General features: G+C 69.9%; 51 protein-coding genes (2 of these 51 cut by a window edge). 21 read left to right on the top strand and 30 right to left on the bottom strand.

Going from position 1 to position 57,158, the window contains the following annotated elements:
• From fgd to SD37_RS15845, 4 genes are all read right to left on the bottom strand, one after another.
• A protein-coding gene (gene fgd / locus SD37_RS15860) for a glucose-6-phosphate dehydrogenase (coenzyme-F420) (RefSeq protein WP_044850220.1) crosses the window boundary here: on the bottom strand, nt 1–983 show its 5' portion. 22 nt of this gene lie to the left of the window's left edge; only the first 983 of its 1,005 coding nucleotides appear in the window; its start codon is at nt 981–983; the stop codon falls past the left edge of the window.
• 570 nt (nt 984–1,553) lie between these two features.
• Nucleotides 1,554–2,054 carry a DIP1984 family protein gene (locus tag SD37_RS15855; protein WP_236725381.1) on the bottom strand — a complete coding sequence of 167 codons (501 nt, stop codon included), beginning with the start codon at nt 2,052–2,054 and terminating at the stop codon, nt 1,554–1,556.
• 267 nt (nt 2,055–2,321) lie between these two features.
• On the bottom strand, nt 2,322–2,738 hold the full coding sequence (locus SD37_RS15850; RefSeq protein WP_044850221.1) for a CBS domain-containing protein: 417 nt from the start codon (nt 2,736–2,738) through the stop codon (nt 2,322–2,324).
• Nucleotides 2,739–2,800: 62 nt separating this feature from the next.
• Complete coding sequence (locus tag SD37_RS15845; protein WP_044850222.1) at nt 2,801–3,994, bottom strand: zinc-dependent alcohol dehydrogenase; 1,194 nt, start codon at nt 3,992–3,994, stop codon at nt 2,801–2,803.
• A 100-nt stretch (nt 3,995–4,094) separates the two neighbouring features.
• Between SD37_RS15845 and SD37_RS15840 the strand changes: the two genes are divergently transcribed.
• Nucleotides 4,095–4,454 (top strand): VOC family protein, encoded by a 360-nt coding sequence (locus tag SD37_RS15840; RefSeq protein WP_037306314.1) that lies wholly within the window; start codon nt 4,095–4,097, stop codon nt 4,452–4,454.
• 23 nt (nt 4,455–4,477) lie between these two features.
• Here the strand turns inward: SD37_RS15840 and SD37_RS15835 are convergent, their stop codons facing one another.
• Nucleotides 4,478–4,678, bottom strand: a complete 201-nt coding sequence (locus SD37_RS15835) for a hypothetical protein (RefSeq protein ID WP_044850223.1) — start codon at nt 4,676–4,678, stop codon at nt 4,478–4,480.
• Nucleotides 4,679–4,807: 129 nt separating this feature from the next.
• Between SD37_RS15835 and SD37_RS15830 the strand changes: the two genes are divergently transcribed.
• The gene (locus SD37_RS15830) at nt 4,808–5,314 is read left to right on the top strand and encodes a GNAT family N-acetyltransferase (RefSeq protein ID WP_063624588.1); all 507 of its coding nucleotides are present in this window, start codon (nt 4,808–4,810) and stop codon (nt 5,312–5,314) included.
• Here the strand turns inward: SD37_RS15830 and SD37_RS15825 are convergent.
• Nucleotides 5,239–6,174, bottom strand: coding sequence for a DMT family transporter (locus SD37_RS15825; RefSeq protein ID WP_044850224.1), 936 nt, complete (start codon nt 6,172–6,174; stop codon nt 5,239–5,241). The two genes, SD37_RS15830 and SD37_RS15825, sit on opposite strands and share 76 nt — an antisense overlap.
• A 454-nt stretch (nt 6,175–6,628) precedes the next feature.
• Between SD37_RS15825 and SD37_RS15820 the strand changes: the two genes are divergently transcribed.
• The gene (locus SD37_RS15820; RefSeq protein WP_236725379.1) at nt 6,629–8,911 is read left to right on the top strand and encodes a helix-turn-helix domain-containing protein; all 2,283 of its coding nucleotides are present in this window, start codon (nt 6,629–6,631) and stop codon (nt 8,909–8,911) included.
• Nucleotides 8,912–8,989: 78 nt separating this feature from the next.
• Here SD37_RS15820 and SD37_RS15815 read toward each other — a convergent pair whose 3' ends face one another.
• Nucleotides 8,990–10,213, bottom strand: coding sequence for a cytochrome P450 family protein (locus SD37_RS15815; protein WP_065912843.1), 1,224 nt, complete (start codon nt 10,211–10,213; stop codon nt 8,990–8,992).
• Between the two features lie 140 nt (nt 10,214–10,353).
• Between SD37_RS15815 and SD37_RS15810 the strand changes: the two genes are divergently transcribed.
• Nucleotides 10,354–11,892 carry a GGDEF domain-containing protein gene (locus tag SD37_RS15810; RefSeq protein ID WP_044850227.1) on the top strand — a complete coding sequence of 513 codons (1,539 nt, stop codon included), beginning with the start codon at nt 10,354–10,356 and terminating at the stop codon, nt 11,890–11,892.
• A 21-nt stretch (nt 11,893–11,913) separates the two neighbouring features.
• On the opposite strand, the gene SD37_RS15805 is transcribed toward SD37_RS15810, so the two are convergent.
• Nucleotides 11,914–12,870, bottom strand: a complete 957-nt coding sequence (locus SD37_RS15805) for a phosphatase PAP2 family protein (protein ID WP_044850228.1) — start codon at nt 12,868–12,870, stop codon at nt 11,914–11,916.
• 110 nt (nt 12,871–12,980) lie between these two features.
• Between SD37_RS15805 and SD37_RS15800 the strand changes: the two genes are divergently transcribed.
• From SD37_RS15800 to SD37_RS15785, 4 genes are all read left to right on the top strand, one after another.
• Nucleotides 12,981–13,673, top strand: coding sequence for a response regulator transcription factor (locus tag SD37_RS15800; RefSeq protein WP_037306322.1), 693 nt, complete (start codon nt 12,981–12,983; stop codon nt 13,671–13,673).
• Nucleotides 13,670–15,082 (top strand): sensor histidine kinase, encoded by a 1,413-nt coding sequence (locus SD37_RS15795; RefSeq protein WP_065912842.1) that lies wholly within the window; start codon nt 13,670–13,672, stop codon nt 15,080–15,082. Before SD37_RS15800 ends, SD37_RS15795 begins: the two co-directional genes overlap by 4 nt.
• On the top strand, nt 15,079–15,576 hold the full coding sequence (locus SD37_RS15790; RefSeq protein WP_044850230.1) for a GerMN domain-containing protein: 498 nt from the start codon (nt 15,079–15,081) through the stop codon (nt 15,574–15,576). Before SD37_RS15795 ends, SD37_RS15790 begins: the two co-directional genes overlap by 4 nt.
• 195 nt (nt 15,577–15,771) lie before the next feature.
• Complete coding sequence (locus tag SD37_RS15785; protein ID WP_044850231.1) at nt 15,772–16,440, top strand: VldE C-terminal domain-containing protein; 669 nt, start codon at nt 15,772–15,774, stop codon at nt 16,438–16,440.
• Nucleotides 16,441–16,783: 343 nt separating this feature from the next.
• Here the strand turns inward: SD37_RS15785 and rnhA are convergent, their stop codons facing one another.
• From rnhA to SD37_RS15760, 5 genes are read right to left on the bottom strand one after another with little or no spacing between them, the layout of a single operon-like run.
• Complete coding sequence (gene rnhA, locus SD37_RS15780) at nt 16,784–17,269, bottom strand: ribonuclease HI (protein ID WP_044850232.1); 486 nt, start codon at nt 17,267–17,269, stop codon at nt 16,784–16,786.
• Nucleotides 17,270–17,290: 21 nt separating this feature from the next.
• A complete protein-coding gene (dinB, locus tag SD37_RS15775; protein ID WP_044850233.1) occupies nt 17,291–18,481 on the bottom strand; it encodes a DNA polymerase IV in 1,191 nt (396 codons plus the stop codon).
• A 42-nt stretch (nt 18,482–18,523) separates the two neighbouring features.
• Nucleotides 18,524–19,531 (bottom strand): HEAT repeat domain-containing protein, encoded by a 1,008-nt coding sequence (locus tag SD37_RS15770; RefSeq protein ID WP_044850234.1) that lies wholly within the window; start codon nt 19,529–19,531, stop codon nt 18,524–18,526.
• Nucleotides 19,531–20,199, bottom strand: coding sequence for a HEAT repeat domain-containing protein (locus SD37_RS15765; RefSeq protein ID WP_044850235.1), 669 nt, complete (start codon nt 20,197–20,199; stop codon nt 19,531–19,533). Before SD37_RS15765 ends, SD37_RS15770 begins: the two co-directional genes overlap by 1 nt.
• 39 nt (nt 20,200–20,238) lie before the next feature.
• On the bottom strand, nt 20,239–20,667 hold the full coding sequence (locus SD37_RS15760) for a DUF6010 family protein (RefSeq protein ID WP_044850236.1): 429 nt from the start codon (nt 20,665–20,667) through the stop codon (nt 20,239–20,241).
• 92 nt (nt 20,668–20,759) lie between these two features.
• On the opposite strand from SD37_RS15760, the gene SD37_RS15755 reads away from it, so the two are divergent.
• A complete protein-coding gene (locus SD37_RS15755; protein ID WP_044850237.1) occupies nt 20,760–21,698 on the top strand; it encodes a GlxA family transcriptional regulator in 939 nt (312 codons plus the stop codon).
• Between the two features lie 106 nt (nt 21,699–21,804).
• Complete coding sequence (locus tag SD37_RS15750; protein ID WP_044850238.1) at nt 21,805–23,544, top strand: discoidin domain-containing protein; 1,740 nt, start codon at nt 21,805–21,807, stop codon at nt 23,542–23,544.
• Between the two features lies 1 nt (nt 23,545).
• On the opposite strand, the gene SD37_RS15745 is transcribed toward SD37_RS15750, so the two are convergent.
• On the bottom strand, nt 23,546–23,836 hold the full coding sequence (locus SD37_RS15745; protein ID WP_044850239.1) for a hypothetical protein: 291 nt from the start codon (nt 23,834–23,836) through the stop codon (nt 23,546–23,548).
• A 140-nt stretch (nt 23,837–23,976) separates the two neighbouring features.
• Between SD37_RS15745 and SD37_RS15740 the strand changes: the two genes are divergently transcribed.
• The 4 genes from SD37_RS15740 (at nt 23,977) to SD37_RS15725 (ending at nt 34,691) form a co-directional block, all read left to right on the top strand.
• A complete protein-coding gene (locus tag SD37_RS15740; RefSeq protein WP_044850240.1) occupies nt 23,977–25,236 on the top strand; it encodes an MFS transporter in 1,260 nt (419 codons plus the stop codon).
• Between the two features lie 351 nt (nt 25,237–25,587).
• Nucleotides 25,588–26,886 (top strand): GGDEF domain-containing protein, encoded by a 1,299-nt coding sequence (locus tag SD37_RS15735; protein ID WP_418189813.1) that lies wholly within the window; start codon nt 25,588–25,590, stop codon nt 26,884–26,886.
• Nucleotides 26,887–27,013: 127 nt separating this feature from the next.
• On the top strand, nt 27,014–28,198 hold the full coding sequence (locus tag SD37_RS15730) for an HNH endonuclease signature motif containing protein (RefSeq protein ID WP_044850241.1): 1,185 nt from the start codon (nt 27,014–27,016) through the stop codon (nt 28,196–28,198).
• Nucleotides 28,199–29,201: 1,003 nt separating this feature from the next.
• Nucleotides 29,202–34,691 carry an ATP-binding protein gene (locus tag SD37_RS15725; RefSeq protein WP_044850242.1) on the top strand — a complete coding sequence of 1,830 codons (5,490 nt, stop codon included), beginning with the start codon at nt 29,202–29,204 and terminating at the stop codon, nt 34,689–34,691.
• An 86-nt stretch (nt 34,692–34,777) separates the two neighbouring features.
• Here SD37_RS15725 and SD37_RS15720 read toward each other — a convergent pair whose 3' ends face one another.
• From SD37_RS15720 to SD37_RS15710, 3 genes are all read right to left on the bottom strand, one after another.
• Nucleotides 34,778–35,323 (bottom strand): bifunctional nuclease family protein, encoded by a 546-nt coding sequence (locus tag SD37_RS15720; protein WP_044850243.1) that lies wholly within the window; start codon nt 35,321–35,323, stop codon nt 34,778–34,780.
• Between the two features lie 11 nt (nt 35,324–35,334).
• On the bottom strand, nt 35,335–37,104 hold the full coding sequence (gene ctaD / locus SD37_RS15715; protein WP_044850244.1) for an aa3-type cytochrome oxidase subunit I: 1,770 nt from the start codon (nt 37,102–37,104) through the stop codon (nt 35,335–35,337).
• Nucleotides 37,105–37,211: 107 nt separating this feature from the next.
• The gene (locus SD37_RS15710) at nt 37,212–38,120 is read right to left on the bottom strand and encodes a LysR family transcriptional regulator (RefSeq protein ID WP_037306341.1); all 909 of its coding nucleotides are present in this window, start codon (nt 38,118–38,120) and stop codon (nt 37,212–37,214) included.
• Nucleotides 38,121–38,191: 71 nt separating this feature from the next.
• Here SD37_RS15710 and SD37_RS15705 point away from each other — a divergent pair, with 71 nt between their 5' ends.
• A complete protein-coding gene (locus SD37_RS15705) occupies nt 38,192–39,184 on the top strand; it encodes a YeiH family protein (protein ID WP_044850245.1) in 993 nt (330 codons plus the stop codon).
• On the opposite strand, the gene SD37_RS15700 is transcribed toward SD37_RS15705, so the two are convergent.
• Together SD37_RS15700 and SD37_RS15695 are read right to left on the bottom strand one after the other, a co-directional pair.
• Nucleotides 39,162–40,337, bottom strand: coding sequence for an MFS transporter (locus tag SD37_RS15700; RefSeq protein WP_083254975.1), 1,176 nt, complete (start codon nt 40,335–40,337; stop codon nt 39,162–39,164). The genes SD37_RS15705 and SD37_RS15700 overlap by 23 nt on opposite strands.
• A gap of 56 nt (nt 40,338–40,393) precedes the next feature.
• The gene (locus SD37_RS15695) at nt 40,394–41,290 is read right to left on the bottom strand and encodes a DMT family transporter (RefSeq protein ID WP_044850246.1); all 897 of its coding nucleotides are present in this window, start codon (nt 41,288–41,290) and stop codon (nt 40,394–40,396) included.
• Here SD37_RS15695 and SD37_RS15690 point away from each other — a divergent pair.
• Both SD37_RS15690 and SD37_RS15685 read left to right on the top strand, forming a co-directional pair.
• Nucleotides 41,289–42,713, top strand: coding sequence for an aminotransferase-like domain-containing protein (locus tag SD37_RS15690; protein WP_044850247.1), 1,425 nt, complete (start codon nt 41,289–41,291; stop codon nt 42,711–42,713). The two genes, SD37_RS15695 and SD37_RS15690, sit on opposite strands and share 2 nt — an antisense overlap.
• Nucleotides 42,714–42,763: 50 nt before the next feature.
• Nucleotides 42,764–43,462, top strand: a complete 699-nt coding sequence (locus tag SD37_RS15685) for a Crp/Fnr family transcriptional regulator (RefSeq protein ID WP_044850248.1) — start codon at nt 42,764–42,766, stop codon at nt 43,460–43,462.
• On the opposite strand, the gene SD37_RS15680 is transcribed toward SD37_RS15685, so the two are convergent.
• A complete protein-coding gene (locus SD37_RS15680) occupies nt 43,434–43,994 on the bottom strand; it encodes a hypothetical protein (protein WP_044850249.1) in 561 nt (186 codons plus the stop codon). The two genes, SD37_RS15685 and SD37_RS15680, sit on opposite strands and share 29 nt — an antisense overlap.
• 12 nt (nt 43,995–44,006) lie before the next feature.
• The gene (locus SD37_RS15675; protein ID WP_044850250.1) at nt 44,007–44,603 is read right to left on the bottom strand and encodes a hypothetical protein; all 597 of its coding nucleotides are present in this window, start codon (nt 44,601–44,603) and stop codon (nt 44,007–44,009) included.
• Between the two features lie 173 nt (nt 44,604–44,776).
• Between SD37_RS15675 and SD37_RS15670 the strand changes: the two genes are divergently transcribed.
• Nucleotides 44,777–46,294, top strand: a complete 1,518-nt coding sequence (locus SD37_RS15670) for a sialidase family protein (protein WP_044850251.1) — start codon at nt 44,777–44,779, stop codon at nt 46,292–46,294.
• 56 nt (nt 46,295–46,350) lie between these two features.
• Here SD37_RS15670 and SD37_RS15665 read toward each other — a convergent pair whose 3' ends face one another.
• The 5 genes from SD37_RS15665 to SD37_RS15645 all read right to left on the bottom strand — a co-directional run bounded on the left by SD37_RS15665 (nt 46,351) and on the right by SD37_RS15645 (nt 50,516).
• A complete protein-coding gene (locus SD37_RS15665) occupies nt 46,351–47,760 on the bottom strand; it encodes a DHA2 family efflux MFS transporter permease subunit (protein ID WP_052674821.1) in 1,410 nt (469 codons plus the stop codon).
• A 173-nt stretch (nt 47,761–47,933) separates the two neighbouring features.
• Nucleotides 47,934–48,401, bottom strand: coding sequence for a hypothetical protein (locus SD37_RS15660; RefSeq protein WP_044850252.1), 468 nt, complete (start codon nt 48,399–48,401; stop codon nt 47,934–47,936).
• Nucleotides 48,402–48,671 (bottom strand): DUF1905 domain-containing protein, encoded by a 270-nt coding sequence (locus SD37_RS15655; protein WP_044850253.1) that lies wholly within the window; start codon nt 48,669–48,671, stop codon nt 48,402–48,404. It abuts the gene before it with no gap.
• Between the two features lie 39 nt (nt 48,672–48,710).
• Nucleotides 48,711–49,217, bottom strand: coding sequence for a flavodoxin domain-containing protein (locus tag SD37_RS15650; RefSeq protein ID WP_044850254.1), 507 nt, complete (start codon nt 49,215–49,217; stop codon nt 48,711–48,713).
• A gap of 90 nt (nt 49,218–49,307) precedes the next feature.
• Complete coding sequence (locus tag SD37_RS15645; RefSeq protein ID WP_044850255.1) at nt 49,308–50,516, bottom strand: nitric oxide synthase oxygenase; 1,209 nt, start codon at nt 50,514–50,516, stop codon at nt 49,308–49,310.
• 388 nt (nt 50,517–50,904) lie between these two features.
• Between SD37_RS15645 and SD37_RS15640 the strand changes: the two genes are divergently transcribed.
• A complete protein-coding gene (locus SD37_RS15640) occupies nt 50,905–51,921 on the top strand; it encodes a CobW family GTP-binding protein (protein WP_044850256.1) in 1,017 nt (338 codons plus the stop codon).
• Nucleotides 51,922–51,923: 2 nt separating this feature from the next.
• Here the strand turns inward: SD37_RS15640 and SD37_RS15635 are convergent, their stop codons facing one another.
• Entirely contained in the window at nt 51,924–52,850 is a 927-nt protein-coding gene (locus SD37_RS15635) for a phosphotransferase (RefSeq protein WP_044850257.1), read from the bottom strand.
• Nucleotides 52,851–53,020: 170 nt separating this feature from the next.
• Between SD37_RS15635 and SD37_RS15630 the strand changes: the two genes are divergently transcribed.
• Nucleotides 53,021–53,290, top strand: a complete 270-nt coding sequence (locus SD37_RS15630) for a hypothetical protein (RefSeq protein WP_044850258.1) — start codon at nt 53,021–53,023, stop codon at nt 53,288–53,290.
• 71 nt (nt 53,291–53,361) lie between these two features.
• Here the strand turns inward: SD37_RS15630 and ligD are convergent, their stop codons facing one another.
• From ligD to SD37_RS15615, 3 genes are read right to left on the bottom strand one after another with little or no spacing between them, the layout of a single operon-like run.
• Nucleotides 53,362–54,369, bottom strand: coding sequence for a non-homologous end-joining DNA ligase (gene ligD / locus SD37_RS15625; RefSeq protein ID WP_044850259.1), 1,008 nt, complete (start codon nt 54,367–54,369; stop codon nt 53,362–53,364).
• Nucleotides 54,366–55,445, bottom strand: coding sequence for an ATP-dependent DNA ligase (locus tag SD37_RS15620; protein ID WP_201788886.1), 1,080 nt, complete (start codon nt 55,443–55,445; stop codon nt 54,366–54,368). The genes ligD and SD37_RS15620 overlap by 4 nt, the downstream gene beginning before the upstream one ends.
• 50 nt (nt 55,446–55,495) lie before the next feature.
• On the bottom strand, nt 55,496–56,650 hold the full coding sequence (locus SD37_RS15615; protein WP_083254974.1) for a DUF1015 family protein: 1,155 nt from the start codon (nt 56,648–56,650) through the stop codon (nt 55,496–55,498).
• A gap of 111 nt (nt 56,651–56,761) precedes the next feature.
• Between SD37_RS15615 and SD37_RS15610 the strand changes: the two genes are divergently transcribed.
• A protein-coding gene (locus SD37_RS15610) for an MDR family MFS transporter (RefSeq protein ID WP_044850260.1) crosses the window boundary here: on the top strand, nt 56,762–57,158 show its 5' end (the start). It continues 1,124 nt past the right edge of the window; the window shows 397 of its 1,521 coding nt (coding positions 1–397); it begins with the start codon at nt 56,762–56,764; the stop codon falls past the right edge of the window.

Raw genomic sequence — 57,158 nt, 5'->3', positions numbered from 1 at the left:
GGGACGACCTGCTCCGAGAACGAGCGCAGGAACCGCTCCTGGTCGTGGCCGGGGCCGTGGAAGACGAGGTGGTTGAATCCCGCCTCGACGTAGGGCTTGATCTGCTCGACGGCGTCGGCCGGATCGGAGGTGACGATCCAGCGGCGGGCGACCTGCTCGATCGGCAGCGCGTCCGCGGCCTTCTCCATCTCCGCCGGGTCCTCGATGCCCGCCTTCTGCTCCGGGGTGAGCGAAAGTGGCGCCCAGAACCGCGTGTTCTCCAGCGCCTGCGCCGGATCCGGGTCGTAGGACAGTTTGATCTCGATCATCTTGTCGACGTCACCGGTGCTCCGGCCCACCTGCTCGGCACCTTCGGCGACCGCCGGGAGCAGCTTCTCGGTGTAGAGGTCCATCCCCTTGCCGCTGGTGCAGATGAAGCCGTCACCCTGCTTGCCGACGTACTTCGCCATGACCGGGCCGCCCGCCGCGATGTAGATCGGCACCCCGCCCTCGGGACGGTCGTACACGGTGGCGTCGGTGGTCTGGTAGTACTCGCCTTCGAACGTCACCCGCTCCTCGGACCACAGTTTGCGCATCAGCTCGATCGCCTCGCGCAGCCGCGCGAACCGTTCCTTGAACGCGGGCCACTCGATCCGGGCCACCGCGACCTCGTTGAGCGCCTCGCCGCTGCCGACGCCGAGCAGGATCCGGCCCGGGTACAGGCTGCCGAGGGTGCCGAACGCCTGCGCCACCACGGCCGGGTTGTAGCGGAACGTCGCGGTCAGCACGCTGGTCCCGAGGACCACTCGTTCGGTGCGCTCGCCGACCGCGGCCATCCACGCGAACGAGAACGGCGCGTGGCCGCCCTGATGCCGCCAGGGCTGGAAATGGTCGCTGACCATCACGCTGTCCAGCCCGACCTGCTCGGCGAGCACGGAGTACTCGACGAGGTCGCGCGGGCCGAACTGCTCGGCCGACGCCTTGTAACCGATCTTCAGTGCCATCCGGGGTCACCACCTGGGCTCAAGGGTTGTTCTCCCTCACCTTGGCACAGAGTCGATCAGCTCCGCCCATGCTTCGACCGCGCGGAGGGTGTCGGGAACACCACTCGGGTGGCGGGAATTCCGGCGCACGACGAGGCGGATGCGTCGGGTGCCCCCTGACCTCCAAGACGGCACCCGTGCGATGAAGGGGCCTTTCCTCTCATCGCATGCGGCGAAGGCCTTCAGGGCGTTGCCGCGAGGAGGGTCGCGAGCGCCACGCTTGAGACGCTGAGCGTCCCAGGCGAGGCGCATGAGACATCCGCGCTCCTCATCACTCACTAGGCGGCCCTGGAACTCGAGCCCGGACCCGGGCCGGACGTGGAAATGCCCCGTACCCACCCTCACCTTCCGGGACCGGCACGTGGTGATGAACTGTGCCGTTTGCGCCGTCACCTGTGCGCCGTGCTGGGCTGAGTTGTGATCGGGGAGTCGAACCCCACGCTGCCCGCCACGTACCAGGCGAGCCGGTGAAACCGCCGGCCCTCGGCTTGTGCCCGCTTCCCGGAGGGCTACCCGCTTCCACGTCCGGCCTCAGTCGAGGAGGTCGGTTTCCCAGTTGACGCGCTGGATCCGGACGTCGAGCGCCCGGATCTCCTCCGCCACCCGGTCCGCGCGCGACCGCAGTTCCGCGACGGGGAGCGCGGAGAAGTACCGGAGTTCCGAACGGAGTTGACGGCCGTAGCCGCCCTGGTTGCGGCCCGCCGCGGCGTCGGCGGCCGCGGGGAGGACGCCGTGCCGGAGGCGGAGGACGTCGCGGCGCGCGATCGCGTCGGTGATCGTGCCTTCCCCGAGCGGGGTCGCGGCGTTCGTCCGGTTGATCCGCTGGATCAGCGATTCCAGTTCGCTCAGCGTCGTTTCGGCTTCGGCGAGCAAGGCGACCGCGTCTTCGGCGGGCTCCTCACCTTCTTGGTGCCGCGCGTTGTCGGCGATCCGGGCGCGCAGTTGCTCCACCTTCTTCGTCGCGTCGGCGCGCAAGGCGAGCGCTTCGGCCAGCTTGATCCGGTTGGCGCCGGCTCCCTTCGTTTCGGGCATGCCGGAAGTATCGCGAAGATCGATGTGGAGAGCATTCGATTTTCCGGCTGAAGGCGCCGAGAGCCCTGCTTCCCCAGGTGTGGAAACGGGCCGGACGGGGTATACGGCGGCCGCGAGGGCGGTCTCCCGCCGGACGGCACGAGCCTTGCCGCGTCTGCGCGGAACAGCCGCGCGTGCGAGAAGGCCTGCCAGGACCTGCTCGACACCTCGCCCTGACACGAAAGGGGCCCCACCTGTGCGGGGCCCCCTTTTCCGTGACGGCGGAACTCAGTCGTAGGACAGTGCCTCGAGCAGTTCCCCGCTGTCCGGGTTGGGCAGCGCCTTGGCCACGTCGGCCTGCGCGACGATCCCGACGAGCTTGTGCCCGTCGATCACCGGCAGCCGCCGGACCTTGTGGTTCGACATGGTGCGCATGATCTCTTCGGCGTCGTCGTCCGCGCCGATCGTCACCGCTTCACCCTGTGCCAGTTCCGAGGCGTGCAACGCCCTCGGGTCCTTGCCCTCGGCCAGGACCTTCACCACGATGTCGCGGTCGGTCAGCATGCCCTGGAGCTTGCCGTCCTCCCCGCAGATCGGCAGCGCGCCGACCGACTTGGAGGCCATTTTCTTCGCCGCTTCGAGGACGGTTTCGGAGCCGGACACACAGGTCGCGTCCGCTGTCATGATGTCCCGCGCGGTAGTCATCCTTCACTCCCTTCGTCGAGGATCCGCTGTTACCGAATACCCGCTGTTCGCGAGCCGACACCTCAAGCCGCCGAAGGCCGCAGAAGGATCTTGACCGCGCCGTCCTGTTTCTTCTGGAAGATCTCGTAGGCGTGGGGCGCCTCGTCCAGGGGCAGCTGGTGCGTCGCGAATCCCTCGACGCCGAGGGGGTCAGCGTCGTCGGTGACCAGCGGCATGACGTCGTCGATCCAGCGCCGGACGTTGGCCTGCCCCATCCGCAGCGTGATCTGCTTGTCGAACAGTTCCATCATCGGCAGCGGGTCGAGCATGCCGCCGTAGACACCGCTCAGCGAGATCGTGCCGCCACGCCGGACCGCGTCGATGGCCGCGTATATCACGCTGAGCCGGTCGACCGCGGCCTTCTCGGTGATCTTCGCGCCGATCGGATCGGGCAGGAGACCGACGAGGTTCTGCGCGAGCCGCCCGACCGGTGCGCCGTGCGCCTCCATGCCGACGGCATCGATCACCGAATCCGCTCCGCGGCCGCCGGTGGCCTCGCGGATGAGGTCGCCGATGTACTTGTGCTCGCGCGTGTCGTAGGTGACGACCCCGGCCGCGGCCGCCTTCGCGAGACGTTCGGGGACCAGGTCGATGCCGATGACCTTGCCCGCGCCCCGGTGTTTCGCGATCCGGCAGCAGAACTGCCCGATCGGGCCCAGCCCGAAGACGACGACCGTGCCGCCCTCGGGGATGTTCGCGTAGTCGACGGCCTGCCACGCCGTCGGCACGACGTCGGACAGGTAGACGAACCGCTCGTCCGGCGGGCCGTCGGGCACCTTGATCGGGCCGTACTGCGCCTGGGGCACACGCAGGTATTCGGCCTGGCCGCCGGGGACCTGGCCGTAGAGCTTGGTGTAGCCGAGCAGCGCCGCGCCCTTGCCTCGCTCGGTGACCTGCGTGGTCTCGCATTGCGACTGCAGGCCGCGCTCGCACATGAAGCAGTGGCCGCAGGAGATGTTGAAGGGCACCACGACGCGGTCGCCGGGCTTGAGGCCCGTCACCTCGCTCCCGACCTCTTCGACCACGCCCATCGGCTCGTGCCCGAGGATGTCGCCCTCGTCGATGAAGGCACCGAGGACCTCGTACAGATGCAGGTCGGACCCGCAGATCCCGGTCGAGGTGATCCGGACGATGGCGTCGGTCGGTTCGACCAGTTTCGGATCGGGCACGGTGTCCACCCGGACATCGCGTTTGCCGTGCCAGGTGACGGCCTTCATGATTCTCCCTCCGGCGAAATGGCGGCGAATGGCTCTGTCGCCCGCCGGATGCCCGGCTGCGCATCCGGCAAACCTCGCCGGTCCGTGGCACCGTGGGAGGATGCGAACCCGGATGCTCGCCGTCGCCGTCGACTGCCGAGAGGCCGAAGCACTGGCCGCGTTCTGGAAGGAGGCGCTCGGCTATCCCGAAACCGAGCGCTGGACCGACGGCCACGGCGTGACCTACGTCGAAGTGAAGAGCCCTGGCCTGCCGAGCCTGCTCTTCCAGCCGGTCCCCGAGGAGAAGTCCGGCAAGAACCGGCTGCACCTCGACCTCGCCCCCACCGAACTCGAGCAACGCGAAGAGGTCGCCAGGCTCGTGTCACTCGGTGCCAAGATCATCGACGACCCCGAGTCCGACCACTGGGTGGTCATGAGCGACCCGGAAGGCAACGAGTTCTGTGTGCTGCCCCGGCACTGAGGCGTCCTGTGTCCCGTGTGGACTCAGGCGGCCTCTTCGCCGGATCCGGTCGCGGGCTTGGCGTGCAGCCCGAGCATCTCCAGCAGCATCCGGCAATCGGTCGCGTCTCGGGCGTTCGCGACCACCGTTTCGGTCGCCTTGCGCAGCACCGCCGCGCGCACAGCCGTTTCCCCGCCGTCGACCAGTTCCCCGGCCGGGCGCAGTGCTTCGTACGGGTTCCCCATGACCCACCTCCACCCTTCCCTTTCGTTGATACCTGATTTCGGCTGAGAACACCCCCTGTTTTCTTGCGGTTCCCGGCGCCGCTCACGCTCTAGACTGGCGCCACTCGAAACGAGCGGACGGAGCGGGAACTGACCACCGAGTTGCGCGGGGAGATCGTGATACTGGCCCCGGTCACCGAAGCCCACGTCCCGGAGCTGCGGCGGATCATCGGCACGGCCGAGGTCAGGGCGCGCTGGGGTTCGGTGGACGATTCCCCCACCTGGCCGTTCGACGACCCACTGACGACCTGCTTCACCGTCCTGGAAGACGGCGCCGTCCGGGGCCTGGTCCAGTACGGCGAAGAAGAGGACCCGATGTACCGGCACGCGTCGGTCGACCTCTTCCTCGACCCGGCGGCGCACGGCCGCGGGCTGGGCACGGACACCGTCCGCACGATGGCCCGCCACCTCGTGCACGATCGCGGGCATCACCGGCTGGTGATCGATCCCGCCGTGGACAACGACGCCGCGATCCGCTGCTACAAGGCCGTCGGCTTCCGCGAGGTCGGGGTGATGCGCCGTTACGAACGCGACACCGAGGGCGACGGCTGGCACGACGGGTTGCTGATGGACTTGCTCGCCGAGGACCTCACGTAGCGCGTCAGCGCGACACCGAGCAGCACCACCGCCATCCCGGCGAGCACGCGCGGGCCGAGGTCCTCGCCGAGGACCACCGCGCCCAGTGCGACCGAAACGACCGGCAGCAGGTAGCCGACCGTCGCCGCGGAGGTCGCGCCCTCGTCCTCGATGAGCCTGTAGTTGAGATAGAAGGTGACGCCGGTGCCGAAGATCCCGAGGACGACGACGGCGATCAGCGCGGTCACGTTCAGCGGCCCGGTCGGCGTCGCGTCGAACGGCAGCGCGAGCGCGCTGAGCCCGGTGGCGGTCAGCAGCTGTGCGGCCGAGATCGCGATCGGCCCGCCCTGGCCGACGAGTTTCCGTCCCATGTAAGCGAAAGCGACGGCATAGCTGACGCCGGCACCGAGCAGGGCCAGCGTCCCCCAGCCGAGCAGGCCGCTCTTCTGCCACGGCGCGAAGATCAGCAGGATCCCGGCGAAACCGAGGACCAGCCCGCCGACCCGGACCGGCGTGACGCGGCGTTCGCCGCCGATCCCGATGCCGATCAGCAACGACCACAGCGGCGTCGTCGCGTTCATCACCCCGGCGATCCCGGAATCCACGGTCAGTTCACCGATGCTGAACAACGCGAACGGCAAGGCGTTGCAGAAGAAGGCGGCGATGAGCAGCCTGCCCCAGATCCGGCGGCCCCGCGGCAGGCGCTGCCCGGCCCAGCGGCTCAGTACGAGGAGGACGGCCGCGCCGAGGGCGCAGCGGATGACGGTGACCTGGATGGGCGACAGCCCGGTCAACGCGAGTTTGATCCACAGGAACCCCGATCCCCACAGGAGGGCGAGAACGCCCATCCGGACCAGGGTTCCTGGCGCGCCGATGCTCACGTTGTTCCTTTCGCCGGGCTGCTCGATACCTCTCCAAGCTGCCTCGGCGGATCCGACAGGACAAGTGAAAAGATCTACACCGACGTTAAGGGGCGCTACATGTTCCGAACGGTCACGGCCGTGGCCGCCGGGAAGGCGACCACGACCGGCTCCGAGGAGATCAGTACTCGCCCGGTTGCTCGCAAGGCGGAACAGGGCCTTGCTCACATTTCGCGGTCGCGCATGATCCACCTCCCTCTCGACGGGCGCACCGGTGGGGAACGGGCGCGTTCCCGCACAGTTTGGAGGCTTTCTTTCCTGCTCCGTACACCCGGTGGCCGTGTTGTGACCCATGTAATGGGAAGGTTGTCGCGCGCGGAGCCATTCCGCCCAGCGTCGAATCGGCAGATGGCCCTGCCCGCCGTCACGCCGGTATGGCACGATCTGCCGCGGAGCAGGGAGAAAGGTGCTTCTGGTGACCGAGAATTCCGGCTCGGCCAGATCCGGGGAAACCGGGAAAGCACGGGCGGAACCGCGGCCGGTTTCGACGGCCGCGTGGGCGTTCGGGCGCGCATTGCGGCAACGGCGGCAGGCGAAAGGCCTGGCGCTGCGCGAACTCCAGAAACTCGCCTATGTCGACAAGAGTCTCATCAGCCGGGTCGAACGCGGGCTCACCCCGCCGAGCGCGGAATTCGCCGAAGCCTGCGACCGCGCGCTGGAAGCGGGCGGGACGCTCATCGTGCTCGCCGAGGCCGCCCGCGCGGAACCCTACGTTCACCTTCCCCCGCCGCCGAGCCATTTCGTCGGCCGTGAAGAACACTTCGCGCTGCTCGACGAAAAAGTGTTCGAAGGACCGGCCAAAGTGGTCTTCGTGGCCGGCCCGCCCGGGGTCGGGAAGACCGCGCTCGTCCTGAAATGGGCGAACCGGCGGCAGGAGGAATTCGACGGCGTCCTCTGGTCGGATCTGCGCGGCTACGCGGCGGGCTCCCCCGCGCAACCCGCCGACATTCTCGACGATCTCCTCCGCTGCGTCGGCGTGCGCCCCGACCGCATCCCCGCCGAGGAACACATGCGGCTCGCGCTCCTGCGCGGGCTGCTGCGCGGCCAGCGCACCCTCGTCGTACTGGACAACGCCCTCGACTCGCACCAGGTGCGGCCGGTACTGCCCGGCACCCCGGACACCACCGTGCTGATCACCAGCAGACGGCGGCTCTCCGGCCTGGTCGTCGGCAGCGGCGCGGTCCAGGTTTCCTTGGAGCCACTGGAAGATCTCGAAGCGACGCGGCTCATGGCCGACCTCATCGGCGACGAACGCGCGGCGGGTGATCCCGAAGGCGTCGGCAGGCTCGTCCGGCTGTGCGCGGCGCTGCCGCTGGCGGTGAACATCGCCGCCGAACGGGTCGCCACCCATCCGCACCAGAGCGTCGGTGACCTCGCCCGCGAACTCGTCGCCGAGGGGCGGCGGCTGGAGCTGCTCGCGGTCGACGACGACGCCGTCGGGGTCCGCGCCGCCTTCAGCTGGTCCTACCGCGCGCTCGACGCCGACACCGCCCGCATGTTCCGGTTGCTCGGCCTCCACCCTGGCCCGCGGTTCACCGCCGGCGCGGCCGCCGCGCTCGCCGGGCTGCCCGAACACGACGCGAGACGCCTTGTCGACAAACTCGTCCAGGCGCATCTCGTGCAGCAGGTCGGCGCGCGGTACTACCGGTTCCACGATCTGCTCCGCGTCTACGCCGCCGAAGAGGCCGCCGCCGGACAATGGCGGGACGAGCGGCAGGCGGCGGTATCCCGGCTGGCCCACTGGTACCTCTACGCGGCCAACGCGGCGAGCTGGACACTGACCCCGGCCCGCGACCACCACGTCGACCTCGGCCCCGCCCCCGAAGGCGTCGAGCCGTTGCGGTTCGCCACCTTCGACGAGGCCTACATCTGGTGCGCGTCGGAGATGCCGAGCATCACCGGCGTCGCGCGGCTGGCGCTGGACCACGGGCTGTACGAGATCGGCTGGCGGCTTCCGGTGGAGATGTTCGACTACCACCTGCTCGGCAGGCCGTGGCAGACCTGGATCTCGAGTCACGACGTGGCGATCGAGTCCGCGAAGGCGGGCGGCGACCTCGGCGGGCTGGCATGGTCGGCGATCAACCTCGCCGAGGCGCACCGGCGGCGCGGCGACCTCGACCGCGCGCACGAGCTGTACAGCCAGGCCGTCGGCATCTCCGACGAGATCGGCGAGAACCCGAGCCTCGGCTGGGCACTGGTGGGGCTCGGCAACATCGCGCACGAACGCGAGGACTACGCCGAAGCCGTCCGCCTGGTCGAACAGAGTGTGGAGGTGAACGCGCGGATCGGGTACCAGCTCGGCGAAGCGACCGCGCGGGTCCACCTCGGCCGCGCCTATCGCGATCTCGGCGACCGCGACCTGGCCCTCGACCACGGCCGTCGCGCCCTGGACGTCTACGCCAAGGACGCCGACCAGCACGGCATGGGTTTCGCGCTGGTGCCGCTGGCCCGGACCTGCCGCCGCTTCGGCGACCTGGAGCAGGCGCTCGAGTACTGCGAGCAGGCGCTGACCGCCTACCGGAACTGCGGCGACGTCTGGGGCCAGGCCGACGCGCTCGACGAACGCGGCTGCGCGCTGGCCGCGCAGGGCCACCCGGAAGCGGCGAGGGCGGCCTGGCGGGACGCGCTCCAGCTCGTCATGGACCTCGACGACCGGAAGGCGAGCGTGCTGCGAGGCCGTCTCGAAGGCTCGGTCTAGCCACCGGGCCACGGGACTCGTGAGTGGTAATGAGGGTTAGAACCGTCATTACCACTCACGACCACCGGGGCACGCGGCTCAGCCGAGCGTCACCGGCAGGTGGTGCAGGCCGCGGGTGATCGCGCTCGGCCACCAGACGAGCCGGTCTTCGGGCACGGTCAGCGTCATCGACGGCGCGCGGTCGAACAACGTCTCCAGCGCCGCGGACGCCTGCATCCGCGCGAGCGCGGCGCCGATGCAGATATGCGGACCGAGACCGAAGGCCACGTGCCGCACCGGCCGCTCGCCCGGGCGGAAGGCGAGCGGTTCGGGGTGGACCTCCGGGTCGCGGTTGGCCGCCAGCAACGACAACAGGATCGGGTCGCCCGCCTCCATCCGCTGCCCGGCCAGTTCCATCGGCTCGGTGACGAAACGCCAGCTGGTGTTCTGCAACGGGGGGTCGCGGCGCAGGACCTCCTCGATGACGAGCGTCAGCCGCGAGCCGTCGGCGCGGGCGCGGGCCGCCTCCTCCGGATGCGTGATGAGGGTCAGCGCGGTGGACGCGATGAGACTGATCGTGGTCTCGTGCCCGGCGATCAGCGTGAGGAACGCCGTCGCGGCGACCTCCTCCTCGGTGAGCTTTCCGGCGGCCTCCTGCGCGAGCAGATCGCTGATCAGGTCCGCGCCGGGTTCGGCCCGTTTCCGCGCGACGACGCCGGCGAGCAGTTCGTCCAGGTCGTCGGTCGCCTTCAGCATCGACGGCATGTCGGTGACGTCGCCGGCGGCGACCACCAGCGCGGGCGGGCGGACCTCGTCCAGGAGGGTGTCCGGGATGCCGATCAGCTCGCAGATCGACCGGATCCCCAGCGGGTAGGCGAAATCCTCGACGAGGTCGCCCTCGCCGCGCTCCAGGATCGGGTCGAGCAGTTCGTTCGCCAGCTGATGCGTACGGTCACGCATATGCTGCAGCCGCCGCGGCCCGAACGCGCCGGCGCACGCCTTCCGCAGCCTCGCGTGCTCGTCGCCCTCGAAGTTGTTCATATGCCCGATGAGCGTCGGCCGGTGGTCCGCGGGCAGCCCGAGATTGGCCTCGCGCCAGTGGTCCGCGGCCACGGACGGGCATTTCGACAACCGGGGGTCGGCCATCGCGGAGACGACGTCCTCGTGCCGGGTCAGCAGCCAGGTCCAGGTGTCGCCGGGCAGCGGAAGCCGGAACGCCGGGGCGTTCGCACGCAGCCATTCGTAGGCGGGTGAGGGATCCCGGTCGAATTCCGGCCCGAACATGACCGGGCCCGCTTCGGCGTCGTATGCGGCGTCTGGCATACGAGCCACCCTGCCAGCTTGTGGCGGCATCGAGTACGGCGAACGCAGGCATTGCCCTGTCTCACGCGATCGTCAACGCGGTCCCCCTGTCACCCTCTTGTGGTGACCAGCAAGATCGAGGCGGGTGCGGTGCGTAACGGATGGAGGTGGCCCTCGTCAGCGACTTCGGGCTACGGGAGGAATTGAAGACCGCTAACCGCGACGTGGTCTCGGAGCGGGAGACCGGGTCGGTCCGCGGGTTCGCCGACACCGTCGGGCTCGCCGCCGCCCGCGTCTGGCGGCTGCGAAGCCGTGCCTGGAACACTCTGCGGCATCCGGCGGGCTGGGAGCTGTGGCGGCTGCCGCCCGCGGCCGTCGTCTGGATGCTCGGCACTGAACTCGCCGTCGCAGGGTGGGCGCTGTACAGCGTTTTCAAGGCCTCCGCCACCACCACGGACCTCGTCCGCTTCGGCGTGATCGCGGGTTGCGCCGTCTGGTACCTCGTCCAGACCCAGCATCCCGAGGAACAGCGGCGCGCCGACGACCGGCGCGGCGAGCACATCGACCAGACCGCGGTCTGGCTGGGCAGCGCGGCCGTCCTGCTGCCACCCGCCTACTCACTCACGCTGCTGCTGATGGTCCGCGTCCAGCGTTACTCCATCGCGCACAAGGCGATGACGACCTTCCTCTTCACCACCGCCGCGCACGCCGCGTCCATCCTCGGCGTGCACACGATCATCGAACTGACGGCACTGCACACCTGGCTCGAATCGGGCACGCTCCCCCAGCGGCCCGGTGACATCCTCTTCGCCGCCGTCGCGCTGGTGGGCACCGCCCTCTGGTACTTCGCGTCGCAGACCCTCCTGATCAGCATCGCGCGCGGCCTGGCCTGGGGCGGCTGGCGACGGCAGAAACTGATCGGCAGCTGGGCCGACAACGCGGACTTCGTCTACGCGCTGCAACTCGCCGCGTGCACCACGATCCTCGGCGCGGTCAACATCGCGCTGGTGCCGCTGGTGATGATCGGCGTCGCGCTGCGCTCGACCCGGCTCTCGCAGGCGCTGGCGGACACGATCGCGCGCAGCCAGCGCGACCGGAAGACCGGGCTGCTGACCGAGGACTCCTTCCACGCGCCCGCGGCGCTGAGGCTGCTCGAAGACCAGACCGATCGGCGCCCGACGGCGTTCCTCATGCTGGATCTCGATCATTTCAAGCAGTGGAACGACAAGTACGGGCATTCCGGCGGCGACATCGTGCTCGGCTGCGTCAGCGCGGTACTCCGGCAGAACACCCGCGCTTCCGACGTCGTCGGGCGCTGGGGTGGCGAGGAGTTCGCGGTACTGCTGCCGGACACCACCCGCGAGGAGGCCCTGCGGGTCGCCGAGCGGATCCGGGAGGCCGTCGCCAAGACCGCGATCACCGGGCTGACGGAACTCGCCAGCGGGCACGCCACCAACGAACCCCGCGCGGTGGGCCCGATCCACGGCTGCACGGTGTCGATCGGTGTCGGGCTTTCGCCTGAGCACTCGACGGATTACGGCGAGCTGTTCCGCGCGGCGGACTCGGCGATGTACGCGGCGAAGCGAGCCGGGCGGAATCGGGTCGTTGTGGCTCCTTCGGCGACTTCCGCGCCCGAACCGCCCTCGCCCAGGGCCCCGACCTCGCCGCTGAGCCGGGCAGGCGACTCGCGCCGGGAGTGACGACCCCACGCATTCAGTCCTCTAGATGCGTTCGGGGCGCTGCACCAGGCGGGTTTCGAGCAGGTCGTCGACCACCCGGGTCTCCACCCCGGTCCGCCGTTCGAAGGCGGACCCGCGCAGCGGCCACAGCGTGACCAGCACGATGCCCACCGCGGACAGCGCGCCCAGCACCAGCGCGGCGACGAACTGGGCGGCGCCGGCGGTCGCGGTGTTCAGCACCGCGAACCCGATCAGCACGATCCCGGTCGGCGCCACGGTGGCCAGGGCCACGAGGACGGCGGGCGTGCGGCGGAGGTCCCGGCGCCGCGTGGTCAGCCAGGCGGCGAGGACGCAGGCGAACGACGCCCCCAGCAGGCACGCGCCCGCCGTGTCGCTCAGCCGGTGCCAGCCCAGCGCGATGGTCGACGACGCGACCCAGGCGACGGCGACGCCGCCCGTCCCGATGATCACCGGACGGAACCGTTGGGGCAGAACGAAAGTGAGCGCCATCAGGATCGCCATGGCGGCGCTGACGTGGCCGCTCGGGAAACTGTTGTGCCCGGGACCGTAGCCACCGTCGGGCAGTTCGGGGCGTTCGAGCAGGTACAGCTTGAGCAGCTGCGCGGTGACGAGCGGGAGCACGAGGACGCTCAGCGCGGGAACGAGGAGACCGGGTTTGCGGCGCAGGAGGGCCAAGCCGACCAGCACGATGACGGCCGCGCCGAGCACCAGCACCATGTCCTGCTCCCGCAACGGTCCCGCCCAGTCCATTGTGGACCAGCGGCCGGACTGCGCGCTGCGGACGACGCCGTTCTCCGCGAGCTGTCCGGCCGACGTGTGCACGAAGAGCACGTAGGTCACGACGAACGCGGCGGCCAGTCCCAGTCCGGTGGCGAGCTGGAACACGGCCCTGGACAGGGTGAGCCTGGCCTCGGCGTGCCGTCCGGGCGCGGGACGGTGGGCGGGGGTCGGCTTCGCTTCGTGGATGAGTACGGCCATGGGTCCCACTGTCCCCACGGCGTTTAGCGGAGAGGTCCGGACAATGTCATGGTTCTGCTACAAGATCGAGCCGAGTCGCACACGCGCGGCGATATCCGAATAATGGCGGCGTGGCAAGTGTCCTTTTGATCGAAGACGACGCGTCCGTCCGGGAGGGTCTGGAACTCGCGCTGCGCCGTCAGGCGCACACCGTCCACACCGCCGAGAGCGGTGAACTCGGGCTGGAGAAGCTGCGGGTGTTCCAGCCCGACATCGTCGTGCTGGATCTGATGCTGCCGGGGATCGACGGCTTCGAGACCTGCCGCCGCATCCGCGCGGCCGGCGAGGTGCCGATCATCATGCTGACCGCCCGCAGCGACGATTTCGACATCGTGGCCGGGCTGGAGGCGGGCGCCGACGACTATGTGACCAAGCCGATCGAACCCCGCGTGCTCGACGCCCGGATCAGGGCGGTGCTGCGGCGCGCGGTGAGCGAGAAACCCGCGAGCGAGGAGGATCCGGCCGAGGAACGGCACGGCGGGCTGGTCATCGACCGGGCCGGGCTGGTGGTCACGAAGAACGGCGCGCCGGTCTCGCTCACCCCCACCGAGCTGAAACTGCTGCTGGAACTGTCGCGCACGCCCGGCCAGGTCTACAGCCGCCAGCAGATCCTCTCCGCCGTCTGGGATCACGACTACCTCGGCGATTCCCGGCTGGTCGACGCCTGTGTCCAGCGGCTGCGCGCGAAGATCGAGGACGTGCCCGCGAAACCCGACCACGTCCAGACCGTCCGGGGCTTCGGGTACCGGTTCGGCCGTTCATGAGGCTGCTCTCCGGCCTGCGGCCCCGGCTCATCCTGGCCTTCGCGGTGATGACGATCATCGGGGCGGCGGCCGCGGCGGGGGCCAGTTACGTCTCGGCCCGCAACGCCATCCTCGAAGCGGTCCAGAACGCGGCGATGAACCAGCTCAAGGACCGGGTCGCCACCTACGGCCGTCCGCTGTCCACGCCGCCGACCCAGGAACAGCTCAACGACTTCGCCGGAAGCCTGCGGTTGAACGCCGTCGCGGTCTACCGGGACCTGCGCTCGGTCAACGGCCCGGATCTGACCACGTTCTCGCCCGAGCTGCGGGAGACCGTCGCCCACGACAACCGCATCCAGTTCCAGCGGCTGAATCGCGACGCCACCCCGGAACTCCTGGTCGGGCTGCCGGTGCTGGAACGGCAGCCGGACGGGACGATGGGGCCCACCGGCATCGAGGTGTACTCGCTGACCTCGCTCGTCCAGCAGCAGCAGGCCATCGAGGAACTCGCGAAATCCGCCTGGCAGACGGCCGCGCTGGCGTTGCCGCTGGGCGGCGCGCTCGCCCTCCTCGCGGCCAGGCAGGTGCTGCGGCCGGTACGCGCGCTCAACACCGCCGCCGCCCAGCTCGGCGAAGGCAGGCTCGACGTCCGGCTGCCCGCCAAGGGATCCGACGAGCTGGCCGAATTGGTCACGACCTTCAACAACACCGCCGCCGAGCTGGAACGCACGGTCGGCGAGCTGAGAGCCATGGAGGCCGACGCGCGCCGGTTCGTGGCCGACGTCTCGCACGAACTCCGCACCCCGCTCGCGGCGATGAACGCGGTCACCGACGTCCTGGACGAGGACGCCGAGACGCTGCCGCCGGACACCGCCGTCGCGGCGCGGCTGGTGTCGGGCGAGACCCGGCGGCTGACCCGGCTCGTCCAGGACCTGGTCGAGATCTCCCGGTTCGACGCGGGCCGTGCCGAACTCGTGCTCGACGAATGGGATCTCGCGACGGCGATCCGGGACAGCCTCGACGCCCGCGGCTGGCACGAAGGCGAAGACCTGGTCACCGACCTGCCGGAGGGGGTCCTCGCCCGCGTCGACCGGCGGCGGGTCGACCTGATCGTGGCGAATCTCGTCGGCAACGCGCTCCGGCACGGCGCCGCCCCGGTCGAAGTCCGCCTGCGCACCGACGGCGACGGCGTCACGCTGGAGGTCGACGACCACGGCCCGGGGATCGACCCCGCGGTCCTGCCGCATGTGTTCGACCGGTTCACCAAGGCCGACACCGCCCGTGCCCGGTCCGAGGGCAGCGGGCTGGGCCTGGCGATCGCGCTGGAGAACGCCCGCCTGCACGGCGGCGACATCACGGCGGCCAACACCGGGCACGGTGCCCGGTTCGTGCTGCGCCTGCCGCACCGGCCCGGGGGAGGGACGCGATGAGGAAGACGAGGCTGCTGCCCGCCCTCGCGGCCGCGACACTGGTGGCGGCCTGCGGAGTGCAGCCGACCGGTGTCGTCCCGGCCGGGCCGGGACCGTCGATGCGCGCCACTACCGGCCCGGCGGTGCTCACCGGCCTGACGCTGTACTTCGTCTCCGACGGCCGGGTCGTCCCGGTGACCCGGCCCACCGAAGGCTTCATCTCCCCCGAAGGCGCGATCACGATGCTGCTGAAGGGGCCGACGGAGCGGGAGGCCGCGCAGGGACTCACCACCTTCGTCCCGCCCGAGGTGGGCCGGGTCGAGGTGTACTCCAGCGACCCACCGTCCATGGTGCTGCCGTTCAGCGTGCGTAAATTCTCCGACCAGGCCCTCAACCAGCTGGTCTGCACCGCGATCTCGGCCACGGCGGCGATCGGACGGGCTCCGCGCGCCCAGGGGATGACCGTGACCTCGCCGGACGGGACGCTGTACTTCCAGAGCTGCAAGGCCGGCTGACTTCGTCACTCACAGTGCGCACAGAAACGCACTCTTGAGGCTGTACGGATGTCAGCCCTGTTCGGTTCACCGATCAAGGTAACTGTGGGCGAGCACACTCGCACGTGACTTTGCCGTGTCCATTTCGTAATGTTGCCCGGAGCTCGCGGCCCCCGACGCGAGTTCCCGTCCCCGAAGTGGTGAGTGATCAGAGAAATGGCCGGCAGACATCGCAAGAAAAAGGCTCCGCAGTGGAAGCTCCCCGCGGGTATCGCGGCAGCCGTCGCCACGGCGCTCCCGGCGTCGATGTGGCTGACCACCGCAGGTTCCCCTGACGTCGAAGCGGCCAGTGCCGCGCTCGCGCTGCAGGCTCCCCCGGTCTCCAGCGTGACTCCCCCGCCGTCGACCAGCAGTACCCCGCCCTCCAGCCCGGCACCGCCTCCCTCGACCACCGCGGCTCCCCCGAAGCCGACGACGTCGACCAAGGCGCCCGCCCCGGTGAAGAAGACCGTGCCCGCCGCGACGGCCTCGTGTTCGACCAGCCTCGCCGGCACCAAACCGCATGTGGCCCAGGTCGGCAACCACATCAAGGCGAAGTTCGGTGTCACGAACATCGGCGGTGTCGCGGGCCGCGCGAACGCCAGCGACCACCCGTCCGGCCTCGCGCTGGACTTCATGGTCGACACCGCCACCGGCAACGCCATCGCCGACTACATCCTGGCCAACCAGAAGGACTTCGGCATCACCTACGTCATCTGGCGCCAGCGCTACAACGACGGCAGCGGCTGGGACACGATGGAGGACCGCGGCGGCGCGACCGCCAACCACATGGACCACGTCCACGTGTCCTTCGCCAAGAGCGCGAAGGTCAGCGTCAGCTGCTGACGACGCCTTTCTATTGAGAGATAAGCCAAACATGGCGCGATCGGCTCGCAGCTGTGAAGGCCCCAAGTGGGGCAGGGAGCGTCCCATGTCTGTCCACAAGGGATAGTCACCAGCGACCCGGTGTCCGATCGATGCCTAGAAGTACGGTTCAGGATGGGGTCGTGAGTGATAAAGAGCGTTAGAACGCTACTTATCACTCACGACCCCATCCCAAAACCGCGCGAACTACTCAAATTGGACACCTGGGGGCGGACAGGGGTCTCTTGCGGACACCTGGGGTCGAGACTGGCTTCCGTCAGCCAATCCGGTACCGCGGCGGGGCACGCCATATTTGCCTTACCCCTCAATAACGACGCCGAGCGGACCGCTCGCCGGGCTGGACCACCGGTCGCCCCACGACCTCTTCCACGCCCCTGACGGCGAGCCGGTCCGCTCGCTCGTTCTCCGGATGCCCGGCGTGACCCTTGACCCAATGCCATTCGACGTCGTGCCGCGAGGCGGCTTCGTCGAGGCGGCGCCAGAGGTCGGCGTTCTTGACCGGGGTCTTGGCGGAGGTCATCCAGCCGTTGTTCTTCCAGTTCCGCACCCAGCTGGTGATGCCGTTCCGGACGTAGGTGCTGTCGGTGTAGATGTCCACCGTGACCCGCCGCTTCAGGCTTTCCAGCGCCTCGATGGGCGCGGTCAGCTCCATCCGGTTGTTCGTGGTCGGCCCGGGATCCCCGCCGTAGATCTCCTTCTCGACCGTGCCGTACCGCAGGACCGCGCCCCAGCCGCCGGGGCCGGGATTCCCGCTGCACGCGCCATCGGTGTAGATCTCGACTTCCGCCACCGGGACACCCTAGCGACGGGTTCAGTCCGGCAGCAGTGGCACCCACGGCTCCTCGGCCTGCCCGAGATGCACCGCCCGCGTGATGGACTTCGTCCCGAAGCGGTCCCGGACGGTGTCGAGCGTCGAGTCGAGCGCGTCCCTCGGCTTCGCCTCGAACGGCAGGACCAGCTGGATCGCGTCGTCCGACGACAGGTTCGTGAGCGCGAGGCCGATCAGGGTGAGCCCGCGTTCGTCGATCAGCGGTCTCGCGGCGGCGAGCAGTTCGCGGGCCGCCGCGACGATCGCGCCGGTGTGTTCGGTCGCCTCCGGCAGCGTGTGCGAACGCGTCGCCTTGGTGAAGTCGGCGAACCGCAGGCGGAGCACGACCGTCCGGCACACCCGGTGCGCCGCGCGCAGCCGCCGGGCGAGGCGATCGGCCAGCGTCAGCAGCGTCGCGTCGAGTTCGGCGGGCGAACGCGGCCTGCTCCCGAGCGCGCGCTGCGCCCCGATCGAGCGGCGGCGGTGACCGGTCCGCACCCGCCGCGGATCGTCGTTGTGGGACAAGGCGTGCAGGTGGACGCCGACGCCGCGGCCGAGCAGCCGGACGAGTTCCTTCTCCCCGAAGCCCTCCATCTGGCCGACCGTGGTCACGCCGCGCTCGCGCAGCTTCCGCGCCGTCACCTCGCCCACGCCCCACAGCCGCTCGACCGGCAGCGGGTGCAGGAACTCCAGTTCCTTGTCGTGCGGCACGACGAGGAGGCCGTCGGGTTTGGCGACGCCGCTGGCCACCTTCGCGAGGAACTTCGTCCGGGCGACGCCGACGGTGATCGGCAGCCCGACCTGCTCCAGCACGTCCCGGCGCAGTTTCGCGGCGATCCGGCTCGGCGTGCCCGCGATCTTCAGCAGCCCGCCGACGTCGAGGAACGCCTCGTCGATCGAGATGCCCTCCACCAACGGTGTCGTGTTGTCGAAGACCGCGAAGACCGCCTTGCTCGCCTCCGAGTACGCGTGCATCCGCGGCGGGACCACGATCGCGTCCGGGCACAGCCGCCGTGCCTGGCCGCCGCCCATCGCCGTGCGGACGCCGTACGCCTTGGCCTCGTAACTGGCCGCCAGCACGACACCCCCGCCGACGATGACCGGCCGCCCGCGCAGGCTCGGGTCGTCACGCTGCTCGACCGACGCGTAGAACGAATCCAGGTCGGCGTGCAGGATCGGACCTTCGGGCGGCATAGAACATATGTTCGCATCGATCGGCCCAGTGGCCAAGCCACCTCACCCGGGTGAGCCGAGCGCTCCCGCGAGGGCCGAGGCGAGCAGGGCGACGGTGCGATCGTCGTCTTCGGCCAGCTTCCGCAGCACGCCCAGCGCGAGGGCAGACGGCATCTCGACGAGGGCCTGGGTGAGGCGGATCCGCGACGCGGGATCCGCGGCGGGCGCGGCGAGTTCGCCGGTCAACGCGCTCATGATCCGGTCCGCGCATCCGGCGTCGCGCGCCAAGGTCCCGAGGACCTCCGCCGCCTCCACGTCGGAGGTGCCCTCGACCACCAGGCGGACGAGCGACGGCACGGCCGCGACCTCGCCCCGCGAACCCACGGCCAGCGCGGCGCGGGCGCGGACCGCCGGATCCGGGTCGCCGAGTACCTCGGACAGGGCGGCGGTCGCCTCGTCACCGGGCATCCCGGCGAGGGCGAGCACCGCGCGCCGCCGGACCTCGACGTCCGCCGAACGCACACCGGAAATCAGACTCGTCACCCCGTCACCGCCCGCCCTCGCGAGAGCCCACCTCAGTGCTCCGGCGACATTCGGATCGGCTTCGGCGAGGACCGCGCCGGCCAGTACCTCGGTGGGCACCGGCACGTCGTCGGCCGGGCCCAGGACCGCCTGCTGCCGCCGGGCGGCGTGGGGCGAGTTGAGCCCGTGCAGGAGCTCGACGATGCGCAGGACCCCTTCCCAGGCCGTGGGTGCCGAGCCGTCGACAGCGCGGAGGCGATCGAGCAGCTCCTGCTCCCGTTTCAGGCGTTCCTCGGTCCGCCGGATGAGGTCGCCGACCAGATCGGACGGCTCGAAGGCGGGATCCGCCAAGGCACGTCCGATCTGGCGCAGCGACAGGCCGAGGGACCGCAGGCTCTCCACGTGGAAGATCCGGCGGATGTCCTCGTCGGCGTATTCGCGGTAGCCGCCGACGGTGCGGCCGGTCGGCCGCACCAGCCCGAGGGTGTCGTAGTGCCGGAGCATCCGGCTGCTCACCCCCGAGCGGCGCGCCACCTCACCGATCAGCATCAAGCTCCCTCCGCTCGTTCCGGTCCCAGCGCGACGATCCGTTTCGACTCGTCGAATCCGGCGTCCGGATCGCGCAGGAGCCGATCCGTGGCGCGGGCGTGCGCGCACACCTGGAGGTCGGCACTCGCCAGGCCCGTCCGCAAGACGGGCCCGATCACGTCTCCGAGCGCGACGAGCGCCCTGCTGAGACTCAGCCGCACCGTCCGGTCACCCCGGCCGAACTGGGTGGCCAGCTCACCGGCCAGCCAGGCCCGCTCCCCGTCCGGGACGAGCACCACGGCGGCCCGCCACGCACTGCGCGCCACCTCGTCGTCGGCGTCGTGCAGCAGCGACCGGGTGATGGCAGGCCACGCAGCGCGGTCGCCGATCTTGGACAGCGTGTGCAACGCCTGGCTCCGGGCCTGGGCGACCCCGGAACCGAGCTCCGCCAGGAGCACCGGCACCGTGCTCTCCGCGGGCAGCCGGGTCAGCGCCCAGGTCAGCATGTCCCGGACGTAGAAGTCCGGCTCGATCGCGCACCGTGCCACGAGCGGGCCGACGAACCGGGCGTCCGGTTCCGTCCCGGCCGCCAGCGCCGCCTGGAGCCGCGTCGACGAGCTTTCGGAGCCCAGCGCGTCGAGCAGGCGCAGGTCCGGTGAAGTCCTCTGTGTCGTGTTGATGGGGATCACCTCCTGCGCTCCAGTGAAGACCTTGTCACGATGTCAAGGTCAAGGACGGAGTGACGGGGACCGCTCAGCCGAACGGGAACCGATCCGGGCGCGGACGAACTCCGTCACCGAGCGCCCGCCCGCGAAACACCAGATCGCGATCACCGGGTCGCAGATCGCGCAGCCGAACGAGGAATGCTCCGCGAACGGGATGATCGGAGCGCCCTTCAGGTGGTGCACGACGTCCCAGCCGGTGTGCAGCAGCCAGGCGATCCCGATGAACGTCCACGACTCGAGGCCGCGATAGGCCACGTAGGTCACCACCGCGGCGAACGCGAACTCCCAGATCCCGAGGCCGCCGCCACTCAGATAGGCGGCACCGGCACCCGCCACCATGATCGCGTTGAAGCGACGGCGGTGCGGTTCGTGGATGAGCGACATGAGCACGACGTAGCCGAGGCCGACCAGAATCGGCGCGATGATCATCATGGCTCGACGCTAGAACGCGGCGGTGCCCGCTCCCAGTGGCGCGAACGACGCCTTCCACCGGGATCCCGCCATCGGCGCGGTAGGTTCCGGGCATGCACACCGTCGCCGTGCTCGCGCTGGACCAGGTGATCCCGTTCGACCTGTCGACCCCCATCGAGGTCTTCACCAGGACAAGACTGCCGGACGGCGGCGCGGGCTACCGGGTGCTCATCTGCGCCGAGCACCCGGAGGTCGACGCCGGGCACTTCACCTTGCGCGCGCCGTGGGGCCTGGAGCGGCTGGGCGAGGCCGACACGATCGTCGTCCCCGGCACCGCCGAACCCACGCGGCCGCTGTCCCCGGCCGTCCGCGACGCGCTCACCTCGGCGGCCGCGAAGGGCAGGCGGATCGCGTCGATCTGTTCCGGCACCTTCATCCTCGCCGCCGCGGGCCTGCTCGACGGCCTCCGCGCCACCACGCACTGGGTCGCCGCCGGGCTGCTCGCCGAGCTCCATCCGGCCATCGACGTCGACCCGGACGTGCTCTACGTCGACAACGGCCAGATCCTGACCTCGGCGGGCGCCGCCGCGGGCCTGGATCTGTGCCTGCACCTGATCCGCCGCGATCACGGCGCGGCGATCGCGGCCGACGCGGCCCGCCTTTCGGTGATGGCGCTCGAACGCGAAGGCGGGCAGGCCCAGTTCATCGCGTTGCGGCATCCCCCGGCTCCCCGCGGCTCGGCACTGGAACCCACCTTGCTTTGGATGCAGGAAAACCTCGCGCGCGACCTCAGCCTGGCCGATATCGCAGCCCGCGCCGGGATGAGCACCCGCACGCTGATCCGGCATTTCCGCGAACAGACCGGGACGACGCCGCTGCAGTGGCTGCACCGGACCCGCGTCCGGCAGGCGCAGCATCTGCTGGAGACCACCCAGCACGCCGTCGAGCGGATCGGCGCCGAAGTCGGTTTCGGTTCGCCGACCTCGTTCCGCGACCGGTTCAAGCGCACCACAGGCGTCAGTCCGGCCACCTATCGACGCGCTTTCCGTTGAGCGGGAACGCCTCTTGCCGGTGACGGGGCTTCACGGCGACCATGGCCGTACCCATCACCGAGCACGTCTTCTCCCGCCGTAGGGGACGTCGTCAGGAGGCAAGCTCGTGCTGCGCAAGACCTTGGCCGTTCTCCTCGCCGTCGTTCTGCTCCTCGCGGGGCTCACTCCCGCGAACGCCGAACTGAATCATCCCCGCCAGACCTGGTTACGCGCCTCGACCGCGGGACTGTTCCTGCACTGGGGAATGCGCACTTCGCCGGGCTACACCAGTTGCGCCGCCTGGGAAAAAGCCGTCACCGACGGCGGATGGGACGCGAAGTACTGGATCGGCGAAGCGAAAAAGCTGCACGCGCAGTACGTCGTGCTGGCGTCGTTCCACAGCAGGCTCGGCTACGCCAGGGCGTGGCCGTCGACCGTACCGGGAAGTTGTTCCACCACAAGGGATTTCCTCGGTGAGCTGATCGCCGCGGGCAAGGCCGAGGGGATCAAGGTCATCAACTACATGACCGACGATCCCCAGTGGTACAATGAAGGTCTCGGCTCGGGCAAGAGCTGGCTGAACTCGTCCGCGTACTCGAAGTACAAGGGCAAACAGGTGGACCTGCACACCCGCGACGGCTTCGGAGAATTCGGCTACGACAACTTCGTCGAGATCATGCGGCGCTACCCCGATCTGGCCGGGTTCTGGATCGACAACGACAACGCCTACTGGGAGCGCAACGGCCTCTACGAACGCGTCCGCCGGGACCGGCCGGACTACCTGCTGAGCAACAACAACGAAGACACGCCGATCATGGACACGATCAGCAACGAGCAGAAGACCGGGATGACGCCGGCCTACGACTATCCGCAGGCCGTCTACACCGCCGCTCCGCGGCTGATCGAGGCGTGCTTCAAGCTCCCCAGTTCCGGTGCCTGGTGGTACAGCGGTTCGAACTCCGCAGTCGACTACAAGCTCACCCTCGGCCGCTACCTGACCAACAAGGGCTCCGACGTCAAGGCCTTGATGGCCGAGACCGCGATGGTGAACGGGCGGTTCCCGTCGAACCAGGAGGCGTTCAACGATTTCGCCGCCGGGTTCTTCGGCAAGATCCGGGAATCCGTCGAAGGCACCTATGGCGGCGGCTACGACCACGGAGGATTCAAGCCGGGCTTCTGGAACGACGGCGCCCACGGGGTGACGACGGTGTCCAAAACCGATCCGGACAAGCATTACCTCCATGTGCTCACCAAACCTTCGGGGAGCACGCTTACCTTGCGCGACAACGGATACAAGGTCAAGCGCGTGACCGACCTGCGCACCGGCGCGGTCGTCGCGCACAGTCAGTCGGGCGGCAGGCTGACGCTGTCGGGGATCTCGTCGTGGGATCAGTACGACACGGTGTTCAAGGTCGAGACCGGCGGCCGCGAGGGCGTCTACCCGGCGTCGTCGTACACGATGAGCGCCAGTGCCTCCGGTGGCGGGCATCCGGCACAGGCCGCGGCGGACGGCGACTACGCCACTTACTGGGACGCGACGTCGGCAGAACCGGTGTCGCTGCGCTTCGACCTCGGCGCGCCGAAACGGATCCAGTACCTCGGGATCAATCAGCGTGAGGATTCGACCACGTACCCGGCGTCGAATTCGGCGCGGATCAAGAACTACCGGGTCTACGTCAGCGCGGACGGGAAGAACTGGGGCTCACCGGTGAAGACCGGCTCGCTGCCCAATCACCGGGGTGTGCAGTTCATCGACCTGCCGGTGACGACGGCGCGTCATGTGCGGCTCGAGAAGGTCGACGGTCACGGCGTCGACAGGCTGCGGGTGGACGAGGCCTGGATCGGCTCGGCCTATCCGGCGGGCTGACTCAGGCGGCGAGCGCCACGGCGGTGTCCGAGGCCCGCTCCCTGGCCTGTTCGGCGAACCGTTTCCGGGCGACGACGACTCTGAGCCATCGTTCGGAGCGCTCGGCGTCCAGCTCGGAGGTGGCGCGGGCGAGCACCTCGGCGGCGTGCGCGGCGGAATCGATCTCCGCGGCGGCGCCGAGGTAGTCGCCCGCCTCGATCAGCTTGTACGCGTGGCGCATCTCGGTCTGCGCGGTCGAGTAGATGGCGTAGGCGGCCAGGTTGTTCGCCAGCGGGCCCAGTGAATGCGACATCGGATTCTCCGTCCTCGGTGTTTACTGCCTCTCTACTGACACGTCGAGCGGAGACGCGACGGTTCGACATCGACCCGGATATTTTTCGAATTCCTTCATGGGGTTGCGCAAAGTGGCCGCCTCACGACAGCCTGAAGCGCATGCCAGCCCGCGCGGCGTCGTTCCGCAGTGTCTTCGCGGTCGCCGGGTTCCGCCGGATCTGGCTCGCGCACCTGCTCTCGGTCGCCGGTGACCAGCTGGCCAGGGTCGCGCTCACGGTGCTGGTGTTCGACCGGACGTCGTCGGCGGGATGGGCTTCGGCCGCGTACGCGCTGACGTTCGTGCCCGACCTCCTCGGTGGCGCGCTGGGCGGCGTCGCGGACCGCTTCTCGCGGCGCACGGTGATGGTGGTGACCGACGTCGGCCGCGCGGTCCTGATCGCGTTGATGGCGGTGCCCGGTCTGCCGCTGCCCGCCGCGGCCGCGCTGCTGTTCGCCGTGCAGCTCATGGCCGGCCCGTTCTACGCGGCCCGCCAGGCGCTCCTGCCGGATCTGCTCGATCCGGACCGGCTGGTCGTCGGCCAGGCCGTCATCTCCTCCACGTACCAGGCCGGGCTCGTGGTGGGCTTCGGCGCGGGCGCCGCCGTCGTCACCGGCCTCGGGGTGCCCGGCGCGCTGCTGATCGACGCGGGGACGTTCGCGCTCTCGGCACTCATGCTCCGCTTCGGGCTGGAGCGGTACCCGCCCTCGGCACCGCGTCATCACCGGCGCCCGTCCCTGCTCGCCGGCTGCCGCCTGGTCGCCCGCGACCGCAAGCTGCGGTGGCTGCTGCTCGTCGCCTGCTGCTGCGGGTTCTACGTCGTGCCCGAAGGCCTCGCCGTCCCCGTCGCCGCCGAACTGGGCGGCGCGGGCGCGCTGCCGTGGCTGCTGGCCGCGAACCCGGTCGGCTCGGTGCTCGGCGGGATCCTGCTGAGCCGGATCCCGCGGGAACGACAGGTCCGGGTGCTGGGCGTGCTCGCGGTGGCGAGCAGCCTGGTGCTGATCCCGACCGGCTGGGCGCCGGGCCCGGTCACGATCGTGGTGCTCTGGACGATCTCGGGGATGTTCTCCGCACACGACATGATCACCCAGACGCAGTACAGCCTCGCCGCGCCACCCGACCATCGCGGTCAGGTGATCGGTGTCGCGATCGCGGCATTGCGGGCGGCACAGGCGGCGGGGATCGCCGCCGCCGGGCTGCTGGCGCAGGTCGTCGCGCCCACCACCGTGGTCACCGTCGCGGCGGCCGCGGGCGTGGCGGTCGCGGGTGTCGCCGGAATCGGCTGGTCACGGGCGGTGTCGTCCCGCCGCGGCCCGGAGGATCACGCGGATCCCGTCGGCCCGGCGGGCGGAACGACACCCGTTGGTGAGCACGGTTCCTGACCAAGGCCGATCATCACGTCCAGTTGTTGTCACGACGGGTCGTCCAGTTGTTGTCACGCACTACGTTCACCTCCCTTCGAGAATCCGCGCACGCGTGTGGGCCGGATCACTCACGTCCAGTTGTTGTCACGCCGAGTGGTCCAGTTGTTGTCCCGCATGATGTTCACCTCCCTCGAAATAGCGATGAATCCGGCAAATAACTCACCAGTTGTTGTCCTGCATCGGTACACCTCCCTCGTTTCGGTTGGGCTGTCCGGGGGAATTCGCGGCCGCGCTTCTTATCGTCCGGACAACGACGGTCGTCGCAGTCCCGGTTCGATTACGGTGTAGATCACCGACGGAAGAGGGTGCGTGGACGGACGACTCGGTGGCGCGCGGCGGCGGCTCAAGGCCTGGCACCTGTGGAGCCTGCCGCGACCTGTGCGTTCCTACGTGCTGGTCGTGAATCTCATCGCAGTCCTCTCGACCGCCGCCACGGCCCGGCTCGTCCCGGTCACCGGCACCGACCTGATCCGGTTCGGCGTCTTGACGCTGTGCGCGGCCATCGCGATCGAGGGCACCCGGCAGATCGAACGTCAACGGGAGTACGACAGGGCCCCGTCGGTCGCCTACGTCGACACCAAGGCGGTCTGGAGCGTCGCCGCCGTCATCGCGCTGCCGCCGGTGCTCGCCGCCGCGATGGTCGTGGTGACCTACACCATCGCATGGCTGCGGATCTGGCCACACCAGCGACCGGTGCTCCCCCATCGGTGGATCTTCTCCGCCGCGACGGTGCTGTGCGGTACGCAGGCCGCCGTCGTCGTCCTCGGCCTCGGCATGCGCCACTACCCTGGCGCGCCCGACTCCGGCCTGCTCGCCGGGCTCGGTGACCTAGCCGTCATCATCGTGGCCGCCGCCCTCCGCTGGGCGATCAACACCGTGCTGGTGATGATCGCGATCGCGCTCTCGTCGCCGCCGAAGTCGATCGGCGAACTGTTCTCCGGCTTCGGCGACCAAATCCTCGAAGCGGGCGCGCTGGGCCTCGGCCTGGTGACGGCCGTCGTCCTCGTCCAGGCCAACCCGCTCGTACTGGTCGGCGTCGTCATCGCCCTGGTCGCCCTGCACCGCGGACTGCTCCTGACCCAGTACCGGCGCGACGCGCACACCGACGCCACCACCGGCCTCGTCACGAAACGCCGCTGGCGCCAGCTCGCCGAAGAGCACCTCGGCCGCACCCGCGCCGGCCGCAAACTCGGCGTGCTCTTCCTCGACCTCGACAACTTCAAGACGATCAACGACACCTACGGCCACCCCAACGGCGACCTCGTCCTGCGCGCCGTCGGCGACGCGCTGCGCGCCGAGATCCGGGAACAGGACGTCTGCGGCCGCTGGGGCGGCGAGGAGTTCGCGATCGTCATCCCGGACGTCCACAGCGAAGAGACGCTGCGCCAGGTGGCCGAACGGATCCGGCACCAGGTCGCGGTGGTCTCGGTCGCCCTGCCCGATCGCGACACCGTGCTGACCGATCTGACCGTGTCGATCGGCGGGGCGCTGTACCCGGCCGACAACATCTCCAGCGTCGACGATCTCCTCGTCGCCACCGACATGGCCCTCTACCGCGCGAAGCAAGGCGGTCGTAACCGCGTCGAATTGGCGCCACCCGCCCCGTAGTCATTACCGTATTTCGGCAACGGCTTCCGCGAATCCGAAATTGTCGGTGCCCGGTCGTACGGTTCTCGGCGTGGAAACTCAGGTCGCCACTGTGGCACTACTCGAGGAAATTGCCGATCCAGACACCATGGAGGCCATCAACAATGCACTGAATACGTTGGACGACAAGGATTCCGTCGCGGTCGCGCAGGCCGCTTCCGCGGTGATCGCGAAGTTGGAAGCGGTCCGCTACCGCGCACTGGCTCAGCTGGCCCGCCATCGCGAGAACGCGGGAAGCGCCGCCCAAGAAGTCGCGTTCGCACTGTCCATGGTGGACAGTCATGCGGCCACGATGGTCGAAACGGCCACCGCGTTGACCACGCGGCTGCCCCGCACCCTGCACCTGATGGATCAGGGGCGCCTGGACGGGTTCGGGGCGATGAAGGTCGCCACGGCGACCGCCTGGCTCTCCGACGACAACGCCCGCGCCGCCGACGCCCTGCTGGAAGAACGCTTGCCCGGCAAGAACTCCGACCAGATCCGCAAGGCCGCGAACCACGCCGCGGCCACGGTCGACCGCGAGGGCGCGGACAAGCGCTGCAAGCACAACCGTGAGGGCCGCCGCCTCGTCCTGCGGCAGGGTGAGACGGGAGTGGCCTCGATCGAGGTCGAGGACGAGGACGGTCCGGTGGAGAAGGTGAACGCCGCCTACCGCCGGATCGACCGAGAAGCACGCGCACTCAAGAACCGCGACGAAACCCGCACCCTCGACCAGTTGCGAGCGGACATCGCGCTCGATTTGCTGCTCAGCGGGCAAGGCGGGACAAGCGAACGCGCCGAAGTCTTTCTCTATATGGACCTGTTCACCTATCTCGGCCTCAACGACGGTCCCGCCGAACTGGCCGGACACGGCCACATTCCCGCTTCACTGGCCCAGCACATCGCCACCGGGCCGAACACCGTCCTGCGCCGCATCATCACCGACCCGCTCTCCGGACAGGTACTGGACCTCGGCCGCGACCGCTACCGCCCCACCGCGGGCCTCGGCGAATTCGTCCGGATCCGCGACCGCGAATGCCGAAGACCCGGCTGCCACCGCCCCGCCCAGACCTGCGACCTCGACCACGCCGTGCCCTGGCAATTCGGCGGCACCACCGACGCCGCCGACCTCATCAGCTTCTGCCGCCGCGACCACCGGCTCAAAGACGAACCCGGGTGGAACTACCGGCTCGCGGCCGACGGAACCCTCACCATCACCACACCCACCGGACAGCGCTACGACAGCACGCCCCCGCCACTTCACGAACCCCGCGAGGAGCCACCCCCCTTCTGAGCCTTTACCTCGCCTGGACTCGATACGGCCGCTGCGGCTGTCGTCGGCTGGCTGACGGCGTGGCTTTCAGGTGCGGGCTGTCGGTGGTTGAGCCGTTGCCGGAAAACGACGATCCCTGCCGGGGGCTTGGCTCCGAGCCAGCCGACCGCGCATCGGCACTCCGGCCGGTCGCTGCTGGTCTCGGACCGTTACGGAAACGCCGATCCCCGCCCAGGGCTCGTTCCTGAGTCAGGCGACGGCGCACCGGCACCCGACCAGCCGCCGCTTCCAGACCATCGCCGAAAAACGGCAACACCTGCCCCAAGCTTGACCCCGAGCCAGACGCCCCCACGTCGACCCCCCAGCCAGCCGCCGCTCCCACACCGTTCCCGCAAAACGACCACGCCCAACCCACCCAAGACCCACCAAACAAGCCCGTCGCCAGAAAACGGCAACCTCACCCCTCAGCACCGCCACCCCCAATCCAGGCGACCGCGCACAGACACCCAGCCGAACCACCACCCCGAGCCATCGCCGAAAACCGGCCCCAACCCTCTCCCCTAACCCGACCCCACCCACCCCCAACCCACCCCCGACCCGACGCGACAACCCCTCCCGACACACCGCCCCACCGCCACCCCGCACAACACCCGTTGCCGAAAAACGGCAACCCCAGCCCACCCCAGACCAACCCCAAAACCACCCCAGCCCCACCCGACCCGCCCACGCGACCATCCAGACCACCCCGATGAAACCGGCGTGAACACCTGATGACACCCCGCGAACCCCAGCCCCCGACCCCAGCCCCGATTGTCCACTCCATGACGTCATTCACCCCCTCGACGAGGTGTTCCAGGCCACTTTTTGGCGGGTTCCTACAACACCCGGCCCTCGGCATGCGCCACCGGCGACATTCTCGTACCGGCCGGTAAGAGGCAGGCTGTAAGGCAGGTACAGGTGACTGTCCCGCGCGTGATCCGGCGGGCCGTCACCTGTTGTGCTGCATACTTGGGAGGCTCAGTCGGTGTTCAGTCGTGTCGCCATCGTCAACCGCGGAGAAGCCGCGATGCGGCTCATCCACGCCGCCCGCGAGCTTTCGGCGGAGACCGGACAGCGGATCGAGACCGTCGCTCTCTACACGGATGCGGACCGGTCGGCGACGTTCGTGCGGGAAGCCGACATCAGCTACAACCTGGGTCCGGCGTCGGCGCGCCCGTACCTGGACTTCGGCGTGCTGGAGCGGGCGCTGACCGAGTGCGGCGCGGACGCGGCCTGGGTCGGCTGGGGGTTCGTGGCCGAGGATCCGGCCTTCGCCGAGCTGTGTGAGCGGCTGGGCATCACCTTCATCGGACCGAGCGCGGACGCGATGCGCAAGCTCGGCGACAAGATCGGCGCGAAGCTGATCGCCGAAGAGGTCGGCGTGCCCGTGGCCCCGTGGAGCCGCGGCGCCGTCGCGGACCTCGACGCCGCCATCAAGGCCGCCGACGAGATCGGTTACCCGCTGATGCTCAAGGCGACCGCGGGCGGTGGCGGCCGCGGTATCCGCGTCATCACCTCCGCCGACGAACTCAAGGAAGCCTACGAGCGCACCAGCCTGGAGGCCGAGCGCGCCTTCGGCAGCGGCGTCGTGTTCCTGGAGCGCCTGGTCACCGGCGCCCGGCACGTCGAGGTCCAGGTCATCGCCGACGGCCAGGGCACGGCGTGGGCGCTCGGCGTCCGCGACTGTTCGGTGCAGCGCCGCAACCAGAAGATCATCGAGGAGTCCGCCTCCCCGGTGCTGAGCCCCGAGCAGGCCGACGAGCTCAAGCGGTCCGCCGAGCGGCTCGCGCTCGCCGTCGACTACCGCGGCGCCGGCACGGTCGAGTTCCTCTACCACCCCGGCGACAAGCTGTTCGCCTTCCTCGAGGTCAACACCCGCCTGCAGGTGGAGCACCCGATCACCGAGTCGACCACCGGCATGGACCTGGTCAAGGCGCAGCTGCACGTCGCCTCCGGTGGCAAGCTCGAAGGTCCCCAGCCCGCCGAGTCCGGTCACGCGGTCGAGGCGCGGCTCAACGCCGAGGACCCGGACCGCGACTTCGCTCCTTCGCCCGGCCGCATCGCGCGCCTGGCCCTGCCCGCGGGCCCCGGCATCCGCGTCGACACCGGGGTCAGCGAAGGCGACACGATCCCGGCCGACTTCGACTCGATGATCGCGAAGATCATCGCCTACGGCCGCGACCGTGACGAGGCACTCGGCCGGCTGCGCCGCGCGATGGCGCAGACCACGGTCATCATCGAGGGCGGCGCGACCAACAAGAGTTTCGTCCTCGACCTGCTCGACCAGCCCGAGGTGATCGACGGCAGCGCCGACACCGGCTGGATCGACCGCGTCCGCGCCGAAGGCAAGCTGGTCACGCACCGCCACTCGGCGATCGCGCTCGCGGCCGCCGCGATCGAAGCCTACGAGGACGAGGAAGCCGTTGAGCGCCAACGGCTTCTCTCCACCGCGCACGGTGGCCGCCCGCAGGTCCAGCATGAGAGCGGCCGACCGCTCGACCTCAAGCTGCGCGGCGCCGCGTACCGCGTGAGCGTGGCCAGGATCGGCCACCGCCGGTTCCGCGTCGGCGTCTCGGCGGGCGGCGGCGAGATCCACCCCGCCGACGTCGAGGTCGACCGGTTCGACGAGCACACCGGTCAGATCACCGTCAACGGCACCCGGTTCCGCCTGGTCACCGGCACGCACGGGCCGATCCACCTGGTCGAGGTCGACGGCGTCACCCATCGCATCAGCCGCGACGAGGGCGGCGTCGTCCGCTCCCCGGCCCCCGCACTCGTCGTCGCGACGCCGCTCGAGGTCGGTGCGGAGGTCGAAGCGGGCGCACCGGTGCTGGTGCTGGAAAGCATGAAGATGGAGACGGTGCTCCGCGCCCCGTTCCGCGCGAAGCTGCGCGAGTGCGTCGTCTCGGTCGGCAGCCAGGTCGAGACCGGCGCCCCGCTGCTGCGCCTCGAGCCGATGGCCGAGGAAGGCGAAGAGGTCGCCGAGGACACCGGCAGCGTCGAGATCGAGCTGCCCGCGGAGCAGGGCAACTCGTCGACGGCGCAGCGGATCGCGCGGGGACAACAGGATCTGCGCAGCCTCCTGCTCGGCTTCGACGTCGACCCGCATGACGAGCGCCGCACGCTCAACGCGTACCTGTCCGCCCGGGCGGAGGTGGAGGACAACGGTGACCGCCCGCTGGCGGGCGAGGTCGACCTCCTGACCGTGTTCGCCGACCTGTCCGAGCTGATCCGCAACAAGCCGGCGGGCGAGGAGACCAAGACCGACACCCGGGTGCACAGCGCCCGCGAGTTCTTCCACTCCTACCTGCAGAGCCTCGACGTGGAACGCGCCGGCCTGTCGGAGTCGTTCCAGAACAAGCTCAAGAAGGTACTGGGGCACTACGGCGTCAAGGACCTGGAGCGGACGCCGGAGCTGGAGGAGGCGGTCTTCCGCATCTTCCTCGCCCAGCAGCGGGCGGCTTCCGACGTCGCGATCGTCACCGCGTTGCTGCGCAAGTGGCTTACCGAGGCGCAGCCGTTCGAGTCGATGCGCGAACCGGCGGGCAAGGCGCTGGAGCAGCTCATCGCCGCCACCCAGGTCCGTTTCCCGGTGGTCAGCGACCTCGCGCGCAGCGTGGTGTTCCGCTGGTTCGCCCAGCCGCTGCTGCGCCGCACCCGCGCCGAGGTCTACAACGAAGTCCGCAAGCACCTGCGCCACCTCGACCGGCACCCGGACTCGCCGGACCGCGCCGAGCGGATCGCGAGCATGCAGGCCAGCGCGCAGCCGCTGGTACGCCTGCTCGGACAGCGGATCGGGCGCCCCGGCACCGACCACACCCCGCTGCTCGAAGTACTGAGCCGCCGCTACTACGGCAACCGCGCGCTCACCGGCGTCGGGCAGGTCACCGTCGGCGACTGCACCTTCGTCACCGGTGACTACGCCGACGACGGCGAGCGGTTCCACATGGCCACCACCGCCGTCGACCGCGCCGGTCTCCCCGGCGCGATCAAGGCGGTCGCCGATCTCGCCGCCGGGCTGCCCGCCGACACCGACGTCGAGGCGGATCTCTATCTGACCTGGGACGACGAGTCGGCCGACGACGACGCGATGGCGGCCGGGCTGCGCGAGATCCTCACGGCCGAGTCGCTGCCCAGCCGGATCCGGCGGGTCACGACCACGGTCGCGGGCCACAGTGGCGCGGTCGCGCACCACCACTTCACCTTCCGCCCGTCCTCGACCGGATTCACCGAGGAGCGGCTGATCCGCGGTCTGCACCCGCTGATCGCCCAGCGCATGCAGCTGCAGCGGCTCGCGAACTTCGACCTCACGCGGCTGCCCTCGGGCGACGAGGACGTCTACCTGTTCAAGTGCGTCGCGCCGATCAACCCGTCGGACCAGCGGCTGGTCGCGCTCGCCCAGGTCCGTGACCTGACCCCGTTGCGGGACAACGACGGCAAGCTGCTGGCCCTGCCCGCGGTCGAAGGCACGCTGGCGGGCTGCCTCGACGCGATCCGTGAGGTGCAGGCGAAACTCCCGCCGAAGAAGCGCTTCGACACCAACCGGATCATGCTGTACGTGTGGCCGACCAGTGAGCTGACCGCCGAGGAGCTGAACACGGTCGCGCAGCGCGTGCAGCCGTCGACGGCTGGCGCGGGCCTCGAAGAGGTCCAGTTCCTCGGCAGGCAGCGCGACCGCGCGACCGGCGAGGTCACCGAGGTCGCCGTGCGGATCGGCTACGACGTCAGCGGCGGCGTGCAGATGTCGCTGTCCGAGCCCACGACCGAGCCGATCCTGCCGCTCGACGACTACCGCCAGAACGTCCTGCGCGCCCGTCGCCGCGACACGGTGTACCCGTACGAGCTGACAAAGATGCTCGGCTCGTTCACCGAGTACGACCTGGACGACACGAACACGCTCGTCCCGGTCGACCGGCCGAAGGGGCGCAACAAGGCGGCGATCGTCGCCGGCGTGGTCACCACGCCGACCGAGCGTTACCCGGAAGGCGTCACACGGGTGGTGCTGCTGGGCGACCCGACGAAGGCGCTCGGCGCGCTCTCGGAGCCGGAGTGCGCGCGGGTGATCGCGGCGCTGGACCTCGCCGAACGGATGCGGGTCCCGCTGGAGTGGTACGCGCTCTCGGCCGGTGCCCGGATCTCGATGGAGTCCGGCACCGAGAACATGGACTGGGTCGCGGCCGCGCTCAAGCGGATCGTGCACTTCACCCAGGACGGCGGCGAGATCAACATCGTGGTGGCCGGGATCAACGTCGGCGCCCAGCCGTACTGGAACGCCGAAGCGACGATGCTGATGCACACCAAGGGAATCCTGGTGATGACGCCGGATTCCGCGATGGTGCTGACCGGCAAGCAGTCGCTCGACTTCTCCGGTGGCGTCTCGGCCGAGGACAACTTCGGCATCGGCGGCTACGACCGCGTCATGGGCCCGAACGGGCAGGCGCAGTACTGGGCGCCGAACCTCGCCGCGGCCCGCGACGTGCTGATGTCGCATTACGACCACACCTACATCGCGCCGGAGGAGACCGGTCCGCGCAAGGCCGTCACCACCGACCCGGTCGACCGGGACATCTCGTCCTTCCCGCACGCGGCCGTCGACAGCGACTTCACCACGGTCGGCCAGATCTTCTCGCGGGAGGCCAACCCGGACCGCAAGAAGCCGTTCGACATCCGCACCGTGATGCGCGCCCTGTCGGATCAGGACCACCCGGTGCTGGAGCGCTGGCCGGGCATGGCCGACGCGGAGACCGCGGCCGTGCAGGACGTGCACCTCGGCGGGCGGCCGGTGTGCCTGCTCGGGATCGAGTCGCGTTCGGTGCCGCGCCGCGGCTTCCCGCCCACCGACGGCCCCGACACCTACACCGCGGGCACGCTGTTCCCGCGGTCGTCGAAGAAGGCGGCGCGGGCGATCAACGCGGCCAGCGGCAACCGGCCGCTGGTGGTGCTGGCGAACCTGTCCGGCTTCGACGGCTCGCCGGAGTCGATGCGGAAACTGCAGCTGGAGTACGGCGCGGAGATCGGCCGGGCGATCGTCAACTTCGAGGGCCCGATCGTGTTCTGCGTGATCTCGCGGTACCACGGCGGCGCTTTCGTGGTCTTCTCGAAGGCGCTGAACCCGAACATGACGGTGCTGGCACTGGAGGGTTCGTTCGCGTCCGTCCTCGGCGGGGCGCCCGCCGCGGCGGTCGTGTTCGCCGGTGAGGTCAACGCGCGGACCGCGGCGGACCAGCGGGTGCGGTCGCTTTCGGAGAAGCTCAGCGGGGCGACCGGCGCCGAACGCGCGGCGCTCGCCGCGGAGCTGGCCGAAGTCCAGTCGTCGGTCCGGTCCGAGAAACTGGGCGCGGTGGCCGCCGAGTTCGACGGCGTGCACAGCATCGAGCGCGCGGTGAAGGTCGGTTCGGTGGACGCGATCATCAGCGCGGCCGAGATGCGCCCGCGCATCATCGAGGCGATCGAGCGGGGCCTGGCGAAGCAGTAGCTCCACCCGTCACGAATGTTATGAACGGGACTTTCATTGCAAATTTTGCAATGAAAGTCCCGTTCATAACACGGGTCGCGCGGCTCTCACGGGCCTACAGGCGGCTCAGGAGGCAGGTCGCCGAAGTCCTCGGGCACGATCTTGTCCAGCGCCGCCCGGAACTCCTCCACCTCCCGTTCCTGCTCGACCGGGTCCGCCGGTGCCGACGGCAGTTCGGCGTCGGGCCCGGAGCCGACGATCTCGACCCGTACCGAAGCGACCTCCAGTACGGAGTCGGCCACCTTGATCGCGACACCGGCACGCAGCCCGATCGCGACCGCGTCGCTCGGCCGGGCCGAAACGCGGATATCGGAGTCCAGGACGAGATCCGCGAAGAAGATGCCGTCCCGCAGCGCGGTGACTTCCACGCCGGTCACCTGATGCCCGAACGATTCCACCACCTGGCCGATCAGTTCGATCGTGCCGGGCCGGGGCAGCTGGATCTTCTCCTGCGCGAGCGCCACCGCGCTCGCCTCGGGGCCGCCGATCGTGATCGCCAGCCAGCGCCGTTCGCCCTCTCGTTCTCGCAGCAGCATCACCGGCGCCGCTTCCGGAGCCAGGACTGCCATCCCCTCGACGTCCATCGGGATCATGCGCGGGTACCTCATTCCTTCGGTGAGCCGGTGCCGTCGTCGGCCAGCGCCTTGTCCGCCACCACTTCCGACGGTGCCTGCTGGTCGCGGCGCTGGAACGGGGTCGTATGCCCCTCGGCGCGCAGCCGGGGGATCATGTGCGGGTAATGGAGTTCGAACGCCGGGCGTTCGGACCGGATCCTCGGCAGGTCGAAGAAGTTGTGCCGGGGAGGCGGGCAGGTCGTCGCCCATTCCAGGGAATTCCCGTGTCCCCACGGGTCGTCGACCTCGACGACCTCCCCGAACCGGTAGCTGCGGACGACGTTCCAGAGGAACGGCAGCACCGACGCGCCGAGCAGGAACGCGCCGATGGTGGAAATGGTGTGCAGCAAGGTGAAACCGTCGCTGCTCAGGTAGTCGGCGTAGCGGCGGGGCATTCCTTGGTTACCGAGCCAGTGCTGGACCAGGAACGTCGTGTGGAAGCCGATGAGGGTGGTCCAGAAATGCAGTTTCGCGAGCCGTTCGTCGAGCATCCGCCCGGTCATCTTGGGGAACCAGAAGTAGATCCCGGCGAAGGTGGCGAACACGATGGTGCCGAACAGCACGTAGTGGAAGTGGGCCACCACGAAGTAGGTGTCGTGGATGTGGAAGTCCAGCGGCGGCGCGGCGAGGATGATCCCGGTCAGCCCGCCGAGCAGGAACGTCACCATGAACCCGATCGACCAGAGCATCGGTGACTCGAAGGTGAGCTGTCCCTTCCACATGGTGCCGATCCAGTTGAAGAACTTGATCCCGGTCGGCACCGCGATGAGGAAGGTCATGATGGAGAAGAACGGCAACAGCACCGCTCCGGTGGCGAACATGTGGTGTGCCCACACGGCGAACGACAACGCGGTGATCCCGATCGTCGCGAACACCATGAGCTTGTAGCCGAACAGCGGTTTCCGGCTGAACACCGGGACGATCTCGGTGATGATGCCGAAATACGGCAGCGCGACGATGTAGACCTCGGGATGGCCGAAGAACCAGAACAGGTGCTGGAACAGGATCGCCCCGCCGTTGGCCGGATCGAAGACGTGCGCGCCGAGCCGTCTGTCCGCCTCCAGTCCGAACAGCGCCGCGGTGAGGATCGGGAACACCGCGAGGATCAGGATGGTGGTGAACAGGATGTTCCAGGTGAACAGCGGCAACCGCCACATGGTCATCCCCGGCGCGCGCAGGCAGAGGATCGTGGTGATCATGTTGACCGCGCCGAGGATCGTGCCGAGCCCGGAGACGATCAGGCCCATGATCGCCAGATCGGCGCCCACCCCCGGGGTGTGCGCGGCGTTCGACAGCGGCGTGTACATCGTCCAGCCGAAGTCGGGTGCGCCGCTCGGCGTGACGAACGCGCTGAGCGTCATCAGCCCGCCGAAGAGGTAGAGCCAGTAGGAGAACGCGTTCAGCCGCGGGAAGGCGACGTCCGGGGAGCCGATCTGCAGCGGCAGGATGTAGTTGGCGAAGGCGAAGAGGTTCGGGGTCGCGTACAGCAGCAGCATGATGAGGCCGTGCATGGTGAACAGCTGGTTGTACTGCTCCTGCGAAAGGAATTGCAGCCCCGGCCTGCCCAGCTCGCCGCGCATCAGCAGGGCCATGAATCCGCCGACGAGGAAGAACCCGAACGACGTGCACAGGTAGAGCAGGCCGATCGTCTTGTGGTCGGTGGTGCGCACGACGTTGAGGAACACGCTGCCCTTGGGGGCACGGAGTCGTCCGCCGAAGCGCACGGCCTCCGGGCGGGGCGAGGTCTTCACCGCGGTCATGGGCGACTCCCAGCACGAGGACACACCTTCGGAAAGCTGGTACCCCTCCAGGAGAGTCCCTACACCCGGGCTTTTCAAGAGCTGGCGGACGATTCGTCCGTTCGCCGTCAGCCGCGCGGATTCCGGGAACGGACCGCGAGGGCCAGCAGCGCGGCGGCCGGTCCGGCGAGCCGCCGCCCGGCCGGCCACACCGCGCGCAGTTCCCGCCCGAAGTCGACACCCTCGACGGCGACCGCGACGAGCCTGCGGTCGGCGACGTCGCGGGCGACGTCGAGTTCGCTGATCACCGCCGGACCGGCGCCCGCGATCACGGCGTTGCGGACGGCGGACGCGGAACCCAGTTCCAGCAACGGTTTCGCCGGGCCCACCCCGGCCTTGCGCAAGGCGGTGTCCACGGTTTCCCTGGTCCCGGACCCGGGTTCGCGGACCACCAGCGGCGTGACCGCCAGTTCGGCCGCGGTCAGCGCGCGGCGCCTGCGCGCCCACGGGTGGCTTCCGGCCACGACGAGGACCAGGCGATCAGTGGCCACCCGCTTCGACGACAGGCCGGGCAGCGCGCCGGGTGACTCGACGAACCCGAGGTCGACCTTGCCCTCCCTGGCCAGTTCGGCCGCCTGATCGGAGTTCGTGACCTCCAGTCCGAGGTACAGCCCCGGGTTCCCGCGTTTGAGTTCGCCGATCCAGCCCGGGACCAGATGTTCGGCCAGCGTCATGCTCGCGGCGACGCGGAGTTCCGCCTCGTGCTGGGTGCGCAGTGCTTCGGCGCCGTCGAGGAGACCGTCGAGTTCGGACAGCACGCGGTGCGCCCAGCCCGCGATGACCCGGCCGTCGGGGGTGAGCGCGGACCCCCGCCGCGTGCGGTCGACCAGCACCAGCCCGAGCCGTCGCTCGATTGTGGACAGTCGTTTGCTCGCCGACGGCTGCGCGATCCCGAGCCTGGCCGCGGCCTGCCCGATGCTGCCGAGCTCGTCCACGAGCACCAGCAGGCGCAGGGAGTCCAGATCGGGTGCGGTCATAGCCCAAGTCTATGACCTACCCCTCGTATTCCCCGCTACCGAGGCCACCTCTTCCGGACGAGGCTCGAACCATGAGCACCACGCACGCGAGACCGACGAAGCCCTACCTGACCGCCCTGGCCATCACCGGCGCCGGAGTGGCCGCCGCCTACCTGGTCGGCACCGCGGTCCCCGTCGTCAGCGCGCTCACCATCGCCGTCGTGCTCGGCATCCTCGCCGGCTCCCTGCCCGCGTTGTCGGACGAGACCCGGAAGGCGATCTCCGGCGTCACCAAGAAGCTGCTCCGTGCCGGTGTCGTACTGCTCGGTCTGCAACTCTCACTCCCCTCGGTGCTGGCGCTCGGCCCCGGCACCCTGCTCACCGTCGTGCTCACGGTCGGCATCACGTTCCTCGGCACGATCGGCCTCGGCAGGCTCCTCGGCGTGCCGCGCGGGCTGGCGATGCTGGTCGCGACCGGCTTCTCGATCTGTGGCGCGTCGGCGATCGCCGCCATGGAAGGCATCGTCGAACGGGAGGACTCCGACGTCGCGACCGCGGTCGCGCTGGTCACCTTCTACGGGGGGCTCGCCATCGCGGCCGTCCCGCTGCTCGGCGGCTGGCTGCGCCTCGACGCGGTCCGGATCGGCGAATGGGCCGGGCTCAGCGTGCACGAAGTCGCGCAGGTCGTCGCCGCGGCCACCCCCGCGGGCGGCGCCGCCGTCGCGGTCGCCATCGTGATCAAGCTCAGCCGGGTGGTCCTGCTGGCCCCGATGGTCGCCGCGGTCGGCGTGCACGAACGCCACCGCCCGGCCGACGGCGGCAAGCGTCCGCCGCTGGTCCCGCTGTTCGTCCTCGGTTTCCTCGCGATGGCGGCCCTGCGCAGCACCGGGATCGTGCCGGGCGCCGCGCTCGATGTCGCCAAGGTCGGCTGCACGCTGCTGCTGGCCGGGGCGCTGTTCGGACTCGGCTGCGCGGTCCGGATCGGCACGCTGGTCCGCACCGGGGGCCGTGCCCTGCTGCTCGGCCTGCTCTCGACCCTGCTGGTCGGGACCACCGCGCTGGTCACGCTGGCCGTGCTCGGCTGAGCACGGCCACCGCGAGCAAGGCCACCGCGCCGCCGGCGAGCATCACCGCCGGGACGGACACGGCGTCGACGACGAAGCCACCCAGCAGCGCGCCCGCCGAAAGGGTCGCCTGGAACGACGAGGTGAACAGCACCGACGCCGCCTCGGGGTAGCGCGGTGCCGCCTTCGCGAACCACGTTCCCGAACAGACCGGGACGGCGCCATAGGCGAAACCCCAGATCACCAGCAGGACGAGCGCGCCCGCCCGCGAGTCGCCGGCGAACGGCAACGCGCAGGTCGCGACCCCGATCAGCCCCGCGGCGGCGAGGAAGGTCAGGCGGAGGTCGCGGGCGATCGCCGCACCCGCGGCGAAGTTGCCCGCGATCCCGGCGGTGCCGTAGACGAGCAGGAAAACGGTGATCAGCTCCGGGCTCACCTGCGTGACTTGTCGCAGGAGCGGCGTGACGTAGGTGTAGGTCCCGAAATGGGCGAGCACGACCAGCACCGTGACGAGCAGGCCGAGCCTGGTCGCCCGCCCGCGCGTCATCTCGCGCAGGACGTCGAGCCGCGTGCCACCCGCCGACGGCAGCGGCGGCAGCGACAGGGCCAGCGCGGCGAGCACACCGAGCGTGAAGACACCCATCACGGCGAACGCCGCTCGCCAGCCGAGCAGTTCACCGACGAAAGTTCCCGCCGGCACGCCGAGCACGGAGCCCAGCGGCACGGCGGAGAAGATCACCGCGGTCGCCGTGCCCGCCCGCGCGGGACCGACCAGCCGCGTGGCGAGCCCGGATCCGATCGCCCAGAACGCGCCGATCACCAGTCCGACCAGGATCCGCGAGACGAGCACCGCCCAGTAGGCCTGCGCTGTCGCCGCGAGGACGTCGGCCAGCGCCAGCACCACCATCAGGCCGCACAGCAGGACCCGGCGGTCGAGGCGTCCGGCGGCGACGGTGACCGCCGGGGCGGCGAGCGCGGCGACGAAGCCGGGCAGCGTCATGGTCAGGCCCGCCGTCCCCGCGGTGATCCGGAAGTCCTCGCCGATCGGGGTCAGGAGGCCGATCGGCAGGATCTCCGTGGTGACGAGGGAGAAAATCCCCAGCGTCACCGCGAGGACGGCGAGCCATCCCTTCACCGGTGTCCGCGCGGAGGTGTCGAGAGTCGAAGCGGTCATGCGCTTCAGCCCATCACCGCGCGGGCACCGTGGTCTGGCGGATTCGCGACGTTGATCTAGCTCCGGGAGCGCTGGGTCACCACGATGCAGGCGACGACGATCAGCGCCGTCACCGGCGCGGCCGCCGGGAGGTGCTCGCCGAGCAGCAGGACCGCCCAGACCAGGGTCAGCAGCGGCTGGGCGAGCTGCAACTGGCTGGCCCGCGCGACCCCGATCTCGGCCATTCCCCGGTACCAGGCGAAGAACCCGCCGAACTGGGAAATGAGGGCGACGTACAGCAGGCCGGCGATCCCCTCGCCGGTGACGTGCAGCGGCTCGGTCGCGAACCCGAAGACGGCGAACGCGCCGGTGACCGGCAGTGCCATGACCAGCGCCCAGGCGATCACGTGCCAGCCCGCCATTTCCCTGGCCAGCCTGCCGCCCTCGGCGTACCCGAACGCGCACAGCACGAGCGCGCCGAACAGGAACAGGTCCGCTGTGGACAGTCCGCCGCCGCTCTGCGCGACGGTGAACACCACGACCGCGCTCGCGCCGACCGCGGCGGCGAGCCAGAACCGGCGGGACGGCCGGTGCCCGGTCAGCTTCGAGGAGATGACGGCGGTGGCCAGCGGCAGCAGCCCGATCACCACCGCGGAATGCGCCGTCGACGACGTCTTGAGCGCGAGCGTGGTCAGGATCGGGAAGGCGAGGACACAGCCGAGGGAGACCACAGCCAGACCCCGCCACTGGTCGCGCCTCGGCAACGGGACCCGGAAGACCTTCAGGCAGGTGCCGGCGACCAGGGCGGCCAGGACACTGCGCAGCCCCGTGGCGGTCCACGCGTCGAAGCCCTTGAGCGCCCACACGGTGGCGGGGAACGTGAACGAGAAGGCGAGGACACCCAGCGCCGCCAGCGCGGTCCCGGAGCGGACCGCTACTGCCCGGTCCGCGATAGCGCTATCATCCAGTCTCATGTCCGATGGTAGCAGCGTCACCAGCCTGGTCACACAGCTGCGGGCCGACCTCGACCGCTATCCGGTCGACGGAAAGCTCCCGTCGAGCCGGGAACTCGTCCGGCAGCTGAAAGTGAGCCCAGTGACGGTGTCGCGCGCCATCGCCGCACTCGCCGCGGAAGGCCTGGTGATCACCCGCCCCGGCGCCGGGGTCTTCCGCGCGCCGCCGCCCCGGGAGTCGTCGGTGACCGGCGACGTCTCCTGGCAGGAGGTGTCGCTGAGTTCGCAGTCCGGTATCCGCGCCATCGACGCGACCGGCGTGCTCACCGCGCTGAGCGACCCGCCCTCGGGGGTCATCGACCTCAACGGCGGCTACACGCATCCCAGCCTGCAACCGGAACGGGACCTCGCGGCCGCGTCGGCCAGGGCCGGACGCCGTCCCGGTGCCTGGACCCGGCCGCCGATCTGCGGCCTGCCCGAACTGCGGGCCTGGTTCGCCAGGGACATCGGCAGCCCGGTGAACGTCGAGAACGTGCTGGTCACCGCGGGCGGGCAGAGCGCGCTGACCACGGCGTTGCGCGCGCTCGGCGCCCCCGGCGCGCCGGTGCTGGTCGAATCCCCGACGTACCCGGGGATGCTGGCCATCGCGCGGGCGTCGGGGCTGCGGCCGGTCCCGGTGCCGATCGACCGCGACGGCGTCCGGCCCGAACTGCTCGCGGACGCTTTCCGCGACACCGGCGCCCGGCTGTTCGTCTGCCAGCCCGCGTTCCAGAACCCGACGGGCGCGGTCCTCTGTGCCGAGCGACGGGCCGAGGTCCTGCGGATCGCCCGTGACGCGGGCGCTTTCGTCATCGAGGACGATTTCGCGCGGCTGATGGCCCATCCCGGCAGCCCGCCTCCCCCGCCGCCGCTCGTGGCCGACGATCCCGACGGTGTCGTCGTGCACATCCGGTCGCTCACGAAACCGGCGTCACCGAGCCTGCGGATCAGCGCATTGGCCGCCCGCGGGCCCGCCTTGGAACGCCTGCGCGGACTGCACGCCGTCGAGAGCTTCTTCGTGCCCAGGCCACTCCAGGAGACCGCGCTGGAGCTGGTGAGTTCTCCCGCCTGGGCCCGCCATCTGCGGACCCTCACCGCCTCGCTGCGCGAACGTCGCGACGTCGCCGTCTCGGCACTGCGGGAATTCCTGCCCTCCTGGAGCGCCGTCCCGGTCCCGACCGGGGGCTATCACCTGTGGCAGCCGCTACCCGGATCCGCCGACGAAACGACGTTGACCAGCGCCGCTTTCCGCGCCGGAGTAGCGGTCACCCCCGGCAAGCTCTACTTCGCGGCCGAGGCGCCGGGACCGTATCTGCGCCTGAGCTACGTCAGTACCGCGACCGGCGCACAGGTGCGGGACGGGATCCGGCGCCTTTCCCAGGCGTACCAAGAGCTCCCCGGTTAACGCCGGACGGCGCCTGCTCGTACCATCGCGCACGGAGGCGACGAGAAGGCATGACACAGCCGGCGGCGGAGCCGCACGATTCACCGGGCAGGCTCTGGGAGCTGCTCGACGACGTCCAGCGCAAGGCGCTGCGCGCCGCGGCCGAGCTGCGCCGGTACCCGGCCGGGACGGTGATCATCCGCGAGGGCGACCGCTCGGACTGGGTGCTGATCCTGATGACCGGGCGGGTCAAGATCACGTCGGTGTCCACCGGCGGTTACGACGCCGTACTGGCCGTCCGCGACCCTGGCGACATCATCGGCGAGATGGCGTCGATGGACGGCAGCCTGCGCTCGGCCACGGCGATCGCCGTTGAACCGGTCACCGGGCTGTGGCTGTCCGCGCGCGCGTTCAACTCCGTGCTCCGCGAACACGCCGGGATCTCCGTGGTCCTGCTCCGGATCATCACCTCCCGGTTGCGTTACGCCAACTCGCGCCGCACCGAATTCGGGGACAGCACCGCCGCCGAACGCATCGCCGCGATCCTGGTCGACCTCGCCGAGCGGTACGGCGTCCCCGTACCCGACGGCACGCTGATCGCCTTGCGCATCAGCCAGCGCGATCTCGCGGGACTCGCGTCCGCGTCACGGGAAGCCGTCGCCAGGACGTTGCGGGCCCTGCGCGCCGACGGGCTGCTCAGCACCGGGCGCCAGCGGCTGGTCGTCCGGAGCCTGCGCGACCTCAGGAAACTCGCACCCGACGAGCACTGAGCCGCCACGGCAGGCCGAAGTGCCGCTCCACCCGCGCCCCGGTGGCCGCGAACAGCTTCCGCACACGCGGTTCGTTCTCCGGATCGAAGTCCGGCGTGGTCTCGATCAGGCCGCCGAGTTCGCGGACGAGCCGGGCCGCGGCCGTCCTCGGCACCAGCAGGACCCGCACCGGCGCGAGGCTGCGCACCGCGGGTGGTGGCGCGACGAGGTCGATCCGGGCCCGCACCAGACCGGTCAGCCTCGCCAGCCAGAGGAACGCCCCTGTCACCGCCCAGGCCACCAGTTCCGCCAGGAGGACCGGCGACAGGATCAGCGCGAGCCCCGCCACCTGCGTGGCGGCGAACCCCAGCATGAGCAGGTCTTCGAAGCCGGGGCGTTCCTTCTCGGCGGACCGGCCGCGGTGCCGGGTGAACGACACTTCCCGGTAGCGCTCGCTTTCGGTGACGATGGCGATCGGGCGGATCTGGCGCAGCCACGGCGCGAACCGGCGCACGATCAGCCATTCGCCGCCGTCGGCATCGGTCACCCGCATCGCGTTTCTCCCTCATCGGTGACCGGATCCTGACACAGATCTGTCCCAGAGGAGGGTCCGATGGGATTCCACCCGCGCGCCGAACCGGGTGAGCGCCTCGCGGACGGCAGGCTCGCCGGGATCGAACATGACGCGTTCGCGGAGCAGAGCGCACAGCTCGATCGTCAAGGGCTCCGCCAGGTTGTCGCGCACCCTGAGGATCGTCAGCGAGACCAGCCCGCTCTGATCCTTGTGCCAGCCGGCGACGTCGACCCTGGCCGGTGCGTTCCGGAACCACCGCACCAGCCGCGCGACGGAACCCGCCACGGCCTGGCCCGCCATTTCCAGCAACAGGAACGGCAGCAGGAAGACCCCCAGCAGCAGGTACACCGGGAACTTCACGAGTGCGTCCAAGACGAACAGCACCCCCAGCGTCCCGACGAGCACCTTGTCCACGGGCGTGTCCTCGTGGCCCTCGACGCCGTCCCCGGACTCGAGCTTCCAATACGCGGTGAGCTCGTAGTGCCGGTAACCGCCGGTGAGCCCGGCGAAGGGCTGGACCCACCGGCGCCACGGCGCGAACCGGCGATCGACCACCCACCCACGTCCCTCGGGATCGATCACCTTCATCGGCCCTCCCCTGCTCTCGCGTCGTGTCCGACGAGACCGACTCTGTCAGCGAAAGCGCCGCGGTTCTGCGTCACCTGACACAGAGCGCGAAACCGGGTTGTACGCGCCTTGTACGACAGGGAAGGACTCTGGTCTCCCGTCACCCGGAATCACCTCCAGGACGGAGTACTCCCGTGAAGATCTCCCGCGTCGCACAGGGCCTGTTCGCGGCCCTCGTCGCCACCGCGGCGGTCGGCGCAGCCCCGGCCACCTCCCTCGCCGCCCCGGTGTCCACCGACCAGGTCTCGGCCGCCGCCGTCGGAAACACGTTGGTGTACAAAGAGAAAACCGAAGGTTACGACTGCTTCAGAATCCCCGCCGTGGTCAAGGCGAACAACGGCGAACTGCTCGCCTTCGCCGAAGGACGCAAGGGCGGCGCCAGCTTCTGCAACGACCGCGGCGACATCGATCTCGTCGTGAAGCGCTCGGCCGACAACGGGAAGACCTGGAGCGCCCCGAAGATCGTCATCGAAGGTTTCGGTGACACCAAAGGAAATCCGACGCCGATCGTGATCCCGTCCACCGGGCGGATCGTGCTGCTCTCGGTGCTGGAATGCGTCAAGAACCCTGACTGCAACCGGATTCCGCGCGTCTCGATCAGCGATGACCACGGCAAGACGTGGACCGCGCCCAAGGTGCTCACCACGCAGCTCGGGTTCAGCACGGCGCCGGGCTGGCTCGCGACCGGCCCGTCGCACGGCATCGTGCTGACGCGGGGCGCGCACGCCGGCCGGATCGTCGCGGGGATGAGTTACACCATCGGCACCGCGAACAGCGGTGCGCTCATCTACAGCGACGACCAGGGCGTCACCTGGAAGCGCGGCGCCACCGACACCCCGGCGACCACCGCGCTGAACCCGCAGGAGATCAGCGTCACCGAACTGCTCGACGGGCGGGTCTACGTGGCGGCGCGCAACCAGGCCAACAACGACGACAAATGCCTCAGCGGTGGCGCGAAGAACCGCGCCTACGCCCTCAGTTCCGACGGCGGGGCGAGTTTCTCCACCAAGTTCACCTTCGAGGAGGATCTGATCACCCCGGTCGTCCAGGCCTCGACCGCGCGGATGACCGCGACCGACAAGGCGGGCAAGTACAACCGGCTCCTGTTCGCCGCCCCGTCGGTCTGCGACCGCCGCAAGGAACTCGTCGTGCGTTCGTCGTTCGACGAGGGCGCGAACTGGCAGGGCAATTCCGCCGGAACGCTGGTGTGGAGCGGTGACGCCGCCTACTCCGACATGGTCCAGCTGTCCTCGGGTTCGGTCGGCGTGCTGTACGAAGCGGGTCCGGCGGGCAACGCCAACGAGACCATCCGCTTCTCGACCGTCACCGAGACGACGCTCGGCGCCCCGGCGTGCGGCGGCGGCTACGGCGTCATCGATTCGGCCCCGCTCGGGACCGCGGGCACGGTTTACCTGTCCTACAACGCTTCCAACGGACAGAACTGTGTCAGCACGATGAAGAGCACGTCGGCGGGCACCGCCACCGCGACGTCGGCCTACCTCGAGGTCCAGGGCTCGTCCCGGATCACCGACTCCGGCTCGTTCGCCTGGTTCGCGGGCCCGGTCCGCGCTTCCGCCGCGGGCAAATGCGTGAAGTGGGGCGGTTCCGCGGGCGGGACGGCGTACAACAGCCCGGTCGAACACTGCGACTGAGCAGGCGGTCTCGTGAGTGGTGATGACGGTTCCGACCGTCATCACCACTCACGAGGTCAAGCACGCCGCGAAACCCACCAGAGCCTGATTCCCAGCGCCACCGCGATCACGGCCGCGGCGGTGAGCCACCAGAACGTCACCCGGAACGCCATCGCCGTCCCCGACGGCAGCAGGTTCGCCAGTACGACGGCGAACAGCGCCGTCCCCGCCGCCCCGCCGACGCGGCTGACGATGTTGATCTGCGCGACGGCGTCGGGCAGCTGCTCCTTGGTGACGGCCGCGTAGCCGGCCGTCGTCGCGGGCAGCAGCAGGAAGGCCACAGCCAATCCCCTGGCCACCAAAAGGATCTGCACGACGACGCCGTCCGGCGGGAAGCCGCCGATCGCGAACGGGACGGTGGTGGCGAGCGTCGCGGCACTCCCCCACGCCGCCACGAGGCCCGCGCTGTACCGGTCGGTGAGCCTGCCGGAGACCGGCAGTGCGATCGCCGTGCCGACGCCGAGACTCATCAGCAGCAGCCCCGTCTCGATGACCCCGTTCCCGCCCAGCACCTGGAAGTACAGCGGCAGCAGGAAAAGCGCGCCGAACAACGCCGGGGCGGCGAAGAAGGAGAGCGCGACGGCCGCGGTGTAGACCCGGCTCCGGAACAAGGTCAGGTCCATGACCGCGTCCGCCCGTCCCCACGAACGCCGGATGAACAGCACCAGCAGCGCGATCCCGGCCACGAGCGGCACCAGCACACCCACACCGAACTCCGCGCCGCCCTCGCCCCAGGTGGTGAGCCCGTACAGCAACGCCGGGATCCCCAAGCTCACCAAGAGGAAACCGAGCCAGTCGGGACGCGCCGCCGCGCCCTTCTCACCACGGGGAACCAGGCGCAGGCCGAGCACCAGGGCGACCACGCCGACCGGGATGTTGATCAGGAACAGCCATTCCCACGACAGCCCGCGCAGCAGGACACCGCCGAGGACCGGGCCGAACGTCGGGCCGACACTCATCACGATGCCCAGCGTTCCCATGACCCGCCCGAGCCGGGCGGGCCCGACGGCCTGGCCGAGCACCGTCTGCCCCGCGGGCAGGAGCAGCCCGGCGGCGAGGCCCTGCAGTACCCGCAGCCCGATCAGCCAGCCGACGTTCCCGGCGAGCGCGCACAGCGCCGACGCCACCGTGAACGCCGCCAGCGACATCAGCCAGACCCGGCCCGCGCCGAACCGGCGGCTGAGCCAGCCGCACAACGGCAGCGCGATCGCGAGCGCCACCAGATACGCGGTGAAAACCCATTGCACGGAAGCGATTCCGGCGCCGAGTTCCTGAGTGAGCGTCTCGGCGCCCACCGCGAGGACCGTGGTGTCCAGCATGGTCATGAACGCGCCGAGCACGATCACCCAGGCCATCCGCCAGGCCTCGGCCGGAACCTTGTCCGGCGGCGGGGCCGCCTCCGCCCGCCGTTGTGCCGATACAGCCATCGGGATGTTCTCCTCACGTGCCAGGGGATCTTGACCTGGCCCACGCTAAAACCTCGACTTAACTCAAGGTCAAGTGAAGAACACCCGTCTCCCAAGGCTTCGCGAGGTGGTCGTGAGTGGTAAGTGTCGTTAGAACGACACTTACCACTCACGACCAGCAGCTCGCGCCAACCTCACTTCGGCGGCCGCAGCCGAGGGGAAAGCTTGGTGAGCGCCAATTCCTCCAGCCGGCTGGAGATTTCCGCGAGTCCGGCGTCGAACCGGCCCAGGTCCACGCCACGCTCGGCCAGGTCGTCACGGACGTGCTTCTCGACCTTCGCCCAGTCGTTGCGATACCGGGTGGCGAGTTCCTTCCACGGCACGCCCACCAGCTCGGCGGCGAGGCCGCTGTCGTAGGCGAGCACGCCGCGCACCATCAGATACGCGATGCCCGGATAGCCGAGATAACCCTGCCAGTACGACCCGTTGTCGTTGGCCGTGATCGATCCCGCGGCCGGATCGTGGCGCACGTCGTACGTCTTCGCCGTGTCCGAAGACGCCACGCGCGCCGTGTCACCGTCGACCTCGACGCGCCCGTCGGCCACCGCGCCGAGCGCCTCGTAGATCTTGATGACCGGCGACGGCTTCCACTCCGCGGCCACTCAGTCCTCCAGCCGTTCGAGCAGGACGACATCCACGGTGTCGCCCGCTTCCTTGCCGATCGCCTTGCGCACTTCGGCCTTCACCGGGAGCTTGTGGGTACCGTCGCCCAGCGCCATGAACGAACTCCGGAACGGCTGCCCGTCGATGGTCCCCCGGACCTTGACCAGGCCCTTGGTGCCGAAGAATTCGGCGGAGCCGGGCATGACCACGTATGTCCAGCCGCCCTTTTCCGGGCTCTTGAGCAGCGTCGCGGTGAACCTTTTGTCCATGAAGGCACCCTACGACAGGGCACCGACGAAACCGCGGTTTCAGAGGGTGACGCGGATGCGCACGCGGTGGCCGACGTCGCGTGCCCAGGACCGGATCAGCGCCCAGTCGCGGAAGTCGCCCGCCCACGGGCCCGCGGCCATGATCTTCCAGAACAGGCCCTTCGCGGTGGCCGGGGTGAGCCTGCCGCCGAAGGTGGCGGTGCGTTCGGCGTCGATCCGCGCGGCCAGCAGGGCGACCCCGGCGGGCAGGCTGATCCGTTTGCCCGCGGCGAGCGGCCCGCAGGGCCCGCTGTGGAACAGCCAGACCGGGCGGTTCCGGAGCGCCTCCTCGTGCTCGGCGAGCAGGCGCACCGCCTCCGGCCGCCAGCGCCGCCGGTACAGCGCGCTCCCGACGATCACCGCGCCGTACGCTTCGACGTCGTCGACCTCGGCGGCGTCCAGCAGCTCGGCCGTCAGGCCCGCCTCCCGCAGTTCGGCGGCGATCACCTCGGCGATCTCCCTTGTCCCGCCGGACTTCCCGGCATGGGCGACGAGTACTGCGGTCATGCCACCATTGTCCGCGCGGCCGCAACCCGTACCGCCGTCCGGCTCATCGACACGCCGCATTCGGTTCACCCCTTCACCCGTCGGGGGCGTTCACCCAGGGGGCAGGAACGCCGGTCTCAAGGCCGGATCGGGTTCGTCGTAGTAGCGGTGGAACACCGCGGTCTGCCCGCCGGACAGGGGCGGGACGATCCAGCTCCACTCCGCCTGGCAGCGGCGGCCCGCGCGTTCCTCCTTGGCGATATGCGTGAGGAACCGCCGCGATTCGGTGTGATGGTCGGCCATGGTCACGCCCGCCGCGTCGAAGGAGTGCTGGACCGCCAGCGTCAGCTCGACCAGCGCGCGGTCACGCCACAGGGTGCGTTCCGACACCGTCGACAGGCCCATCAGGTCCGCGATCACCGGCAGCAGGTCGTAGCGGTCGGTGTCGGCGAGGTTGCGCGCGCCGACCTCGGTGGCGAGGTACCAGCCGTTGAACGGGGCCGCCGGGTAGGTGATCCCGCCGATCTCCAGGCGCATGTTGCTGATCGCCGGCACCGCGTGCCAGCGCAGTCCGAGCCCGGCGAACCACCGGTGGTCGGGATGCGACAGCGGGACCTCCAGCACCGCGTCCGGTGGCAGCCGGAACAGGCGCCGCTCCCCTGGCTCGGACTCGATGAGCAGCGGGAGCACGTCGAAGGAGCCCTTGCGCTCGGGCGGGCGCCAGCCGTGTTCCCGTACGGACTCGGTGAAGTCGGCGTAGCGCGGGTCGCCGAGCACCGAGCCGTCGCTGAGCCGGTACCCGGCGTATCGGATGAGCTGGTCGTTGTGGATCTTCGGCCCGGGCCCGGCCGGGCCGTCCGGCGCGAACACGGTGATGGTCGAGCGGATCCGGCCGCCCCTGGTCGCCTCGCGCAGATGGGAGACGCATTCTTCGGCGATGGCGTCCGCGCCGGTGACGTCACGGCGGTCACGCACCTTCAATCCGTGCCAGTACAGCCTGCCGATGCACCGCGCGGAGTTCCGCCAGGCCACCCGTGCGCCGAACTCGACCTCGGCCGCGGTGTGCCGGTAGGTGCCGGTCTCCTCGATCTCGGCGCGGACCCGGTCGAGCCGCTCGCCCAGCCGCGTTCCCCCGTCGTCCGTCTCGGCGTGGAAGAGCCGGAGGAAGTCCTCCGCCGCGGCCACGTCCACGCTCCGTCCCCGCGGGGCCACCTCCCGGGGCAAGCGGGGGATATCCGTCACCCGCATGGACGCCGTCGATACTTCGGCTTCCCACTCTCCGAATTCGACGCCGGTGCCGGCGGTGGGAACGATCACCATTCCTCCTGCGCTTCGGAAATGCCCGGAGGATCATGCCTGATCGGCGAGATGGCCGGGTCCGGACCAGACGGAAGACGATACCCCACAGAAACACGGACACGATCCACCAAATGGCAGAAGCTCCACGAAGGACAACGTTTTCCCAGCTAGATTGCGTGCCGACGACAACATTTGGAATTGCTTTGGACTTCGCGGAAGATTCACCGAATTGCCAACGGTGAATTGATCACCCTTTTCCAAGATCTCCTTTGTGATCGTTCACGAGATAGCATTGGTCACTCTTTCGAGTGCATTTCCCCCTTCAGACTTCTGTTCTTTCGCCAGACCGGTGTATTGACCCGCGGCCGCCGTCGCTAGAGTGCGGGGAACTCCGGCGGAAAGGAAGCACGTGGTCGACAGGCGGATCCCGGTCATCCTGATCGCGGGCTTCCTCGGTTCTGGGAAGACCACCCTGCTCAACCATCTGCTGGCCAACCGCCAAGGTGCGCGGATCGGCGTCGTGGTCAACGACTTCGGCAGTATCGCGGTGGACGCGATGGCCGTCTCCGGCCAGGTCGACACGATGATGTCGTTCGGCAACGGCTGCCTGTGCTGCGCCGTCGACGCCAGCGGCCTCGACGGCATGCTCGCCAAGCTTTCCGAGGCCGAGGCGGGCATCGACGTCATCGTGATCGAAGCCAGCGGGCTCGCCGAACCGCGCGACCTGATCCGTCTGATGATCGCCAGCGAGAACCCCGCCATCGCCTACGGTGGCCTGGTCGAACTCGTCGACGCGGCCGAGTTCGAGGCCACCAGGCGGCGCCATCCGGAGCTGGACGAGCACCTCGGCTTCGCCGACCTGGTCGTGCTCAACAAGACCGACCGGGCAGGTGCGGACGCCCTGGACAAGCTGCGCGGCACGATCGACGAGATCGCGCCCGGCACGCCGGTGATCGCGACCTCCCACGGCCGGATCGACCCCACGCTGTTCTTCGACGCCCGGCCGCGCGAGCGGGTGGGCCAGCTGTCGTTCGACGACCTCCGCGAGGAGGAACACGACCACGAGCATCACTTCCACACCGCGTACGACAGCGTCTCCTTCACCGCCGAGCGGCCGCTGGACCCGCGACGGCTGATGGACTTCCTCGAACAACGGCCGGGCGGGCTCTACCGGATCAAAGGCTTCCTCGACTTCGGCCCGAACGGCCCGCGGTCGCGGTTCGGCCTGCACACGGTGGGCTCGTTCATCCAGGTGGAGAGGTCGGCGTGGCCGTCCGGCCGCCCGCGCCGGAGTGAACTGGTACTGATCGGCTCGGGGATCGACACCGAGGCCGTCACCGCACGCCTCGAAGAGTGCGTCGCGGACGACCCCGACGTCGTCGACGAGCGCGGCATGCTCCGCGTCCTGCGGTTCATCCAGGACTGAGTTCAGCAGCCCGCGCGACGGAGTCGCTCGCGGGCTTCGGTCTCCGACAGTGAGGTGACGGGCTTCCCGACGGCGTGCTGGTACTTGGCGTCATAGGCCCTGGTCCAGACGCCTGCCGCCCACGCCCGCCGGAGTTCGTCTTCGCTGAACTCCCGGCCACGCGCACGGACATAGGCGTCGAGGAACCGCTGCGTGTCCTCGACGGTGGCCAGCTCGCCGGCGCTGACGGTCGAATACAGCGCGGCGGCGAAACCGGCCAGGACGGCTTCGCTTTCCACGATCACGCTGTCCCAGTCATGCACCACCAGCGGCTTGTCGCCGCTCCAGCGCAGGTTGCCGGCGAGCCAGTCGCAGTGGCCGATCACGGCATCGGACCCGCCCGCGCGCAGCCGGTCGCGGGCACGGCGCCCGGCGTCGTCGATCCACTCCGCGCCGGGCACCTCGTCGAGGTCGACATCGGAGTCCTCCGGACACGGCCACAGTCCGTCCGCGTCGTGGTTCCAGGCCGCCCACGACGGCACCGGGTCGAGCGCGGGCACCTCGTCCGGCCGCGGAGCCAACCGGATCAGCTCCGCGAACGCCCCGGCGAAGGCCACGGCCGCGTGCTCCGCGCTCGGGAGCACCGCCCCGCCGGGCACGTAGGCCTCCGCGGTGGCGACGTCGTCACCCAACGGCTCGGCCCCGGTGAGCGGCCGCGGACCTGGATATCCGGCCTCGACCAGGCGGCGCTGGACCTCCACACAGGCCGCTATCCGCGGTGAGCCCGGACGGACCTTGACCACCACCTCGCGGCCGTCAGCCAGCCGCAGCCCGATGACGGCGGACAGGAACCCGGATCTGAACAACTCCTCCGACGGCGGGCTGCCCAGATGTTCCAGGCACCACCGGGCGAGGCGGCCAGGATCGACGGCACGCGTGCGACGTGACATCGGAGCATCCTCACACGCGCCGGCGGCATTCCGCAGAGGAAACGGAAAAGAAGAATGCGTGGCCGCCACGCCGAAAGGGGCCGAAATACCGGGAATCGCGGCGTGTTTCCTCGACACTGGAATGCGGAAGGAATCTCGAGCTGGACCACCTGTATCGGGAGGACAGTTCCATGACGAACACCGCCGGACGCTGGTATCTGGTCGGCGCGCTGCCGGAGGACTCCCCCGCCGCGCATCTGATGACCCGCTCCGAAGATCTCCGCTACCGGCGTTCCGCCTGCGGGGACAAGGAATCCCGCCGGTGGACGCCGGTGGACCTCACCGGCACCGACGTCGTTCCGTGCCCGCGGTGTGCCGCCACCCTGCCGGGCCACCGGTCCACCCGCAAGACCGAACCCGCCGCCACCACCACGCAACTGGCCTTCGACCTCCCGCTCTAACGCCCCTCGGGAAGCCCGCGTTTCGTCCTCTGGATGCGGTAGTTGCACGCGCAAGTACCGCATCCAGAGGACTAAATGCTTTCTTTCTTCGCCCGGCTCGGCGCGACCCGGGGTGGTTCGTTGGGCATCTTCGGGTAGACGGGCGGCCACGGCGCGTCCATGAGGCCGTTCTCCATGTCCTTCTCCGACATTTCCAGCAGCGGCTCGATCGACTGCGGTTTCGTTTCCGCCCAAGGGTCCCCGCGTTCGGCGAACCGAGCGGGCACAGTGGACAGCGTGAGCTTGTCCGGCTCGACGGTCTCCAGTTCGTCCCAGCCGATCGGCGTCGACACCTGCCCGCCGACCCGCGGCCGCACGCACCACGCGCCGAACACCGTCTTGTGCGGCGCGTTCTGGTTGAAGTCGACGAACACCCGGGAACCGCGCTCTTCCTTCCACCACTGCGCCGTCATCTCCTCCGGATGGCGGCGTTCCAGTTCGCGAGCCAGCGCGACGGCGGCGGCGCGGACCTCGTAGCCGTCCCATTTCGGTTCCAGCGGCACGTAGAGATGCAGACCGCGCGAGCCCGACGTCTTCAGCTGCGCGGTGATCCCCAGCTCCGCCAGCAACGCCTTCGTCAGGACGGCGCCACGGCGCAATTCGGGGAAACCGATCCCGGGCGACGGATCGAGGTCGACGCGCAACTGGTCGCTGATGTCCGGCGCGTCGGCCCGGTTCGGCCACACGTGGAAACCGAGGCAGCCCTGGTTCACCGCCCAGATGACATGCGCGAGATCCTTCGCGACGAGCGCGTCCGATGTGGTCCCGTTCGGGGTGGACACCACGGTCGTGGTCAGCCACTCCGGCGCGTTCTTCGGGACCCGCTTCTGGAACCACGACTTCCCGCCCGCGCCGTCGGGATAGCGCTCCAGCAGCAGCGGCCGCCCGCCCAGCTGGGCCAGCAGCGGCACGGACACCGCCCGGTAGTACTCGACGAGGTCCAATTTGGTCTCGCCGTTCTCCGGGAAATAGACCTTGCCCGGATTGGACACCGTGAATTCGACGCCGTCGAGATCCAGCGTGACCGGTTCCGCCTTCATGCTTCCCCCAGCTCGGTGAACATCGTGGCCAGCTCGGCGGGCGGGACCTCTTCGAGTTGCGCGTAGGTGCAGGAGGCCGGGTCGCGGTCGGGGCGGAAGCGCACGAGCCTGCCGCCGTGGCGGAACCGCGTGCCCTCCACGTGCTCGTAGCGGACCTCGGCGACCCACTCGATGCGGACCGGTTCCCAGCTCAGATCCTTTTGCGGCGCCCACCGGCTGCCCGCGCCGGGCATCCGGCCACCCGCCTCCTCATGGGCTTCGACCCACTCGCGCCAGGGATGCTGCTCCAGCGCGTTCTCCCGCAGCGGCGCGAGTTCGTCCACCAGCTCACGGCGCCTCGCGGCGGTGAAACTGCTGGCCACACCCACGTGATGCAGGACGCCTTCGTCGTTGTAGAGCCCGAGCAGCAGCGACCCGACGCCGACACCGTCCTTGTGCCACCGGAACCCGGCGACGACGCAGTCGGCGGTCCGCTGGTGCTTGACCTTCCACATCACCCGCTTGTCCTGTTCGTACGGCGCATCGGCGGGTTTGGCCATCACGCCGTCGAACCCCGCGCCCTCGAAGCGGGTGAACCAGTCCTGGGCGACGTCGGGATCTTCGGAGAGCGGGGTCAGGTGGACACGGGCGAACTTCGTGTCGACGACGCTTTCGAGCAGTTTCCGCCGCTCCCCGAACGGCTCCGGCGTGAGATCGCGGTCGTCGAGAGCGAGCAGGTCGAACACCACGAAACTGGCCGGCGTCTCCGCGGCCAGTTTGGCCACCCTGGACGCCGCCGGGTGCAACCGCAGCTGCAGCGCCTCGAAATCGAGTCCGCCCTCGGTGACCAGCACGATCTCGCCGTCGACGACACAGCGTTCGGGCAGCGCGTCCTTGAGCAGGTCGACCAGCTCGGGGAAATACCTCGTCAGTGGCCGGTCGTTGCGCGAGCCCAGCACGACCTCGTCGCCGTCGCGGAAGACCACGCAGCGGAAGCCGTCCCATTTCGGCTCGTACAGCAGCCCCGGCGTGCGCGGCAGTTCGTGCACGGCCTTGGCCAGCATCGGCTTCACGGGCGGCATCACGGGCAGTTCCACGAGGCGATCCTAGGCCGGGCCACCGACAAAAGCTCCCGGAACGACCGGGGTCAAAGCTCGGCCAGCAGGAGACCGCTGCGTGGTTTCGGCGTGAAATAGGTGGCCTTCCTCGGCATTCGCAGCCCGGCCGCGTGCACGGCGAGCACCTCCGCGTACGGGACCGGTGCCAGCAGCAGCACCGCGTCCGCGTCTTCGGGCACCGGGGCGCCCGGCAGCAACGGCCGCACGGCCGGTCCGTCCGGATCGACGCCGAGCGCGCCGCGGAGCAGCTCCTGCTCGACGACGGCGTGGTCGCCACCCGCCTTGCCGAGCGGCACCCGGAACGCCGACGCCCCCGCCAGCACGGTCACCTCACCGGCTTCGGACGGCGGTTCCGGCGGTCCGGGGTGGACGTCGAATCCCGCCTCCGTCCACCGCCGGACCAGCGTGGCCGCGTCGAGACCGGTGCCGGCGAGGACCCGGTGGATGGGCCCGATCCGCAGCCCCGGTCCTCCGGTGACCAGCGCCAGCAGCGCGCCGCGCCCCGACGCCGCGGCGGCCGCGACCCGGTGATTGCCGTCCGCGACCAGGAGATCCAGCTCCTCCAGCGCCGCCAGCAGTTCGTCCTGATCGTCGCCGGGACCGGTGAGCCACAGTTCGTGCTTCCGGCCCGCACCGTCCACGGTGGACAGCTCGGGGACGTGGCCGCGGCAGAGCCGTTCGATCAGCGCGGTCAGCTCGCGGCCACCGGTCGCGGGGACCAGCATGGCGGCGCTCGTGGCGACGCCGAGTCCGGCGAGCATCGCGGCACGCTCCGCGACGACGTCCGGATAGACGTCCTCGGTGTGCCGGACCCGCGTCATCCCGTCGGCCCGGACGGCGAGCCGGGTGTCGACCAGGCACAGCACGCCCAGCGCGACGCCGTCCGGCCCGTCGATGCGATAGGGCGCGACGACGGAGGCGACCGGGCGGTAGTGGCCTTCCCGGATACGCTCGAACGTCGCCCTGGCCTGCGGCAGCGCCGCCTCGATCGACAGGCCGCCCGCCAGCGCCGACGGGGTCCGCGCCGGATGCTGGACCGCCAGCAGGCTGTCGCCGCGGGCCCCGGCGAGCGCGGCGATCACCCGCTCCGGGTCGGCGAACTCGTCGACGTCGGGGCCGGGGACGGTGTCGCGGACAACCCAGCCACGGTCGATCGGGCGGATCCAGGTGCTCATCCGATCCATTTTGCGGGATGGCTCACGGAAAAAATCGATCCCATGACCGGGTGTCTCCATGGAATGCTTACCCATGCGAAGCAGTTGACGCCCTTCATGAGCCCGAGGAGATCGCCACAGATGACCACCCCGGCCCCGGTCACCGCGAAGGAAGGGGTCGGTTTCCGGTCCGAACGCGGCCCCGTCCTGATCGCCGTGATGCTGTGTTCCGGCCTGATCGCGCTGGATTCGACCATCATCGCGACGGCGGTGCCGTCGGTGGTCGCCGACCTGGGCGGGTTCTCGCAGTTCCCGTGGCTGTTCTCGATCTACCTGCTGACCCAGGCGGTCACCGTGCCGCTGTACGGCAAGTTCGCCGACGTGCTCGGCAGGCGGCCGGTGATGTTCTTCGGGATCGCGGCGTTCCTGCTGGGCTCGGTGCTCTGCGGCGCCGCCTGGAGCATGCCGGTGCTGATCGCCGCCCGCGCGGTGCAGGGCATCGGCGCCGGCGCCATCCAGCCGATCGCGTTGACCATGG

This window comes from Amycolatopsis orientalis (assembly GCF_000943515.2).
Lineage (GTDB): Bacteria > Actinomycetota > Actinomycetes > Mycobacteriales > Pseudonocardiaceae > Amycolatopsis > Amycolatopsis orientalis.
Note: the sequence above shows the minus strand (reverse complement) of the source record. Positions and strands in the feature narration are given on the sequence as shown.

Bases quoted from the DNA above. Each gene is read 5' to 3' on its own strand.
- SD37_RS15855 (WP_236725381.1), bottom strand. From the start codon at position 2,054: ATGCCCGAAACGAAGGGAGCCGGCGCCAACCGGATCAAGCTGGCCGAA.
- SD37_RS15850 (WP_044850221.1), bottom strand. From the start codon at position 2,738: ATGACTACCGCGCGGGACATCATGACAGCGGACGCGACCTGTGTGTCC.
- SD37_RS15845 (WP_044850222.1), bottom strand. From the start codon at position 3,994: ATGAAGGCCGTCACCTGGCACGGCAAACGCGATGTCCGGGTGGACACC.
- SD37_RS15840 (WP_037306314.1), top strand. From the start codon at position 4,095: ATGCGAACCCGGATGCTCGCCGTCGCCGTCGACTGCCGAGAGGCCGAA.
- SD37_RS15835 (WP_044850223.1), bottom strand. From the start codon at position 4,678: ATGGGGAACCCGTACGAAGCACTGCGCCCGGCCGGGGAACTGGTCGAC.
- SD37_RS15815 (WP_065912843.1), bottom strand. From the start codon at position 10,213: ATGCCAGACGCCGCATACGACGCCGAAGCGGGCCCGGTCATGTTCGGG.
- SD37_RS15810 (WP_044850227.1), top strand. From the start codon at position 10,354: ATGGAGGTGGCCCTCGTCAGCGACTTCGGGCTACGGGAGGAATTGAAG.
- SD37_RS15805 (WP_044850228.1), bottom strand. From the start codon at position 12,870: ATGGCCGTACTCATCCACGAAGCGAAGCCGACCCCCGCCCACCGTCCC.
- SD37_RS15795 (WP_065912842.1), top strand. From the start codon at position 13,670: ATGAGGCTGCTCTCCGGCCTGCGGCCCCGGCTCATCCTGGCCTTCGCG.
- SD37_RS15790 (WP_044850230.1), top strand. From the start codon at position 15,079: ATGAGGAAGACGAGGCTGCTGCCCGCCCTCGCGGCCGCGACACTGGTG.
- SD37_RS15785 (WP_044850231.1), top strand. From the start codon at position 15,772: ATGGCCGGCAGACATCGCAAGAAAAAGGCTCCGCAGTGGAAGCTCCCC.
- dinB (WP_044850233.1), bottom strand. From the start codon at position 18,481: ATGCCGCCCGAAGGTCCGATCCTGCACGCCGACCTGGATTCGTTCTAC.
- SD37_RS15770 (WP_044850234.1), bottom strand. From the start codon at position 19,531: ATGCTGATCGGTGAGGTGGCGCGCCGCTCGGGGGTGAGCAGCCGGATG.
- SD37_RS15760 (WP_044850236.1), bottom strand. From the start codon at position 20,667: ATGATGATCATCGCGCCGATTCTGGTCGGCCTCGGCTACGTCGTGCTC.
- SD37_RS15755 (WP_044850237.1), top strand. From the start codon at position 20,760: ATGCACACCGTCGCCGTGCTCGCGCTGGACCAGGTGATCCCGTTCGAC.
- SD37_RS15745 (WP_044850239.1), bottom strand. From the start codon at position 23,836: ATGTCGCATTCACTGGGCCCGCTGGCGAACAACCTGGCCGCCTACGCC.
- SD37_RS15740 (WP_044850240.1), top strand. From the start codon at position 23,977: ATGCCAGCCCGCGCGGCGTCGTTCCGCAGTGTCTTCGCGGTCGCCGGG.
- SD37_RS15730 (WP_044850241.1), top strand. From the start codon at position 27,014: ATGGAGGCCATCAACAATGCACTGAATACGTTGGACGACAAGGATTCC.
- SD37_RS15720 (WP_044850243.1), bottom strand. From the start codon at position 35,323: ATGATCCCGATGGACGTCGAGGGGATGGCAGTCCTGGCTCCGGAAGCG.
- ctaD (WP_044850244.1), bottom strand. From the start codon at position 37,104: ATGACCGCGGTGAAGACCTCGCCCCGCCCGGAGGCCGTGCGCTTCGGC.
- SD37_RS15710 (WP_037306341.1), bottom strand. From the start codon at position 38,120: ATGACCGCACCCGATCTGGACTCCCTGCGCCTGCTGGTGCTCGTGGAC.
- SD37_RS15705 (WP_044850245.1), top strand. From the start codon at position 38,192: ATGAGCACCACGCACGCGAGACCGACGAAGCCCTACCTGACCGCCCTG.
- SD37_RS15700 (WP_083254975.1), bottom strand. From the start codon at position 40,337: ATGACCGCTTCGACTCTCGACACCTCCGCGCGGACACCGGTGAAGGGA.
- SD37_RS15690 (WP_044850247.1), top strand. From the start codon at position 41,289: ATGTCCGATGGTAGCAGCGTCACCAGCCTGGTCACACAGCTGCGGGCC.
- SD37_RS15695 (WP_044850246.1), bottom strand. From the start codon at position 41,290: ATGAGACTGGATGATAGCGCTATCGCGGACCGGGCAGTAGCGGTCCGC.
- SD37_RS15685 (WP_044850248.1), top strand. From the start codon at position 42,764: ATGACACAGCCGGCGGCGGAGCCGCACGATTCACCGGGCAGGCTCTGG.
- SD37_RS15680 (WP_044850249.1), bottom strand. From the start codon at position 43,994: ATGCGGGTGACCGATGCCGACGGCGGCGAATGGCTGATCGTGCGCCGG.
- SD37_RS15675 (WP_044850250.1), bottom strand. From the start codon at position 44,603: ATGAAGGTGATCGATCCCGAGGGACGTGGGTGGGTGGTCGATCGCCGG.
- SD37_RS15665 (WP_052674821.1), bottom strand. From the start codon at position 47,760: ATGGCTGTATCGGCACAACGGCGGGCGGAGGCGGCCCCGCCGCCGGAC.
- SD37_RS15655 (WP_044850253.1), bottom strand. From the start codon at position 48,671: ATGGACAAAAGGTTCACCGCGACGCTGCTCAAGAGCCCGGAAAAGGGC.
- SD37_RS15650 (WP_044850254.1), bottom strand. From the start codon at position 49,217: ATGACCGCAGTACTCGTCGCCCATGCCGGGAAGTCCGGCGGGACAAGG.
- SD37_RS15645 (WP_044850255.1), bottom strand. From the start codon at position 50,516: ATGGTGATCGTTCCCACCGCCGGCACCGGCGTCGAATTCGGAGAGTGG.
- SD37_RS15635 (WP_044850257.1), bottom strand. From the start codon at position 52,850: ATGTCACGTCGCACGCGTGCCGTCGATCCTGGCCGCCTCGCCCGGTGG.
- SD37_RS15630 (WP_044850258.1), top strand. From the start codon at position 53,021: ATGACGAACACCGCCGGACGCTGGTATCTGGTCGGCGCGCTGCCGGAG.
- ligD (WP_044850259.1), bottom strand. From the start codon at position 54,369: ATGAAGGCGGAACCGGTCACGCTGGATCTCGACGGCGTCGAATTCACG.
- SD37_RS15615 (WP_083254974.1), bottom strand. From the start codon at position 56,650: ATGGATCGGATGAGCACCTGGATCCGCCCGATCGACCGTGGCTGGGTT.